Annotated in this window: 55 protein-coding genes and 1 tRNA gene; 27 read left to right on the top strand and 29 right to left on the bottom strand. The window is 49.1% G+C overall.

The annotated features are described in order from the left end of the window. Positions 1-204 precede the first annotated feature (204 nt). Positions 205-276: a pyrroloquinoline quinone precursor peptide PqqA gene (gene pqqA, locus FH755_RS08500; RefSeq protein ID WP_266235936.1), complete on the bottom strand. Its 72-nt coding sequence runs from the start codon at positions 274-276 to the stop codon at positions 205-207. Positions 277-514: 238 nt separating this feature from the next. On the opposite strand from pqqA, the gene FH755_RS08495 reads away from it, so the two are divergent. From FH755_RS08495 to FH755_RS08485, 3 genes are read left to right on the top strand one after another with little or no spacing between them, the layout of a single operon-like run. Continuing rightward, on the top strand, positions 515-1222 hold the full coding sequence (locus FH755_RS08495) for a DUF1223 domain-containing protein (RefSeq protein WP_292440546.1): 708 nt from the start codon (positions 515-517) through the stop codon (positions 1220-1222). 25 nt (positions 1223-1247) lie between these two features. Further along, positions 1248-1565, top strand: a complete 318-nt coding sequence (locus FH755_RS08490) for a cupin domain-containing protein (protein ID WP_292440544.1) — start codon at positions 1248-1250, stop codon at positions 1563-1565. A gap of 4 nt (positions 1566-1569) precedes the next feature. Continuing rightward, positions 1570-2622, top strand: a complete 1053-nt coding sequence (locus tag FH755_RS08485; protein ID WP_292440542.1) for a DUF3080 family protein — start codon at positions 1570-1572, stop codon at positions 2620-2622. Between the two features lies 1 nt (position 2623). On the opposite strand, the gene FH755_RS08480 is transcribed toward FH755_RS08485, so the two are convergent. Then, a complete protein-coding gene (locus FH755_RS08480; protein WP_292440540.1) occupies positions 2624-3634 on the bottom strand; it encodes a sensor domain-containing diguanylate cyclase in 1011 nt (336 codons plus the stop codon). A gap of 214 nt (positions 3635-3848) precedes the next feature. Here FH755_RS08480 and FH755_RS08475 point away from each other — a divergent pair, with 214 nt between their 5' ends. Next, entirely contained in the window at positions 3849-5912 is a 2064-nt protein-coding gene (locus FH755_RS08475) for an LTA synthase family protein (protein ID WP_292440538.1), read from the top strand. Here FH755_RS08475 and FH755_RS08470 read toward each other — a convergent pair. Next, a complete protein-coding gene (locus tag FH755_RS08470) occupies positions 5818-6390 on the bottom strand; it encodes a peroxiredoxin (RefSeq protein ID WP_292440536.1) in 573 nt (190 codons plus the stop codon). The genes FH755_RS08475 and FH755_RS08470 overlap by 95 nt on opposite strands. Positions 6391-6540: 150 nt before the next feature. On the opposite strand from FH755_RS08470, the gene FH755_RS08465 reads away from it, so the two are divergent. After that, the gene (locus FH755_RS08465) at positions 6541-8739 is read left to right on the top strand and encodes a TonB-dependent receptor (RefSeq protein ID WP_292440534.1); all 2199 of its coding nucleotides are present in this window, start codon (positions 6541-6543) and stop codon (positions 8737-8739) included. Positions 8740-8773: 34 nt separating this feature from the next. Here the strand turns inward: FH755_RS08465 and FH755_RS08460 are convergent, their stop codons facing one another. After that, a complete protein-coding gene (locus tag FH755_RS08460) occupies positions 8774-9520 on the bottom strand; it encodes a Mut7-C RNAse domain-containing protein (protein ID WP_292440533.1) in 747 nt (248 codons plus the stop codon). A 138-nt stretch (positions 9521-9658) separates the two neighbouring features. On the opposite strand from FH755_RS08460, the gene FH755_RS08455 reads away from it, so the two are divergent. Beyond that, the gene (locus FH755_RS08455; RefSeq protein WP_292440531.1) at positions 9659-10069 is read left to right on the top strand and encodes a DUF6647 family protein; all 411 of its coding nucleotides are present in this window, start codon (positions 9659-9661) and stop codon (positions 10067-10069) included. 3 nt (positions 10070-10072) lie between these two features. Here the strand turns inward: FH755_RS08455 and FH755_RS08450 are convergent, their stop codons facing one another. Further along, the gene (locus FH755_RS08450) at positions 10073-10726 is read right to left on the bottom strand and encodes a protein-L-isoaspartate(D-aspartate) O-methyltransferase (RefSeq protein ID WP_292440529.1); all 654 of its coding nucleotides are present in this window, start codon (positions 10724-10726) and stop codon (positions 10073-10075) included. Positions 10727-10830: 104 nt separating this feature from the next. Then, complete coding sequence (locus FH755_RS08445) at positions 10831-11106, bottom strand: cupin domain-containing protein (RefSeq protein WP_292440528.1); 276 nt, start codon at positions 11104-11106, stop codon at positions 10831-10833. A gap of 183 nt (positions 11107-11289) precedes the next feature. Here FH755_RS08445 and FH755_RS08440 point away from each other — a divergent pair, with 183 nt between their 5' ends. Next, positions 11290-12447 (top strand): HD domain-containing phosphohydrolase, encoded by a 1158-nt coding sequence (locus FH755_RS08440; RefSeq protein WP_292440526.1) that lies wholly within the window; start codon positions 11290-11292, stop codon positions 12445-12447. 12 nt (positions 12448-12459) lie between these two features. On the opposite strand, the gene FH755_RS08435 is transcribed toward FH755_RS08440, so the two are convergent. Beyond that, complete coding sequence (locus FH755_RS08435; RefSeq protein ID WP_292440525.1) at positions 12460-12783, bottom strand: hypothetical protein; 324 nt, start codon at positions 12781-12783, stop codon at positions 12460-12462. A 143-nt stretch (positions 12784-12926) separates the two neighbouring features. On the opposite strand from FH755_RS08435, the gene mtgA reads away from it, so the two are divergent. The 5 genes from mtgA (at position 12927) to fae (ending at position 17528) form a co-directional block, all read left to right on the top strand. Beyond that, positions 12927-13622 carry a monofunctional biosynthetic peptidoglycan transglycosylase gene (gene mtgA, locus FH755_RS08430; RefSeq protein WP_292440523.1) on the top strand — a complete coding sequence of 232 codons (696 nt, stop codon included), beginning with the start codon at positions 12927-12929 and terminating at the stop codon, positions 13620-13622. A gap of 119 nt (positions 13623-13741) precedes the next feature. After that, entirely contained in the window at positions 13742-14821 is a 1080-nt protein-coding gene (locus tag FH755_RS08425; RefSeq protein ID WP_292440521.1) for an NAD(P)-dependent alcohol dehydrogenase, read from the top strand. Positions 14822-15190: 369 nt separating this feature from the next. After that, a complete protein-coding gene (locus tag FH755_RS08420) occupies positions 15191-15940 on the top strand; it encodes a DUF4168 domain-containing protein (RefSeq protein ID WP_292440519.1) in 750 nt (249 codons plus the stop codon). Positions 15941-16346: 406 nt separating this feature from the next. Continuing rightward, a complete protein-coding gene (locus FH755_RS08415) occupies positions 16347-16796 on the top strand; it encodes an RT0821/Lpp0805 family surface protein (protein WP_292440516.1) in 450 nt (149 codons plus the stop codon). A 180-nt stretch (positions 16797-16976) separates the two neighbouring features. Continuing rightward, the gene (fae, locus tag FH755_RS08410) at positions 16977-17528 is read left to right on the top strand and encodes a formaldehyde-activating enzyme (protein ID WP_292440514.1); all 552 of its coding nucleotides are present in this window, start codon (positions 16977-16979) and stop codon (positions 17526-17528) included. Positions 17529-17574: 46 nt separating this feature from the next. Here the strand turns inward: fae and FH755_RS08405 are convergent, their stop codons facing one another. Both FH755_RS08405 and FH755_RS08400 read right to left on the bottom strand, forming a co-directional pair. Further along, complete coding sequence (locus FH755_RS08405; protein WP_292440512.1) at positions 17575-19689, bottom strand: EAL domain-containing protein; 2115 nt, start codon at positions 19687-19689, stop codon at positions 17575-17577. 22 nt (positions 19690-19711) lie between these two features. Then, positions 19712-21286: a PAS domain-containing methyl-accepting chemotaxis protein gene (locus FH755_RS08400; RefSeq protein ID WP_292440510.1), complete on the bottom strand. Its 1575-nt coding sequence runs from the start codon at positions 21284-21286 to the stop codon at positions 19712-19714. A 161-nt stretch (positions 21287-21447) separates the two neighbouring features. On the opposite strand from FH755_RS08400, the gene FH755_RS08395 reads away from it, so the two are divergent. From FH755_RS08395 to FH755_RS08385, 3 genes are all read left to right on the top strand, one after another. Continuing rightward, complete coding sequence (locus tag FH755_RS08395; protein ID WP_292440508.1) at positions 21448-22425, top strand: LysR family transcriptional regulator; 978 nt, start codon at positions 21448-21450, stop codon at positions 22423-22425. Positions 22426-22554: 129 nt separating this feature from the next. After that, on the top strand, positions 22555-23523 hold the full coding sequence (locus FH755_RS08390; RefSeq protein WP_292440506.1) for a response regulator: 969 nt from the start codon (positions 22555-22557) through the stop codon (positions 23521-23523). Between the two features lie 267 nt (positions 23524-23790). Further along, complete coding sequence (locus FH755_RS08385; RefSeq protein WP_292440504.1) at positions 23791-25458, top strand: glucan biosynthesis protein; 1668 nt, start codon at positions 23791-23793, stop codon at positions 25456-25458. 23 nt (positions 25459-25481) lie between these two features. On the opposite strand, the gene FH755_RS08380 is transcribed toward FH755_RS08385, so the two are convergent. Continuing rightward, positions 25482-25811 (bottom strand): hypothetical protein, encoded by a 330-nt coding sequence (locus tag FH755_RS08380; RefSeq protein WP_292440502.1) that lies wholly within the window; start codon positions 25809-25811, stop codon positions 25482-25484. Positions 25812-26008: 197 nt separating this feature from the next. Between FH755_RS08380 and mltF the strand changes: the two genes are divergently transcribed. After that, positions 26009-27373 carry a membrane-bound lytic murein transglycosylase MltF gene (mltF, locus tag FH755_RS08375; RefSeq protein WP_292440500.1) on the top strand — a complete coding sequence of 455 codons (1365 nt, stop codon included), beginning with the start codon at positions 26009-26011 and terminating at the stop codon, positions 27371-27373. 6 nt (positions 27374-27379) lie between these two features. On the opposite strand, the gene FH755_RS08370 is transcribed toward mltF, so the two are convergent. Then, positions 27380-28582, bottom strand: a complete 1203-nt coding sequence (locus FH755_RS08370; protein WP_292440498.1) for a hypothetical protein — start codon at positions 28580-28582, stop codon at positions 27380-27382. Positions 28583-28762: 180 nt separating this feature from the next. Between FH755_RS08370 and FH755_RS08365 the strand changes: the two genes are divergently transcribed. Then, a complete protein-coding gene (locus FH755_RS08365; RefSeq protein WP_292440496.1) occupies positions 28763-29419 on the top strand; it encodes a hypothetical protein in 657 nt (218 codons plus the stop codon). A 2-nt stretch (positions 29420-29421) separates the two neighbouring features. Here the strand turns inward: FH755_RS08365 and FH755_RS08360 are convergent, their stop codons facing one another. The 6 genes from FH755_RS08360 to FH755_RS08335 form a co-directional block, all read right to left on the bottom strand. After that, on the bottom strand, positions 29422-30141 hold the full coding sequence (locus tag FH755_RS08360) for an SDR family NAD(P)-dependent oxidoreductase (protein ID WP_292440494.1): 720 nt from the start codon (positions 30139-30141) through the stop codon (positions 29422-29424). Positions 30142-30181: 40 nt separating this feature from the next. After that, entirely contained in the window at positions 30182-30517 is a 336-nt protein-coding gene (locus tag FH755_RS08355; RefSeq protein WP_292440492.1) for a hypothetical protein, read from the bottom strand. Positions 30518-30638: 121 nt separating this feature from the next. Further along, positions 30639-31541 carry a phytanoyl-CoA dioxygenase family protein gene (locus FH755_RS08350; RefSeq protein ID WP_292440490.1) on the bottom strand — a complete coding sequence of 301 codons (903 nt, stop codon included), beginning with the start codon at positions 31539-31541 and terminating at the stop codon, positions 30639-30641. A gap of 340 nt (positions 31542-31881) precedes the next feature. Further along, positions 31882-31957 (bottom strand) — tRNA-Val (locus FH755_RS08345). A 214-nt stretch (positions 31958-32171) separates the two neighbouring features. Further along, on the bottom strand, positions 32172-32606 hold the full coding sequence (locus FH755_RS08340) for a chemotaxis protein (protein ID WP_292440488.1): 435 nt from the start codon (positions 32604-32606) through the stop codon (positions 32172-32174). A gap of 138 nt (positions 32607-32744) precedes the next feature. Then, positions 32745-33488, bottom strand: a complete 744-nt coding sequence (locus tag FH755_RS08335; protein ID WP_292440486.1) for a dienelactone hydrolase family protein — start codon at positions 33486-33488, stop codon at positions 32745-32747. Between the two features lie 332 nt (positions 33489-33820). On the opposite strand from FH755_RS08335, the gene FH755_RS08330 reads away from it, so the two are divergent. The 5 genes from FH755_RS08330 to FH755_RS08310 all read left to right on the top strand — a co-directional run bounded on the left by FH755_RS08330 (position 33821) and on the right by FH755_RS08310 (position 40689). Then, on the top strand, positions 33821-34633 hold the full coding sequence (locus FH755_RS08330; RefSeq protein WP_292440484.1) for a hypothetical protein: 813 nt from the start codon (positions 33821-33823) through the stop codon (positions 34631-34633). Beyond that, the gene (locus FH755_RS08325) at positions 34634-35671 is read left to right on the top strand and encodes a substrate-binding domain-containing protein (protein WP_292440482.1); all 1038 of its coding nucleotides are present in this window, start codon (positions 34634-34636) and stop codon (positions 35669-35671) included. It abuts the gene before it with no gap. After that, on the top strand, positions 35668-37194 hold the full coding sequence (locus FH755_RS08320; protein ID WP_292440480.1) for an iron ABC transporter permease: 1527 nt from the start codon (positions 35668-35670) through the stop codon (positions 37192-37194). The genes FH755_RS08325 and FH755_RS08320 overlap by 4 nt, the downstream gene beginning before the upstream one ends. Then, a complete protein-coding gene (locus FH755_RS08315; protein ID WP_292440478.1) occupies positions 37191-38216 on the top strand; it encodes an ABC transporter ATP-binding protein in 1026 nt (341 codons plus the stop codon). The genes FH755_RS08320 and FH755_RS08315 overlap by 4 nt, the downstream gene beginning before the upstream one ends. Before the next feature lie 253 nt (positions 38217-38469). Further along, complete coding sequence (locus tag FH755_RS08310; RefSeq protein ID WP_292440476.1) at positions 38470-40689, top strand: NADP-dependent isocitrate dehydrogenase; 2220 nt, start codon at positions 38470-38472, stop codon at positions 40687-40689. A 176-nt stretch (positions 40690-40865) separates the two neighbouring features. On the opposite strand, the gene FH755_RS08305 is transcribed toward FH755_RS08310, so the two are convergent. Both FH755_RS08305 and FH755_RS08300 read right to left on the bottom strand, forming a co-directional pair. Further along, the gene (locus FH755_RS08305; RefSeq protein ID WP_292440474.1) at positions 40866-42272 is read right to left on the bottom strand and encodes a TonB-dependent receptor; all 1407 of its coding nucleotides are present in this window, start codon (positions 42270-42272) and stop codon (positions 40866-40868) included. 165 nt (positions 42273-42437) lie between these two features. After that, entirely contained in the window at positions 42438-43460 is a 1023-nt protein-coding gene (locus tag FH755_RS08300) for a helix-turn-helix domain-containing protein (RefSeq protein ID WP_292440473.1), read from the bottom strand. A 154-nt stretch (positions 43461-43614) separates the two neighbouring features. Between FH755_RS08300 and FH755_RS08295 the strand changes: the two genes are divergently transcribed. Further along, a complete protein-coding gene (locus FH755_RS08295; RefSeq protein ID WP_292440470.1) occupies positions 43615-44553 on the top strand; it encodes a homocysteine S-methyltransferase family protein in 939 nt (312 codons plus the stop codon). 90 nt (positions 44554-44643) lie between these two features. Here FH755_RS08295 and FH755_RS08290 read toward each other — a convergent pair whose 3' ends face one another. The 4 genes from FH755_RS08290 to FH755_RS08275 all read right to left on the bottom strand — a co-directional run bounded on the left by FH755_RS08290 (position 44644) and on the right by FH755_RS08275 (position 48304). Further along, positions 44644-45381, bottom strand: a complete 738-nt coding sequence (locus FH755_RS08290; protein WP_292440468.1) for a transporter substrate-binding domain-containing protein — start codon at positions 45379-45381, stop codon at positions 44644-44646. Positions 45382-45742: 361 nt separating this feature from the next. Then, positions 45743-45904 (bottom strand): plasmid stabilization protein, encoded by a 162-nt coding sequence (locus FH755_RS08285; RefSeq protein ID WP_292440466.1) that lies wholly within the window; start codon positions 45902-45904, stop codon positions 45743-45745. 78 nt (positions 45905-45982) lie between these two features. Beyond that, positions 45983-46261 carry a hypothetical protein gene (locus FH755_RS08280; protein ID WP_292440464.1) on the bottom strand — a complete coding sequence of 93 codons (279 nt, stop codon included), beginning with the start codon at positions 46259-46261 and terminating at the stop codon, positions 45983-45985. A gap of 429 nt (positions 46262-46690) precedes the next feature. Continuing rightward, positions 46691-48304, bottom strand: a complete 1614-nt coding sequence (locus tag FH755_RS08275; RefSeq protein WP_292440462.1) for an ATP-binding protein — start codon at positions 48302-48304, stop codon at positions 46691-46693. 313 nt (positions 48305-48617) lie between these two features. Between FH755_RS08275 and FH755_RS08270 the strand changes: the two genes are divergently transcribed. The 3 genes from FH755_RS08270 to FH755_RS08260 all read left to right on the top strand — a co-directional run bounded on the left by FH755_RS08270 (position 48618) and on the right by FH755_RS08260 (position 49907). After that, complete coding sequence (locus FH755_RS08270) at positions 48618-48890, top strand: hypothetical protein (protein WP_292440460.1); 273 nt, start codon at positions 48618-48620, stop codon at positions 48888-48890. A gap of 130 nt (positions 48891-49020) precedes the next feature. Beyond that, positions 49021-49338, top strand: a complete 318-nt coding sequence (locus FH755_RS08265; RefSeq protein ID WP_292440458.1) for an HPF/RaiA family ribosome-associated protein — start codon at positions 49021-49023, stop codon at positions 49336-49338. A gap of 83 nt (positions 49339-49421) precedes the next feature. Further along, on the top strand, positions 49422-49907 hold the full coding sequence (locus tag FH755_RS08260; RefSeq protein WP_292440456.1) for a pyridoxamine 5'-phosphate oxidase family protein: 486 nt from the start codon (positions 49422-49424) through the stop codon (positions 49905-49907). Between the two features lie 256 nt (positions 49908-50163). Here FH755_RS08260 and FH755_RS08255 read toward each other — a convergent pair whose 3' ends face one another. The 5 genes from FH755_RS08255 to FH755_RS08235 form a co-directional block, all read right to left on the bottom strand. Continuing rightward, entirely contained in the window at positions 50164-51510 is a 1347-nt protein-coding gene (locus tag FH755_RS08255) for an ammonium transporter (protein WP_292440454.1), read from the bottom strand. A 200-nt stretch (positions 51511-51710) separates the two neighbouring features. Continuing rightward, on the bottom strand, positions 51711-52586 hold the full coding sequence (locus FH755_RS08250) for a TorF family putative porin (protein WP_292440452.1): 876 nt from the start codon (positions 52584-52586) through the stop codon (positions 51711-51713). Further along, positions 52583-53500, bottom strand: a complete 918-nt coding sequence (locus FH755_RS08245) for a hypothetical protein (protein ID WP_292440450.1) — start codon at positions 53498-53500, stop codon at positions 52583-52585. The genes FH755_RS08250 and FH755_RS08245 overlap by 4 nt, the downstream gene beginning before the upstream one ends. 12 nt (positions 53501-53512) lie before the next feature. After that, positions 53513-54121, bottom strand: a complete 609-nt coding sequence (locus FH755_RS08240) for a hypothetical protein (RefSeq protein ID WP_292440448.1) — start codon at positions 54119-54121, stop codon at positions 53513-53515. 36 nt (positions 54122-54157) lie between these two features. Next, the gene (locus FH755_RS08235) at positions 54158-54598 is read right to left on the bottom strand and encodes an ethanolamine utilization protein (protein ID WP_292440446.1); all 441 of its coding nucleotides are present in this window, start codon (positions 54596-54598) and stop codon (positions 54158-54160) included. 265 nt (positions 54599-54863) lie between these two features. On the opposite strand from FH755_RS08235, the gene FH755_RS08230 reads away from it, so the two are divergent. Beyond that, the gene (locus FH755_RS08230) at positions 54864-56222 is read left to right on the top strand and encodes a PAS domain S-box protein (RefSeq protein ID WP_292440444.1); all 1359 of its coding nucleotides are present in this window, start codon (positions 54864-54866) and stop codon (positions 56220-56222) included. A gap of 347 nt (positions 56223-56569) precedes the next feature. Here the strand turns inward: FH755_RS08230 and FH755_RS08225 are convergent. Continuing rightward, on the bottom strand, positions 56570-57671 hold a 1102-nt coding region (locus FH755_RS08225; protein WP_292440443.1), incomplete at its 5' end, for a PQQ-dependent sugar dehydrogenase.

Raw genomic sequence — 57671 nt, 5'->3', positions numbered from 1 at the left:
CGGGTATAGCTGGAAGGTGTGCAGAAGTACTTATTAATAAACAGGACGAGCTACTATGGGTAATGCATCGAAATGAAAAATAAATATTCAGATCAACTTTCAAGCTAATGTCAATTTATCGGGTTTATTAGCCGCTGTCAAAAATATTTTCAGGCATGGGAAACCCCGCTATGGCGGGGTTTCCCAGTCAATTAATCAGTTTGATTAGCGGTTGTTGATATACATCGTAACCTCAAAACCAAAACGCATGTCATTGTAGTCTGGTTTAGTCCACATGGTTCTCACCTCCTGACGATCTCTGATTGACACAATTTCATAATACCCGGCGGCTATTTATTTAAAATCAGCATATTGCGGGAAAAGGCTCAGTATTTTTCTGACGGTCTGCAATATCTGCAATAATTTATTATCTTTGTTCTGATTGATATTCTGTCTACTGACACAGCTTGACCGGAACTCCGGTCATTGCGCATGTTCTCAACATCATGAGTCATTGATTTATGGCGGGTGGGGAATGATGTATCGTCTGTGGCTGATTTTTATCTGTTTACTGCCGGCCCCGATCCTGGCGCTGGAGTTCAGCAGCGACGCCGGCAAAACAACCGTGGTGGAGCTCTATACTTCAGAAGGTTGCAGTAGTTGCCCACCGGCTGATAAATGGCTGTCCTCACTCAAATCTGACCCAGATCTTTTCAAGACACTGTTGCCGATGGCATTTCATGTCGATTACTGGGATGGTCTGGGCTGGTCAGATCGCTTTGCCAGTGAGGCCTATTCACAACGCCAGCGGGAAATGGTTCGACAAGGCATTTTGTCACAAGTCTATACACCGGGCTTTGTCGTCAACAGCCGCGAATGGCGTGGATGGTTTAATGGACAGACAACGCTTAAAAAGCCCGATTCGATGCCGGGCATATTGAGCGTCAGTCTCAATGACGGACAGTTAGCTATCCGTTTCGATTCGAATGAAACGCTGATGGCCCATGTTGCCGTTCTCGGCATGGGGCTTGGCAGTGAGGTCGAGGCCGGTGAGAATCGCGGCCGGCGACTTGAGCATGACTTTGTGGTGCTTGATAAAAGGCAGCTAAGCGGTCAGCAGTACTGGCAAACCAGTCTGGCTGCATGGCCCGATAAACAACAACAGCAAACGGCCATCGCCGTCTGGCTCACCAGGCCAGGATCACTGGAAGTAATACAGGCCGCGGGCGGTTATCTGGAATAATAAATCGATATTCAGGGAACAAACAATGTTAGTAAACAGAGCAGCAGAACGGGACTGGCAGATCGCCGAACAGCAAGGAATTGAAAAAAGCGTTTTCCGCGTCAATAACAAAGGCGGTAAAACGGCGATAATCAGGATGAAAAAAGGCGCCCATTTCCCACATCATGTTCATGAGGGAAATGCCGAAATCATGATGCTCGACGGCCAGGTGCTGATTGGCGGTGTGGAATTGAACAAAGGTGATTATCTTTATGCTAAGTCCGGCGAAGAGCACGATATTGTGGCATTGACCGATACCGAAATATTTCTGTCTACAGAACAGGCCATGACACTGATTACCTGACATTATGCGCGCTGTTATTCAACTGTGCCTGGTGCTCATGATGCTGCTGTTGTCTGCCTGCGACCCCTTTTCGCAGCCAGACAGTATGATGAAGACTTATACTGAGCGGCTTGCCAGAGTATTGGAGCTGGAGAACCAAACTAGTCAGCTGATAGAAGTGCAGACCTTGCCCAGAATGCGTGACCGGCGAATAGATATTGAGCAGATTAAAATCAATATGCTTGATTTTCTTTCCTTATATGGTTGCCAATTGCAGGTGGTAGTGGGGGAGCGTAATTCAGCGATGGGCAGGGTAATGACGCCACTCAATGATTTGCGCTACCAACTGGAATTCATTGAAAAAGCCAGGCAGTGCCTGCCTAAAATTGAACAGCAGGAATTGAAATCCCAGCTGCAGCAGGCGATTGAACAGAAACACGACGCACTGCCACACTATTTCTGGAACGCCATATGGGCTGATGAACCGATGGCCGAGCTGATGAGCCAGTCCGGCGGTTTCTATCAGCAGGATGACGGCCATATCAGTCCAGCCACCCTGAAAGCAGATCTGAAACATGCCCGGGAGATATTACAGACACTGCAGTCCGGCTCGCTGGCGCCGGAATTAAAAAAAATGGGCGAAATTCAGCAGCGCTGGGTTTTTGATCACAGTGGCGGCCAGCTGATTAATAGCATCCGCCTGCTGATTACAAGGCTTAATGATGCCTCCGATATGCTGGAGCAAAAAGTCACCGGTAAACCGCCGTGTTACATGAATAAGCCCAACCCGCGTGCTGAGCGGGTCAAGGGCGTGTTTTTTAATGTCTATATTGCAAGGGTACAGCCCTATATTTCCCATGTCAGCCGTGCTGGAGAGCAGGTATTCAGCGGGCTTTCAGCGCTAATCGAACTACAAAAACCGGATATGCCAGCCTCATTCCAGCCTTATTATCAGCGGGTGTTGGATATGAATAATCATGGGAGCCTGTGGTATCAGTTTGATCAGTCGGTGATGCGCCATACAAAAAGCTGGCAGAAACTCTTACGTCAGTGCGGTATGCAACCGATGGCCGGTTGAATCAGCTGATACAGTCCATGACCATGTTCTTACCGGCGCGTTTGGCAGCATACAGTCTTTCATCTGCTTTGCTGAGCGCTGCCAGTATAGTGGTATCGTTACTGGCCAGTTCGTAGACACCGATGCAGACCGTGAGCCTGATCTCGCGGTGATGTTTGTGAAAGAAAATTTCACTGACCTTGTGTCTGATCCGTTCTGCCAGTTCCATTGCTTCACTGCGTCGGGTTTCAGGCAAAAGCATGGCGAATTCCTCACCGCCGATACGACCGAAAATATCATAGGCCCGTTTCGTTGCAGTGAGACAGTGAGTAAACAGCTTGAGTACTTCATCGCCAACTTCATGGCCGAAAGCATCATTGATTTCCTTGAAATCATCAATGTCCATCATCAGCAGACAAACGGGTTTCTTGTTGCGTTGTGCACGCTGAAGTTCTTTATTGCTCTCGACGATAAAGGCACGGCGATTCCATATCCCGGTTAACTCATCGGTATCAGCAAGGCACTGCAGATGGTGACTTAATTGTTGAAGCGAGTGATTTTTTTCCAATAATTCCAGGTGGTTTTCAACCATCAGTTGCATCTGCTGCATCAATCCCTGCTGCTTGTCGTCATAATAATGGGTTTTTGAGTCCAGTACGCAGAGCGTGCCAAAGATGTCACCATTCGGCCAGCGCAGCGGCAGGCCAAGATAGTTGATCATATTTTTTTCAATGTCGGGGTTATCCTGCCAGACAGGATCATTGAGGGCATTGTCAACAAATAAGGGCGCATTGCTACGAACGACTTCTTCACAATACAGGCCCGAGCCAAGCAGCGTTTCAGCCTCGCCGACGTGATAAGGATTACTCACAGCATTGTTCTTGACGCAAACCGTGATTCTGTCCTTGTCGAGTCGCATGATGAGGGCGACCGGAACGGTCATGAACTCCGCCAGCAAATCAAGCATGGTCTGCCACTGATTAAGCAGATCATCACTCACCTTGGGATGCGAGGTGCTATCGAACTCTGTCACAGCCATTCCTTTGCAGTTTTTTGCTAGCTTACATGATAAACCCTTGCCTGCAATAGGGAATTTGCTGAAAAATACGAATTTCAAATTCTGATTAAATTCGCTGAAAGCAGGACCGCGAATTCTGCACAAACACGGACCTTGATAATAAACGTTTAATATTGTTTTAAGTTAAGCAAGTTAGAGTCTCGCCAGATTAACTGCAAAAGAATTGGCGATGACTAAGCAAACCTCTTTCAGCTATCGTTTTTCAGGCCCTTATGCATCTCTGATTCGATTGTTACTGGTATATCTCTGCATTCTTGGATTATCAAGAATGCTGCTGACCACCTGGCAGTATGAGCGTCTGGATGGTCTGCAACAGTTCTCAGTGGTCATGTTTAACGGCCTCAGGGTAGACCTGATTCTATCAGGCATGCTGCTGGCACCATTGGTATTACTCGTTCCGCTGCTGGCGCACAAATTCAGCTGGCTGTTGTGGCAACGTATCATCACGATATGGGCGGTGCTCACCGTCGCCATCATTGTATTTATGGAGTTGGCCAGCCCTACATTTATTATTGAGTATGGTCAGCGGCCCAATCGTTTATTTATCGAATACCTGAAATACCCCCGGGAAGTGATGTCCATGCTATGGGAAGGCTACCGTCTGACACTCGTGGGTGGTGTGTTGATCACAGCTGCCGTTGCCTATGGCATATTCCGGCTCAGCAGGTCATGGCTGGTTCAGAAACAGCCTGGCTGGGCATACTGGAAGACGTTGCTCTGCTGGCCACTGATGGTGCTGGTTACGGTTGTGATGATACGTTCTTCCTTCGATCATCGGCCCGCGAACCCTTCAAGCTTTGCGATCACACCGGACCCGCTGGTGAACGACCTGATGCTGAATTCTGCCTGGTCGGTGTATTTTGCCATTTACAATCTCAAGCACGAGGAAGAATCGAATGAGGTTTATGGTGAACTCAGTCATGAGCAAATACTCGCTGAAGTCCATGAGGAAAAGCCGGAGCTGATCGTTGATGCGATGGCCGATCCACCGATTGTCAACCCTCAGCATGCGACGAAGCAGCGCAAAAAACCGTTGAATCTGGTGCTTATCCTGGAGGAAAGCCTCAGTGCCGATTATGTAAAAACACTGGGCGGCAGTGGCGCGACACCGCAACTGGATAAACTCAGTGAGCAGGGATGGTGGTTTGAAAACCTCTACGCGACGGGTACCCGTTCTGTGCGTGGTATTGAGGCTGTCATCAGTGGTTTTCTCCCCACCCGGGCGCGAAGTGTCGTCAAACTCTCTTTATCACAGCAAAACTTCTTCACCATTGCTTCTTTACTGGAAAACAACGGCTATCTCACCGAGTTTATCTATGGGGGCCAGGCGCATTTCGACAATATGGCCAGTTTTTTCATGGGGAATGGTTTTCAGCATATTATTGACCGTGAGCATTTTGACAAGCCGGTTTTTGAAGGCAGCTGGGGCGTGTCAGATGAAGATGTATTTAATAAGCTGCATGACAGATTGCAACGACATCATGCTACCGGGCAACCATTTTTCAGTTTTGCTTTCACCTCATCCAATCACTCTCCCTATGAGTTTCCCGATGGCAGAATCGAAATAAACGGTGAAAAGCAGACGCCCGAAAATGCAGTACGTTATGCCGACTATGCGTTGGGACAGTTTTTTGAAAAAGCACAACGCAGCGAATACTGGCAAGATACGATTTTTCTGGTGGTGGCTGATCACCACAACCGTGTCGAGGGTGAGAACCTGGTGCCGATAGAGAAATATCATATTCCCGGCTTAATTCTGGGGGCGGATATCGAGCCCAGACGCCTGTCCACGATTGCCAGCCAGATTGATTTGCCGACCACGGTGCTGTCGATGATGGGAATCTCCTCCTCACATCCGATGATAGGGCGCGATCTGACGCTGGCTGAAGAGCAACAGAAAGCAGGCCGTGCTTTTATGCAATATGATGACTACTTCGCGAAGATGACAGGGGAAGAGGTCGTTATTCTGAGGCCGGAAGCGACACCATTGCTTGGGCGCTATGATCACACATCTCAGCAACTGCACATGCGAGGTTCAGCGGAATCTGAGCCCTACGAAACCGCACTTGCCCACGCCCTTTTACCCGGTTGGCTTTATCGCTGCCGTTGTTACCATGTGCCTTCAGGCAATGTGAAGTTCACCCAGTCTGAGGCGATGAACCTGTCAGTAATGCCAACACCTGTGTTGCATGAGCGTCAGGAGGAAATACCGGGTACAGGCATTGTTCAATAATCCCTGAACGACATATCAATGTCAGTCGTTTAATCCGCCTGACCCCTCCCCCAGATTCAAATAAAGGCAGTGCCAGTGCCCGGGTAAACAGTAGGTTTTCGTCACTGAGCAGCCGGTAGGGTAGTTGTAGTCGGGCTACAGCTTTCTGCTGTTCTGAATTAGTCTGATTGCTCAGACCGAACACCCGAACGCCCAGCTCAGCAAACATTTCAATATTATCGCGAAAACTGCAGGCTTGTGTGGTACAGCCTCTGGCCCCCGGGATTTGATTCCAGTCAAAGGGAAGGGGCCTGGCGGGATGGCCGGTCATGGGGTAGACAAACACCACAGTGGGGCCACACAACAAGGACAGATTGAGCATTTGACCGTTACTGGCGAGCAGCCTGATATCAGGTAAGTGTAAACCACTGAGGTGGCGACAGGCCCCATCATCTATGGGAATGGGGAGGTTTGAGGGTAGCACCTCTAATGTCGTCATTGCTGCTTCCTTTGCATGAATGCTCGACGCAATGATAGCGCGTTTTTCAACGTATTTTATAAAGCTTAATAGTAAACATTATCATTTACATAAGCGTGTGCTTCTCGTAATATACCGTACAAAAGTAAACCTGTACGGAGAGTCCGCCCCATGTCACCCTATATCAAACCCCTTACGCTAAGTATTGCACTGGCTTTGGGTAGCTTCACAGGCAGTACACTGGCAGCAGAAACAACCGAAAAAGAGAAGTCTGTTGAGCTTGAATCCTTAACCGTCACCGCCAGTGCGGATGCCTCCGCGGAAGGGCTTTCACCGGCATTTGAAGGCGGTCAGGTCGCAGAAGGCGGACGCGCCGGTATTCTGGGTACCAAGGATCACCTGGAAACCCCATTCAGCATCACCAGCTATACCAATGAATTTATTCAGGATCGCCAGGCAAAAAGTGTAGGTGACGTTCTTCAGGCTGATCCCGGGGTCAGGGAAGCACGTGGCTTTGGTAATTTCCAGGAGTCGTATTTTATCCGCGGCTTTATTCTCACCTCGGATGATATTGCCTACAATGGTTTGTATTCGTTGCTGCCCCGCCAATACATAGCCACAGAGTTGTTTGAACGGGTAGAAGTCTTACGTGGTCCCAGCGCGTTTTTGACCGGTGCAACGCCGAGCGGGGGCGGCATCGGTGGCACAATTAATCTTTTGCCGAAAAGGGCGCCGAATTATCCGCTGACTCGAATGACGGTGGGAACAGAACACGGGCAACAGGGCTATGCCGCACTGGATGTGGGGCGTCGTTTTGGTGAAGAACAGCAGTTCGGTGTCAGGGTCAATGCCGCTTATCGTGACGGTGGTACCAGCATTGAGGATGAAGAAACAAATTTGAGTTTGTTTTCAGTAGGACTGGATTACCGTGGGGATAAACTACGTTTATCAGCCGATATTGGTACACAGGATAACGAGCTCGACGAAACCAGAACTAATGTCACCCTATCAGGCCTGGCTGATGTGCCTTCTACGCCCGATGCAGACAGCAACTGGGCGCAGCCTTGGTCATACTCTGACGAGGATGATGTATTTGGCACCTTCAGAGCGGAATATGACTTCAACCAGAATGTGACAGGCTGGGCAGCCTATGGCATACGTCGTAGTAATGAGTCGAACTCACTGGCGAATCTGACCGTATCCGACCTCAATGGTGATGGCAGTTTTTTCAGGTTTGATAATAATCGTGAGGATCGGGTCGATACCGGTGAAATAGGGCTTAGAGGTCAATTCCAGACCGGCAGTGTCGGTCATGACTGGGTGATGGCGTATTCTTATTTCAAGCAGGAAACGAAAAACGCTTTTCTGTTTGATTTTGATACTTTCGCCACTAATCTCTACAGTCCGCAATATTATTCACAACCCCAGCCGAATGGCAGTGAATTGCTAGCGAATTCCCTGGATCCAAGACTGAATGCGGTGACAAAACTGAACAGCTTTGCGATAGGGGATACATTGGCGTTATTTGACGATACCGTGCTGTTGACATTGGGATTACGTCATCAGACATTGGATGTCAGGGATCTGGGCTATGACTATAATAGTTTCAGTGGTTCCGCATACAAAGAGCGCGAGCTGACGCCGGCGGTCGGTCTTGTTTACAGGCTTACCAATCAATTTTCGCTTTATGCCAACTATATTGAAAATCTTCAGCAGGGGGGTACCGTACCTGTTGATTTGGGCTATGCGAATGCCGGTGAAGCATTGGAACCATTCGTTTCAGAGCAGTATGAACTGGGCTTGAAATTCGAAACTGATCAGATGGGGTATGGCCTGGCCTACTTCACTACTGACAGACCCCGTAATGACGTCGATATTTCCAATAATGTCTATGGTGTTGAAGGTGAAGACAGCCATCAAGGGGTGGAGTTGACTTTCTATGGTAAGGCAACAGACGATATCAAACTACTGGGTGGGGTAACCTGGCTGGATGCTGAACAGAAGGATACCAGCGACCCGGCCATTGAGGGTAATGATGTCATTGGGGTTGCTGAGTGGCAGGCGACACTGGGTGCCGAATGGGAGGTACCGCAGCTCGATAATCTCGCGCTCGATACCCGCGTTGTCTACACCGGGTCACGTTATGCTGACAATGCCAACACGCTCAAAGTGGATGACTGGACCACCGTTGATATCGGTGCCCGTTATATAGTGGCAATGGGTAACCAGGATCTCACCCTGAGAGCGCGAGTCCATAACCTGTTTGATCGGGATTACTGGGCCTCTGTCGGTGGCTTTCCCAACAACGGTTATCTGGTCTTAGGAGCGCCGCGAACGGTCAGTCTCTCGGCGACGATCGATTTCTATTAATTAACACTTCCCGGGCCGTCTCCAGGCCCGGGACTTATTCTCTCTTGGGAATCAATTCTTTCAACAGTCTGCCCGCACGCTTAAAATGGCTGCCCGGCCAGAAAATCTGACCACAGTCTTCGCAGATTTTAAAGTCATCATAATGCTTGCGCGTAAGCGGCTCGATTCTGTCGAGGATTGCTGCTTTATTGATCTTCACCAGCTGACCGTTACAGTTGACGCAACGGGTAAAAGGCTCGGCATCGTCGTATAAATCAAACCGCGACATTATTTCGCCGACTTGCTGTCTGGGTTGATCTGAACGCACGAAATAGCCGTGAGTAATGATTTTGCGTTTCAACAAACGCCGGTCCCGGGTCAGTACGACACGATGTTGTTGATGACTGATTTCGGCAACCTCAGCATCTTCGTAATCATTTCGATACAGACAGTCAAAACCCAGCAGTCTCAGGTATTGACTGAGTTTTCCGAGATTACTGTCAGCAACAAAACGCAGATGGCGTAAGGGTTTGTCTCTCAGTCGCAGTAACGGGCTGATGTTAAAGCTTTCAAATACCGGATAAACACTGATTTCATCACGATCCTGGACCTGGTATTGAAAGTCGACCGAATGACCGTTAACCAGGATCAGCTCGACCTCGGTATGCGGGACACCCAATGATTCAATCACATCCTTAATTGATGCTTTGCGATCAATCGGGTGAGAGAAGGGCTGTTGCTTTTTTTGAGGCGGCAGAAAATCATTCAGCTCCTCGTAGAATCGCAGCGTTAATAAAGCCATATGGTTTTACCCTTACTGGCTCAGACTGGGTCTATGATAGACCTTATAAAACGGCCTGTTAAAGTGAGCTTGTAAAATTGGCCTTGGCTGACGACAAGCGCATAATGGGGATGTCCTGTTTATTTGCAGGAGAAGCTTATGGACGCGCTAATGTTATCTATGATGGCCTGGCTGCATTTCCATACCGGCTACGATACGAAGGTAGAACTGCCTAATGTGGCAATCACCGAAGTCGGCAACCTGTGTCAGAACTACGGTGTACAGGCGGGCAACTGTGAAGCCATGCAATTGAAAGGCTTTTACAACGAGCGTCAGACGATTTACCTTCATGGTCAGTTCCAGCAGGAAAACCCGGCCGATCAATCCCGGCTGCTGCATGAGTTGGTGCATTATATTCAATGGCATAATGCCGAGCATGTTGATACCTGCTGGGGCGTACTGGAGGTCGAAGCCTACCGTCTGCAGGATCAATGGCGGGTAGAGCATGAGATGGAAAAGCAGTCGGATCCTTTTAAACTCGTTATGCTGGAAGCTGCCTGTGACAGTTGAATATCAGTCATCCACCAGCGGTACAAAGCTGACTGCCAATACTGGCCTCGTTTCGGTCTGACCTTGTTCGTCTTTGGTGATGAGCGTGAGTTGCTGATACAGCCCCGTCTCTGCCAGAGGCAGAACAAGGCGGCCGCCGGGTTTTAGTTGATCCAGCAGGGCTGGTGGTACAAAAGGACTGGCAGCGGTGACCATAATAGCGTCAAACGGGGCTTTTTCCGGCCAACCGTGATAACCGTTGCTATGCCTGCAGCTGACGTTGTCAAAACCGAGTGCCTGCAGACGGCCGGCGGCAGCGTCGGCCAGTGATCCGATCCGTTCCAGTGTATAAACCTGCTTCGCCAGTTTGGCCAGAATAGCGGCCTGATATCCGGAACCGGTACCTAACTCCAGTACCCGATCATCCGGAGAAAGTTCCAGCAGATCGGTCATCAATGCCACGATATAAGGTTGGGAGATGGTCTGACCATGGCCGATGGCCAGTGGTGCGTTCAGAAACGCCCGGGACTGTGCAATATCAGGCACAAAGTCTGCCCGGTTAACCTGTGCCATTGCTTTCATCACGCTGTCAGCAAAACGCGGTCGACCAGTATAGTCGGCAGTCAGTCTGGCTTCCTGGTCGATGTTTTCCAGCATGTACTTTATATCAACATCCATGGCAATCAGGTATTGATATCAATAACAATAGTTTTATTGTGCGCCTTCTTTCTGAAGAGTCCAATGGCTGGACAAGAAAAAGGCATCCGAAGATGCCTTGATGCCTAGTCGTAACTGTAGTGCTTGCGAAGTGGTTTGGTCACTTGCCAGAAACTTTTCAGTCCGGCGGGGAATTCGACATAGTCACCGGCAACCACGGTAACAGGTGGCTCGCCATCCGGCGTGACGATGATTTCACCTTCCAGCAGGTAGGCTTTTTCTGTTTCGTCAAAATCCAGTCTGAATTCTGTGACCGGGCAGTCCCAGATTTCCCAGTTGGCGACACCCATTTCCAGAAGACGGGCTTCAGTCGGGTTCTTATCGATAATAATTTGTGGCATTGATTGATCCTGTATAAAAAAATCCCTGCTGAGCAGGGCAATGCTAAAACCGCAGCCATCGCGGCTGGCGAATAGTAGCAGAACTTGGCTGCTGAAAGGGAATTTAAAAACCGGTTTGAAATAGCTTTTCTCAGCGTCCAACTAACGGTAGTATCGAACTAAACACAGGAGTGGGAGGTTGAAATGGATGCCAGAGTTATCTCCATGCTGGTCAATCAACCGGATACCTTAAATGGCCGGCTGGAAGTGCTTCATCAGGCCGTTATGCAAAAATTCCCTTCGGTTACCCGTCTCAGTTGTGCGCTCTATGACAGACAGACTGACGAGCTCAAGACATTCCTGACCAGTTGTATGACTGGTGCGCGCGAAGAGCCGCATAAGCTGCGTCTGGGGGAAAATCCGCATTTGGCGGAGCTTGCACAGAAAACGCAATACTGTGTTGTGAATGAAGATTCCGGCTTTGATAACCTGGATGCCAACCATGCCGCCTGGTTGAGGGAGAAAGGTTACTTCTCAACTTTTATTGTGCCGCTATTACATGGGCAACGTTTTATTGGTTTTATCTTCTTTGATGCGATAGAGGGCGATGTTTTCAGCGAGCGCGTCGAGCGTGAACTGGTTCTCCATGTTCAAATCATCAATATGACGATTACGGCAGAAATGTCGATGGTGCAATCATTACTGGCAACGGCAAAGATCGCCCGTGATTTTACTGATATGCGAGATTTCGAGACCGGTTTGCACCTCGACAGAATGTCGCATTACGCCCACATTATCGCCAAATGTCTTGCACCGAAGTATCAGCTCAGTGATGAGTGGATTGAACATATTTTTATGTTTGCTGCCTTGCATGATATTGGCAAGATTGGCGTGCCGGACAGGATTCTGTGTAAACCCGGCCGGCATAATGATGAAGAACGGGAAATCATGAAAACGCACGTCAACAAGGGTGTTGTACTGTTGCAGCGACTACTGGCTGATTATGACCTGATTGATATGCGAGATACTGAGTTGATGCAGAATATTGTTGCATTTCATCATGAGTATCTGGATGGTTCAGGCTATCCTAATGGCCTCTGTGGAGATGAGATTCCACTTGAAGCCCGGATTGCGGCCGTAGCGGATATTTTTGATGCCTTAACCAGCCGGCGACCCTATAAGAAGGCCTGGTCAGTTGATGCCGCACTTGATGAACTGCAGTTAATGACCCGGGCTGGCAAGCTCGATCCGGATTGTGTCCAGGCCGTTATAGACGAAAGCGAGGAGTTTGAGCGTATTGTTCATTTGCTTGCTGATGAACAGGATAAGCGTTCAGCGCAGGACTCTATGAATCGCCCATAGGCTGGCTCAGGTCTAGAAAGTGAGCGTGGCTGCTTTTTCGCCATCAATGCTCACCAGGCAGGAAAGATCGACTTTCTTTTTCCATTGGCAGTCGGAGCTGACAGTGCGACCCTGATAAGTGCCTGAAAAACTGAAAGCGTCATAGTTGTAGGGTAAGTCACCCTGGATCACGGTTTCACCGTTAATCAGTACCTGATGCTCAAAGGAGATCTGATTAAAGCGACCGCTGATTTCAAGCTGGGATTCGGAATTGGCAGGTCGGTAAAATTGTTTGGGTGATGCAGTGGTACAACCCATGAGCGTCATCATCAGGCCTGCAAGGAAAATTCTATTCATGATTCATCCATATTTGTTTATCAGCTTAGCGCTGCAGCCGCCCTCAGCTGGCGATGTTCTCATACTAACCAAACAGTTAATAGCGCCACAAGCGCTATGACAGAGACAATCACTCAATAACGCGCTTCTGGTAGGATCGCGATGTGAAAAATTTCAAACGTCTCCTTATTCGCACTCTGCTTCTGCTGATATTGGCAGGTGTCACGCTCAGCCTGCTGATGGTGGTGCCATTTCGTTGGATAAATCCACCTTACACCATGGTCATGGCCGATCGCTGGCTAAGCAGTGAGGATAGCTTCTATCTGCATCAGCACTGGTTGAGCTGGGAACAAATCCCCAAACAGACTGCACTCGCGGTGGTGACTTCAGAAGATCAGCGGTTCCCGATGCATCGGGGCTTTGATTTTGATGCTATCGTCTCAGCAGTGAAAGCCGCCTCGAGGGGCCGTGAATTGCGCGGTGCCAGTACCATCAGTCAGCAGGTCGCCAAGAATATGTACCTTTGGACCGGACGCAGCTGGCTCAGGAAAGGACTGGAAGTCTGGTTTACCTTGCTGATTGAGCTCACCTGGGGCAAGCAGCGTATTCTTGAGGTTTATCTCAACATAGCAGAGTGGGGGAACGGTGTTTTCGGCCTGGAGGCGGCCAGTCGCTATCACTTTTCTAAACCGGCAGCACAGCTGACGCCGATGCAATCAGCGCTTTTGGCTTCCACTCTTCCCAGTCCTCTCAACTATAATCCGGCACAACCAGAACAGCATCTTATTGATCGTGCGCGATGGAATCTGCAACAGCAGAAAAAACTGGGTGGTACCGCCTGGTTAACTCCCCTGCAATAAGCCTTTTTCTCAGATTAAGCGAACATTCTTGATCTGGATCAGCCCGTTGCCAGATCCGTCTTGAAGCGGTCATCTACCCTTGCTAGTTTTAGCGTACAAGGTGAGTAGAGGAGAGTGTCATGGCGGCAATGATGAAAGCAGCGGTTTTTGTTGAACCTGGCCGAATCGAGATTGAAGATAAACCGGTGCCGGACATTGGTGACAATGAGGCACTTGTCCGCATTACCACAACGACGATTTGTGGCACCGATGTCCATATTCTCAAAGGTGAGTATCCGGTCGAGAAAGGCTTGACTATCGGTCATGAGCCGGTAGGCATCATCGAAAAGCTGGGCAGCAATGTGCGCGGATATCACGAAGGTCAGCGGGTTATTGCCGGTGCTATCTGTCCCGGATTCCATTCCTACGCCTGCCAGGACGGACATCCAGCGCAGGATGGCGGTACCCATGGGCATGGCTACAAGCCGATGGGGGGCTGGCGTTTCGGCAATACCATTGATGGCGCCCAGGCGGAATTTTTGCTGGTGCCGGACGCACAGGCGAACCTGGCCCCCGTGCCGGATGAACTGACTGATGAACAGGTACTGATGTGTCCCGATATCATGTCAACCGGCTTCGCCGGCGCGGAATCGGCCAATATTAAAATTGGAGATATTGTGGCGATATTCGCACAGGGCCCGATAGGGCTGAGTGCGACCGCCGGTGCGCGGCTTCGCGGCGCGGGTTTGATTATCGCGGTCGATGGTGTCGACGAGCGGTTGAACATGGCAAAGCAAATGGGCGCTGATATCACTCTGGACTTTCGTAAAGTCGATGTGGTGGATGAGATTCTGAAATTGACCGGTGGTCGTGGCGTTGATGCTTCAATTGAAGCGCTGGGTAAACAGGAAACCTTTGAAGCGGCGTTGCGTGTGCTTAAACCCGGCGGCACTTTATCCAGCCTGGGGGTTTACTCTTCTGATCTTTCCATTCCGCTGAACGCATTCAGTGCTGGCCTCGGCGATCATAAAATCATCACCAGTCTCTGTCCGGGCGGCAAAGAGCGTATGCGCAGATTGATGAGTGTAATTCAATCCGGCCGTCTGAACCTGGCACCGATGGTCACCCATCGATTCAATCTGGAGCAGATTGTTGAAGCTTATGATTTATTTTCACATCAGCGTGATGGTGTGCTCAAGGTGGCCATCAGCACAGGCTAACCAATGTGCTCAGAGCTAAAAGCGCTGTTTTAAGCTTGGCGGTCATGGAAGATTTAATCTCCCAAGTTGACGGCGAAAACGAGCATAAGACAGGCATTTCCGCAGGAACATACTGGTGAGGCGGGCTGTGCCGAGACTTGTTCTGCCAGAACCTTGAGCACGCCCTAACCAGGCTTGCCTGATTTCAAACCGTGTCGAAATGACACAGCTGTATCATCTGAACAGGCCTTTGTGCCACATCGGCACAGTCTTATCTGCACACGCGTAATGAAATCTTAAAAACTGTTTTATTACAGTTGCTTAGCATTTTTTATTGCATGGCATGGTCTTCGCTACCTTAAAAGTAAGTTGGAAAATTAAGGAGGATTTATGAATACCGCAAAAAAAATGCTTACATTACTCATTGCAACCGGTCTGTCCACTGCCCCTATGACAGCGATGGCCGGGGCCGGACAGCACACTAAAGTGCTGCGCCTGTACAACCACACCCCGATGGTCAGACTGGATGTACAAGCTGATTTTGTTGATGAGGATATTCAGCGTTTTGCGGATGTTCAGGATGAGTTGAGAACGATCGAACAGAATTTCTCAGCCCGGATTGATAACGCGCCAAACGCTGAAGCCAGAAAACAATTGGGGCAAGAGTACACCCAGGCAATGACCAGGACCATTGAAGCAGGCGGCATGGCTGTGGACAGCTATTCCAGAGTCGCTATTGCCGCTCAGAGTCATCCGGGTGTGAGGGCAGATATTCAGCAAAAAACAGAACGCGATCTCCCCGTGGATATGATGTACGGCACCCGTTACATCATTGCCATGAAAGAAAAAGCGCCGCTGAGCAATAAGGTTCATGCAGCGTTTACGGAGGAACAGTTGCTCAGCTATGTTGCAGTTCAGGATGAACTGGCCCTAATCCGGGATCGCTACTCTGAAAAAGTCCTCAGAGCGAGCGATGAGCGTGACGCTGAGTTGCTGGTCGAGGCGAAACGCGCGATGGCCGATGCTGTTGAGAAAGCGGGCTTGTATCGTGAGGAATATGCCAATATTTCATTAGCCATCGACGCTGATCCCAAGCTTCGTAGCCGTGTTCAGAAGATGAGAAAACAACACGCTTACTAAGCGCTGAAACAAACTATAAAAGCCGGGCTGGCTCTCCAGCCCGGCTTTTTGTATGCGTGCTATCAGTGTGATGATGTGGCGTCTCACCCAGGCGCCAAGGCGTACCATTACAGATTGGATAAAGTTTACAGCTACTGGTGCAGCCCCGGCATGGTAGTCGTTCAGCGACGGTCTTCGTCACACACGGTGGTTTGGCCTGATTCATGTTCTTGCTCAAGTCTGTCAATAGATTCATATTCTAGATGCTCCGTAGCGAAAATAATGTGAAAGCCCTGGAACGCAGATTTATTGACTGCTCAAGCTGTGAACCAGTTGTCACAAAACAGAGATTCTGTCCACGAGCTTTGAACCAGTTATGCTGTCATCCAGTCTAAATTTTTGTATGAGCCGTAATTAAGGAGAAGCTATGAAATCGAGACTCATTTTGTGTATTACTTTCAGTCTACCTCTGATTCTGGCTGGCTGCACCATGGACAAACAGACAGTTGGAACCGGCGTCGGCGGTGCTGTCGGTGGGGTATTAGCTTCGAATATCGGTGACGGCAGCGGTAAAACAGCCGCGATCATCGGTGGTACGCTGCTGGGGGCCATCATCGGTGGTAAAATTGGCGCCGACATGGATGAACTGGATCGTCGTCGGGCTGCCAGTACGCTTGAAACCTACCCGACAGGTCGCACTAACAGCTGGCAAAACCCGGATACCGGTGCATCTTATGACTTCACCCCGACCAGAACTTACAACACGGATGGTCAACCCTGCCGTGAATATGAAATGGATGTTTACATGGATGGCCGCAGCGAAGTAGTGACTGGCACCGCCTGTCGAAATTCGCGCGGGGAATGGGTCAACCAGTAAATCAAAAGTTTTCTTTAAAAGCCGGCCTTCGCCGGCTTTTTTTATCTCTCATGTTTGAGTTTGTAATCCTTTTGGAGAATGTTGTTTTCACTGCAAACAGGCGATGATCAATAAATGCTTGTGAGACTTGTAAAAACAGGCATAAAATTGCGCGCTTTTTTATTTTTATGGAGTGGAACAATGTCAGAACCAGTTTGGTTTAGAACCGGTGAAGCCACCGTGTTTGCCAGCGATGATCAGGGCACCGATGCGATGCCTGAAATTTTGATCGGCAGTGTGAAAGGACCAGCAGGTAACGCCTTTGCCAACCTGATGGGACAAACAGAAGGGCATACCCGCATGTTTGCCATCCGGGCGACCAACCAGCAAGTCAAACCGGCCACCATGATTGTGCCGAAAGTGACGATTAAATCCGGTTCCTATGTCGCCCTGTTTGGTGGCGTTGTGCAATCAGCCGTGGCTGATGCCGTGCTGGATAGCGTCATAGAAGGCGTAATACCCAAAGAACATGCTGAAGAGCTCTGCATCATCGCCATGATCTGGATCTCACCGGAAGCAGCGGCCAACCCTGATGTGGACCGTAAAGACCTCTATCGCACAAACTATGAAGCGATGAAACTGGCGATTCAACGTGCCATGAGCGGTTCACCCAGCATCGATGAGCTGATCAAAAACCGCGATACCATCCACCACGAAATGTACAACCCGGAAACCGGCGAGTCACTCTGGTAGAACGCTGCTATCGACAGTCGGCCGCTCCTGGCTGACTGTCGAGACTTCAATGAACCAGATTCATTGAGGCATCCTGATTAAGCCGATCCAGTTTTTTATCGATCACACTCAGCAGTTTGCGATACTGCGCTTCTGCTATCTGTATGTCCTTAACGGCATTAGTCTCATCACCACATTTGAGCAAAGTCAGGCAATTGCTGATGAGGTGTGACAGGCGAGTGTATTCCTGATCCACATAATGCAGAAAGGTATGTTCAAGGAAATGCATGTGGAAGGCTTTTTTAAGCCAGAAACGGCAGTGACTGTTTTCTCTAAACATATGATCAGGACGCAATGTTCTGCGTATCGGATCCGAAGGCAGGATACGGCGTCTTGCATGCTCCAGCTCTACATCAAGAAAATGTGCGAATAAACGTAACTGTGAAACGCGCAGACAACTGATTTTGCGATACTCCTCCAGCAACAACGCCGGGGCAATAAAGTCACAGGACCATGCCAGCACATTGTCAGCAGGTATTGGTTTTGAAATCGCGTAACCTTGTACCAGTTTGCAACCCATGCATAACAGAATCTGTCCATGTTTGAGTGATTCAACACCTTCGGCAATCACATCAATATCAAATGAGGTCGCCAGAGATATTACGCTTTCAACGATCTTGAAATCATTCGGGTCATTGAGCATATTGCGCACGAAGGACTGGTCGATTTTGACTGACTGAATGGGCAAAGTACGGATATGACTCAAGGACGAATAACCGGTACCGAAATCATCCAGCGCCGTTGTGATATTGAGTTGTTCTTTACAGGCACGGATGACGTTTTTGATTGTGGACAGCTCATCAAGTGCGTGACTTTCAAGAATTTCAATCTGGAAATAGCTCAAATCAGTATTGGGAAAGTCCTGACAGATTTTGCTCAGGGTCTCGATAAAACTACCGCGGGCAAGCTGATAGGCAGAGAGGTTGACGCTGACAGTGAGTTTCAGGCCGTGTTCGTGCCATCGCTGCATGTGTGTCAGTGCTTCACGAATCACCCATAAACCGAGACTGATTTCGACATCGGATTCATTGATGGTGGGTAGAAACTCAAGCGGCATCAACAGGCCTTTTACAGGGTGTTGCCAGCGAACCAGTGCTTCAAAACCAATCAGTTCACCATTGGCAATATTTAACTTGGGCTGAAAGTGCAGCCGCATTTCACCGGCGCTTATAGCAGAGAGTACTTCAGGCTGATTGAAACTGAACCGTGAACTCTGATTGGCGAGGGTGGTATCGCCATACATGGAAATGCCGTTCTTACCACTGTTTTTGACTCTGTAAAGTGTTTGATCGGCATGATCTATCAGCGACTCCAGCGACCCCCGGTCAAAGGGATAAACTGTATAGCCGATAGAAGCGCCGATATTGATGCTATGACCTTCAATCTCATAGGGCTCACTGAGTACGTGGAGTAATTTATTCAGCACCATTTCACAGTCCTGACGGCTGTGGAGTTCTCCCAGCAGTAATACAAACTCGTCGCCACCATAACGGGAAGCCGTATCCTGCTCGCGAATGGTATTTTTAATGCGCTGAGTCAGTTCAATCAGCAGTAAATCACCCACAAAATGGCCATAGGTATCATTGACCGGTTTGAAGTCATCCAGATCCAGAAAGCAGACTGCCAGCATCTCCTGCATCCGATCGCACTTGGCAATGGCACGCTCAAAGCGATCTTCCAGCAGGTTACGATTGGGCAGGGCGGTCAGAGAATCATAATGGGCCAACTTTTCCAGCGTGGCATGATGTTCTTTCATTTTAGTGATGTCAGACATCATACCAATATAAAACGGTGGCTGATCCGGGGTGAGCTGTAGCCGGTTGACCGTCAGTAACTCGGCATAAAATTCGCCTAGTTTATTACGGTTCCAGACTTCACCCTGCCACCAGCCATTTTCTTTAATGGTCTGCCACATAGTGGCATAGAAATCCTTGTCGTGTTTACCGGAGCTAAGCATACTCGGGTTGTTACCCAATAGTTCTTCCCGGCTGTAGCCGGTAATCCGGCAAAAAGTATCATTACAGGCAATGATATTGACCTTTTCATCGGTGACGATAATGCCTTCCTGCGAGCGCTTGAATATTTCCTCCAGAATGACAGGATGATTTTTCAGATTGAGCATAAAAATTCCATCTGATTCTGCTTTAGTCCGTTTGTTTAGCCCAGAATTGAGTTGCCAGCTCATTGAAGCTTGTGATGACCTGACGCAGGTGCTCGCTGATGCTGACGGTGTGATCGGCTTCTTTATAATTCCGATCAGAGGAATCTCGGATGGTGTGAATACTTTTATTGATTTCTTCCGAGACCGTGCTTTGTTCTTCTACCGCTGCCGCAATTTGCCGGGTCATATCATTAATGTTTTCTATCGTCTGCAAAATATGCTCAAAAGCCGCAACGATTTCCTTGTTTTGTTCCGCGCTCATTTCTGCATGATTGATTCCCTGTTGCATCGCTTTGACCGCTGAAGTCGCGTCGCTCTGCAACTGGTCGACCATGCCCCGGATTTCTTCGGTGGATACCCGCGTGCGGCTGGCCAGAGAGCGAACCTCATCGGCGACAACAGCAAAGCCGCGACCGGCTTCTCCGGCCCGGGCCGCCTCAATCGCCGCATTAAGCGCCAAGAGGTTGGTCTGCTCGGAAATATCATTAATCACATCCAGAACGATAGCGATGTCCTGACTGCTTTTTTCCAGGGCTCTGATGGTGTCTGATGCCTGAACAAAGCTTTCCTGCAGTTGCCTGTTCACTTGGGTGGTGGTGTTAATAACCGCTTGCCCTTTTTCCACTGCCTGCAAGCCTTCACTGGCCATCAGGCTGGTGTTTTGCGCATTTTTTGAGACCTCCTGAATCGAGGCCACCATTTCATTGATCGCCGTAGCAACCTGCTCGGTTTCATTAAACTGCTGTTCCGCATAGCCTTTGGAGGCAACGATGGCATCTCCCAGTGATTGGGTTCTGTGACCCATCGCACCGGCACTGTCAGCAATACGACCAATCAGGCCTGCCGTTTCAGATTCCAGAAACCGCATGGCAAGCATCAGATTGCCGACTTCATCCCGGCGGCCGGTGTAAACATAGCGCGCAACCGGATCATCAAGAATCTCACTGGCATGCTTGAACAGGTCCTGCAGAGACTGACCGGAACGCCACAGGCCAGCAGCTGAAACGGCTAATCCAGCGAGAACAAAAAAAGCCGGTGAGAGGGTAGGGAAAAGCAAGCTGACCAGGAGCGAAAACAGGACCGGTAAACTGACCCATAGCAGCATGCTTACCCGGAAAGGCAGCTGATTACGGAGCTGCTTCATCTTCTTGCCGGCCCGGATTCCTTGGTACAGTTGATGGGCTCTTGCCACCCGTTCCGGGGAAGGTTTCCGTCTGACCGACTGATACTCAAGCTCACCATTGTCTTTGATCGTGGGGGTGACGTAGGCATCAACCCAGTAGTGATTACCATTCTTGCAACGGTTTTTGACCAGGCCCATCCAGGACTGCCCTGATTTAAGCCTGTCCCAGAGCATGGAAAAGGCTTCCGGCGGCATATCCGGATGCCGCACAATATTGTGACTTTTACCAATGAGTTCCTCTTCCGTGAAGCCGCTGATGTCAATAAAGTCTTTATTGACATAGCTGATAATTCCCTTACTATTTGTAGTGGAAAGAATATTGGCAGTATTCGAATAGCTTTCCTCTACCTGAGTAACTGGTTCATTAATCTTCATGGCTACCTCCTATTCTCAGCAGCCGCTTCTCTCCAGCACCCAAAGTGTTCTGAAAGACAAAGCACTACTAGGAACCGCTAGTAAACATTTTTTCCTTGGAAGAAAAAAATGTGACGTAGTCGAGGTTATAAGCTATTTACTGAAAAGGTCTAATACTAATTATGAATCAGCTGATTGCACGAAGTTATCAGTTCAAATATGACCTTAAGCAACTCAGGTCATTTCTGGCTGTAGCAGAAAAATTGAGTTTCCGGGGCGCTGCCGATTCCTTGTTTATTTCCCAGCCGGCTTTATCCAAACATATCGCTCAGCTGGAAGCGGCACTGGACTGCAAACTGTTTGTCAGGGACAAAAATCAGGTATTACTGACAAAGGCGGGAGAGGCTTTATACAGTACCCTGCCCATGGTGCTGGAGCAGCTTTATCAGACAACGTCCTCCCTAATCACTGAAGACAGGAATGAGCAAACTATCAAAATCGGTTATACCTGTGCAGCGATGGCCAGTTTCTTTCCCCACCTCATCAGAGAAATCCGTCAGGAGCTACCTAATTATGAGTTCGAGTTTTCCGAGGCGATGACAGATAAGTTGATTGATGATGTCAGTCAGCAGCAACTGGATGGCGCTTTTATCATGTCACGGCCTGATGAGCCTCAACTCAGATGTATAGATATCAGACCCGAACCGCTCGGACTGATGGTGCCGGATAATCATTTCCTGGCAGGGATGGACGTGGTATCGCTGTCAACTCTGGCCAGAGAGACGCTGATCCTGTTCCCGAGAAAAATGAACCCGATGCTTTACGATGAAATCACCAGTCATTGCGAAGCTGCCGGTTTTGTTCCCCGAAAAATTTTAGAAGCGCAGTCAGGTCATGCCGCCATTGGTTTTGTGGCTGCAGGTGCCGGTATTGCCTTTATCGCCGTGTCGATGGCGACAGCCTGTCTCAAGGGCACCTGTTTCAAGCCATTAAGTCCACCGGTGCCCCAGATTCATTACAGTTTTATAACTAGGCAGAGTGCCCGGGGCGAGTGGTTGAATGCGTTTGAACAGCAAATTCAGGAAACGCTATCGCCGGAGCGTTGCTGCGGCCACGGTGTCATCACGGAGAAAGCAGGAAAAGTCGGGGTTCATAACTGAAGATGGTTTGTTGATCTCCCACAGCCGGACAAGCTTACCGCCTGCCGTGATGCAGTGACGCTAAGATGCTGGTTTTTAGGTTAATTCGGGTCTATAGTGACAATTATGTGAACCAGTTATCAAAACCATATGAAAGTCCTGATTGTCGATGATGCGGAAATCGACTCCTTACTTTGCCAGAAAATTGTGGAAAGTCTCGACTACCGGCCTATTGCCGTGTCTTCAGCCGTTGAGGCACTTGAGATTCTTCACAAACCGGGTGCGCCTGACATAATCATCATGGACTGGTTTATGCCTGAGATCACCGGCATTGAACTTTGTGAGCGTGTCAGACGTATGCACCTGATGGTGGAACCTTTCATTTTAATCATGACGGCCAACACGGACCGTCATGCTGAAGCTGAAGCTCTCAACGCCGGTGCGGATGACTTTATTTCCAAACCTATCAACCGCATTGATATGGAAGCCAAGCTGCGGCTCGGCCGGCGCCTGATAAAAACCCAACTGGCGCTGCTGGTGGCCAACCAGAAATTACAAGAGAAACTCCAGTATGACGCGGTGACCGGCATCATGAACCGGCAGTCCGGACTCAGGGCTATCAGTGCCGCACTCTCAAGGCTGTCCCGGCAAAGTCATAACCAGGGACTACTGGTCCATTGCCATGTTCGTCTCAATACTGATAAGCAGAGTCGTTTCAAACACGATGTGCATGACAAAATCTATATTGAACTGGCGGGGCAACTGGCCCGGATTCTGAGGCAGAGTGATATTGTTGTGCGTTTCCGGGATGATGAGTTTCTGTTCTTCGCTGAAAGTGATCCGGATAGTCATCAAAACCTGATGCAGCGCATCGAACGCGCCATTGTTCGCGATTATGCCACTGAGGCCGAAGCGGACTCTTCGTTTTTAATCGCTGGACTGGTGATAAGGCCTGAGCAAGCGATGACGCCAGTTGAGAGCCTTTTGCAGCAAACTGAAATTATCCTCACCAATCTCCATAGTGTCGGTAAAAACACTGATTTGATTACGCTCTCTTCCAGTCGAAACACCCGGGTCGTCGATTTTGCAGATTACCGCCGCGCGCAAGCGAAAAACTAAACTCAAACTCCTGCTTATTTGGGCCTGATAAAAACGTCCCGCACTACAGCCGCTGGTCATTCATACCGTTTCTGATTCTGCCGCCGGGCCACCAGAATCTGAATTTTGAGTGCAGTTTCAAATCTTCTGAATTTTACATTTGAGATACTGAGCGGTGTTCAGGTCAATATGCGTCGAACTCAGTCTTAATCATTCCTGACGGACATAGATGCCTCATCAGCTTGTCGCACAGACAGGCGCGTCAAATAATGTAGGGAGAGCAGACATTTGAATTATCCGGCAAATCCAACGCTTAATCATGATTCACCTAAACACGGCCATTCATTGAACCCGGCTGAAAAGCGGCACCGACGGCTTCAATGGATTGCACTTATTTTCAGCGTGTTTGTATTGTTTTCGCTGCGGGCAGAGGCAGAAGATCAAATCCTTGCTCCCTCCGGGGAACCTTTTTCCTATGCCTGGTTGAAAGGCTACGCCAAATCCCTGGCTGAGAAACCCTATCAAGATCAGCAGAACGAATTACCCGAATCACTGAGGGGGATGGATTGGGATGAATACCAGCAAATTCAATTTAACAGAGACAGTGCCCTGTGGCGTGAGGATGACCTTGCTTTCAGAACCGAGCTTTTTCATCTGGGGCTCTACTTTGAAAAGCCGGTTCAGGTTTATGAACTCGACGAAGGGGTAGTCACACGCGTCGAATACTCTCCCTCCATGTTCAATTACGGTAAATCCGACATAAACAGTGAAGCATTACCCGCTGATCTGGGTTTTGCCGGTTTCAGAATGCAGTTTCAGAATGACTGGAAACGCGATTTTATTTCCTTCCTTGGGGCCAGTTACTTCCGTGCTGTGGGTAAAGAAATGCAATATGGTCTATCGGCACGAGGACTGGCAATAGACACGGCCCTGGCAGAAGCGGAAGAATTTCCGATGTTCACTCACTTCTGGTTACAAAAACCGCAACCTGGCAGCGATAAGGTCATTGTTTATGCCCTGCTTGATTCGCCCAGCGTGTCGGGTGCTTACCGCTTCGAAATACAACCGGGGGGCGTGCTGAAAAACAGGGTCGATGCAGCGATTTATCCACGCACGCCGATCGAGCGTCTGGGCATAGCGCCCCTGACCAGTATGTACATGATCGGTGAGAACAGCCGTCGTGCCAATTGGGACTGGCGTCCCGAAATTCATGACTCTGATGGTTTGTTCATGCACACGGGGGGCGATGAATGGATATGGCGCCCGCTGGTGAATCCAAGACAGCTGCGATTCAATTCATTTTCAGATAACAATCCCAAAGGCTTTGGTCTGATGCAGCGTGATCGTGATTTTGATCATTATCAGGATGACGGTGTCTTCTATAACCTGAGGCCCAGTCTCTGGATAGAACCGCTCAATGACTGGGGGAAGGGCGCGGTACAACTGGCCGAGATACCGACGCTTGATGAAACCTTCGACAATATAGTTGCCTTCTGGAACCCGGCAAAGCCTGTAGAGCCCGGTGAGGAGTTGCTTTACAGCTATAACATGTACTGGGGCAGTAACCTGCCGACAAAAGCGGAACTGGCAAAAGTGGTCGATACCTTCACTGGGCTTGGCGGCGTCATCGGCAAAAAGCGGGAATATTACAGTAAACGTTTCGTTATTGACTTTGCCGGCGGGCGTTTATCAATGCTTGCCGAGGATGCGGAGGTCGAAGCAGTCATTAGCAGTTCTGACGGCAGGGTCGAAATTACTTCGGCACGGCCGCAAAATGCGATCGAAGGCTATCGGATCATGTTTGATCTGGTACCGCCGGAAAACAGTACACAACCGATTGATCTGCGTGCTCATCTCGTGGTTAATGGACAACCGCTGACGGAAACCTGGGTTTATCAGTGGACGCCACCACCACAGGCTGAGCGTAAACTTCACAATGCCGGCCATCTGAAATGATGGCTGTCTTGTTATCTGGCATATCAGGTTAATGGTTCGGTTCCCTGCTGACGCTGCACACAGGCATCGAAAATCTGATCGTGAATGGTGTCAGCGTCAGTCTCTACAGGCTGAATAAAGACCTGTCCGGCGATGGCGAGCAAATCTTTACGGCCTTGTGACTCGCTGTATATCTTCCTGATGTTAGCTTCAAACTCTTCCCAGTTGTGACCCTCTTTATGTCGTATTTGCTGGATTTCATAGGCAGTACCAGCCTGATAGGCGCAACTGGTGATATTGTCACGATCGAGGGGTTGGGCTGACACATTGGCCATGCTTGAGTTGAGTAACAAAAAAGCGGTTTTTATCAGCATTTTTTATCACCTTTGCAAGGAAATTGATTAGAAACAGTAGCGCGCAATAGCGTTTCTGGCAATCGGTATCATAGCGGCAGGCTGACACAGTCATGGCGGCTTAATAAGACCTTCTCAGGCGACCTCAGCCAAATCTGATGATGCTTGAACGTTTCTCGTCATTGGTAAATCCAGTTTAATGATGGCATCTTAAAAACATGTATCGATTTAAACTGCTGAAATGGCTACTTGTTTTCAGCGTCTTTCTCGCTGGATGTGATGAGACCCCGCAAAACGAACAGTACAGCACTTTTGAAGCGATCAAAAGTGCTGGGAAACTCCGAATTGTCACTCGTAATGCGCCCACAAGCTGGTATATCAATGCTGATGGTCAACCGACCGGATTTGAGTATGATTTGGGCCGCCTCTACAGTCAGTATTTAGGTCTGGAGCCGGAATTCATTGTTGAAGACAGCATTGGCGATGTATTCAATGCCTTGAGCACTGGTAAGGCGGATATAGCCGCTGCAGGGCTAACGGTATTGGAATCCAGAAAACACAGGTTTCTCGTGGGCCCGGCTTATGACAGTGTCCACCAGGTTTTAGTCTGTCATCGTGATGGCTTTAACCCGGAAGGCTATGATGAGCTTTCCGAGGTCACTATCCGTGTTGTTGCTGACAGCAGCTACGCTGAACGTCTGGCTGAAATCAAACAGAATAAAAACACGGCACTGGCATGGCAGGAAACCGACAGGTTTTCTACTGAAGAGTTGCTTGAGCAGGTCGCTGAGGAGCGCGTCGATTGCACAGTCGCTGACGCCACTATCGTGAAAATCAACAGGCGGTATTTTCCTGAGCTCAGAGTGATGATGCAGATAACCGATTCCCAGCCCGTCGCCCTCTACCTGCCAGCTGGTGCCCATGAACTTCAAACTGAGCTTGAAGCCTGGTTCAAACAGTTCCAAAAAAGCGCTCAACCGGATAGGCTGGAAGATCGTTACTATGGTTATTTCAGAGAATTCGATTACGTTGATGTGAGCGTGCTCAAGCGTCGGGTTGATAAGCGTTTACCACGTTATAAAAAGTTTTTCCGGGTTGCGGCTGAACGCTATGATTTGCCTCTGACTACGCTTCTCGCACAGGCGTATCAGGAATCTCATTGGGACCCGGATGCGGTGTCGCCCACCGGGGTGAAGGGCATAATGATGCTGACCAGGAACACAGCTGAGGCTATGGATGTTGTGGACAGAACTGACGCCAAGCAAAGTATCATGGGTGGCGCCCGCTATCTGAGACGAATGATGAGCCGTTTCAGGGATGAGGTGATGAACGAGGACAGGCTTTACCTTGGTCTGGCTGCTTACAATATTGGCAGGGGGCATATGCATGATGCCCAGTCTCTGGCTCGGCAACTGAATCTTAATCCCTACGTCTGGCATGACATGAAAAAGGTACTGCCATTACTGACCAAGAAAAAATACTATAAAAATCTCAGATATGGTTACGCCAGAGGCACCGAGCCCGTGCGTTATGTACAGCGAATCAGAGAGTACCAGCATATCCTCGGCAATGAGCTTGAATAACCGGTTTTAATTTGAGTTATCACCCTGATGGTGATCGTCTAGCGTATTTTCAGTGCAGCCTGAGGATGATTGTGCGACCGGGTTTCTGAAGGAGAGCAGGGCATGGATGGCCCGCCAGGCAGCCTGTTGATCCAGTTGTAATGGCTGTAAGTCGACATGTGCCAGGCCATCGATCAGAAATAATTGCGCCTGGTTTTCAGGCAGGCTGCTGTCCAGAGCCTGACTCTGGGTGTAAGGAATAATGCTGTCATCAGTGCCATGAACCAGCAGTAACTCTGCTTCGAGTGCTGATAAATCTTTATTGGCGAGGTTCAACATGGCCAGTTGTTCTTTCATCGCGGCGGGCAGACTGGCTAATAAATCATCACTACGTTCGCGTTGTTTATTGTCGATCAGCGCCAGAACAGCCTTGCCCTGAGCGCTGAGCTTGCTGCGTAAGTCCTCGATATCAGCATCCGCTTGAGCCAGTTTGCGTTTGGCAATCCGGGTCAGTGTCTGCTGATCCTGCTCGCTGTCCAGCAAATCTGCATTGCTCATCACAAAAGCCCATTTACCGTAATGGTTGGGCTCTTTATGCTGCCATTCGCCATTTTCGCGGAAATAGCCGGTAGTGAAGTAGCGGACGACCTGATTCAGGTCATAATAGCCCCCGACCGACAGCACAAAGTCCACCTGCTCTGGTCGTGGATAACCAAGCGCGGCGAGCACAGCAGGACCTGCCATGTAACTGAATCCACCGACCCCGGCTGGCGTGTCCTTTTTCAGTCCGGACCGGTTACGCAGATACTCGAATGCATCCATCAGGCCCTGTACATCCTGCCGCCGCACTTTAAGCTGACGGAGGTTGGCTAAATCCGGAATGAGCACCATAAATCGAGCGCGGGCGAGGGTATGAGCAAAACTGACCAGACGGGAATCATTTTTTCCGGCTTCAGCCAGCCCCGGTGATAACACGATGGCAGCGAGCGGGGCTTTGCCGGGAGTATATAAATCAGCCTCGTACTGCTCACCGTCGACTTGATATGACACGACTTCGCGGTAAGGCGGACAGGTGATTTGCTTAAGATAGGACGCCTCATCAGCGGCAGCGAGATCCTTTAATACCCAGGTCGCCTCATCATCAGGCAGGAACAGGCCACACCCAGACAATGACAGCATTAAGGTGATGACCATCAGGTAGTTGCAAATACGGTCGCGTCGATGAGGCATGACGGGGTACTCCCGGTCAGCGGAATAGATTCAAAAACTGCCTGTTAATTGTGTCATGTTATGCGCTCATCGCAAAAGCAATCCGGGGCTCGTTGCAGCAATGCAGGCCCAACGTGTCAAAAGCGGGACTTTTTTAAGCTGCTGCCTGTCCTTAATCAGAGTACTGATAAGAGATGCCTTATGACTTTCCAACAAAAACTGATATCGCTGGTGGCTTTATTGCTGAGTCTGACAGCGCTGCAATTAAACGCAGAGGAAGCGGCAGGGACGCTGAATGTCCCGGTCGCAATTGAACTTTTCACCAGCGGTGGCATCGATCCCGACACGCATCCCAATCTATACGAAAAGTTCGCGGTGGATTTAGTGAAACAACTCGAACAGACTGATTTGGAGGCATTTACTGCATTGGCAGAACAGGACAATATTCATGCACAGACGTTGCTGGGGCTATTATTCAGTCTGCCCAATAAGGCGGGGGAAGGGCAGGTCTTGTCTAATCTGGTGATGGTGCCTTCTCCCAAAATGCAGAACTATGTCGAGAATTTCCAGCTACCGGTCACGGATCTGGTTGAGCGGGACCCACAAAAATCAAAACACTACCTGCAAAAAGCGGCTGCAAGGCAAAACACCCTGGCAGAAACCCTGCTGGCCGAAGCAATTATGCAGACCGAAGGTGAACGTCCGGATTTTGAGAAATCGCGAGAATATTTTCAGCGGGCGGCTTTAAAACAGCACCTCAGGGCACAAATCGGACTGCTGCAGGTGTCAGCGATTTTGGAAGAAGATGTTGATCCGGTAATCATGAAGCAGATATTCAGTGAAATGACCGGTCAATAGATTTACCAGGCGATGCGTTCATGCTGCCAGTCCAGAAAAGACAGCTCGCCGTCCGGTTCCAGCGAGTCGAGAATTGCGAGCAATCGTTCCGCGACAAATGTCGGCTGAAACAGCTTGCCCTCAGGCACATTTTTGCTGAAGGGTCTCGATAATGGAGTATCGGCGGTGCCCGGGTGAAAAGCCAGCAATTTTACCTCCGGTGCGCGGCGGGCATATTCAACAGCCGCAGATTTGAGCAGCATATTTAAAGCCGCTTTGCTGGCACGGTAGCTGTACCAGCCACCTAAGTGATTGTCGTCAATACTGCCCACCCGGGCACTGAATATCGCGACTTTGCATAGGGCAGACTGTTTTAACAATGGCAGCAGATGTTTGAGCCAGAGTGCCGGTGTGATGGCATTAACCTGAAAAACGTGCTGCATCGAGTCTGAATCGAGATCTTCCAGGCGTTTTTCCGGGCTGACCTGGTCATCATGCAGAATGCCATGGCAAATAAAAACCTGGTCATAATATCGCCCCGATTCGTTAAATGTGTTCACGAGCCTGGCCATTGAGGCTTCAGAATAATCTGACTGATGCCAGGCTAAACCTTTGTATATTGAAGGCTGGCTGCCGCGACTGACGACAGTAATCTGCGCCGGCTGTTTTGATTGGAGAAGCTGGTTGATGATGGCCCGGCCGATATGACTGCCACCGCCGATAATCAATGCTGAGTGTGTCATGCCTGCACTGTCAGCCTCAGGCTGTGAAATTTCCGTCGTCCTAATCAGCGAAACTGTATTTCCACTGAATATCACTCGCCGGCATCATCTGGCTGACACTGAGTCGAATCATGCCGGTCGGATCGCTGGGCTGACCGATGACGACATAACGGCGTCCAGACTCGGTAAAGCCGACGCCACGCTGCTGATCAAACTCCCGAATCGGGCTGCTGTTACGCAGTGTAAATGGCAGCAACTCATCCTCGTCATCGGCCGGCTTAAACGGTGGCACCGTCTCGGGCCGCTGTCGTAAACCGACAAAAATTTCCTGCTCATCAGGCAAAACCAGAATATTCCAGTGATAGAGGGTCATGACTGAGTTGGCATTGTTTTCCATGTGAATCCAGAAGTTGACGAACAGCTGTCATTCTGAATGTTTACTAATAGGCTGGCAAACTCGACTAACATCAAAAAGCCAACACAGGGGTTGGCTTTTTGATGTCATCACGGGCAATCGATTAATTATTATCAACAGGTTTCAGTGGCGACTGATCTGAACTCGAAAGATATTCAGGGCGCGGTTTCAGATTACTGTATGGCTCGATGACTTTGTTTTCCACACTGTTATAGACGAACATCAACACGGACCGAGGCCAGGGGGAGATATTATCCGGTGAGCCGTGCAGCAGGTTACATTCATGAATCACCAGGGTGCCTGGCTTGCCCTTGATTGAGACCAGACCGTTATCTTTGAGAATCTGATTAATGCTTTCCGGTTCAGGCACACCGGCGACTTGTTTTTTGAGTGATTTCTGGTGGTTATTCAGCTCAGTTGTTCCCTGGCAGGACACATATTTTTTATGTGAGCCCGGCACGACGTAAAGCGGGCCGTTGAATTCATTATTCTCATCAAGCATCAGCCATACGGTGACAGCGCGCATACGGGGCATGCCATCTTCGACGTGCCAGGTTTCAAAGTCTGAATGCCAGGAAAAAGATTTTCCCTTAAACGCCGGTTTGATGTTGAGCCGTGACTGCATCAGGTAGACATCGGAGCCCAGCAGTTGATTAACGATGTCGAGGATCCGGCGATCGCGGGAGAATCTGTCCATCAAGTCACTGTGCTGATGCAGGGCAAAAATACTCCTGAGCTCATGACTATCGGGTTCGGTGACCAGTTCTTCGCGGCCGGCCATTTGCTGTTTCATTTTGCCGATTTCTGTCACCAGCGGCTCAACCATTTCCGGTAGAAAATCTGGTAGCGTGATGAATCCATCCCGTTCAAATTGAGCTAACTGATTCCGGTTTAATGCATATGGACTCGTAGGTTCTTCGTAGTCATAAACGACCGGGTCCAGTCGCTCCAGAATTTCCTCTTTTTTTCCTACTCGGGACGGGTAGCAATCCTGAGCAGCATTCATTTTGTATGCCTCCTTTTGTTCTTATTTATCAGTTGAAGAAAAAATAACTCGTCAAAGCAATTGATCTTAAACTTAAGCGTAACAGACAAATTTTTGAATTTTAACTACCACAGATACCCGTGTGCATAGGCAATCATGGCGAGATCGAAGCGCTTAAATGCACCATTAGACCGCCATACAATGACTTGCGGACCATGCGAGGATTTGAAATGACTAAACCCGTTATCACAGGCATTAAAAGTCCTGTTGAAAACGGGAAACAATGACGAGGATAAAGGGAAAATATGAGCTGCCAGTGCCAATTGTGAGGCAGGCGCGGTTTGGATATTGGAGGAATTCTTGGTGGGTGCTGAGGGGATCGAACCCCCGACCCTCGCCTTGTAAGGGCGATGCTCTCCCAGCTGAGCTAAGCACCCCAAGAAAGCGTGGCATTCTACAACATCTTTGCAGAATGTGAAGGCTTTGTTCCAACTTTTTTGGAAACCTATGAAGAAAGAAAAGCTTAGCGTCAGCTCAATCATGCAAATGACATCAAAAAGGGAGAATGAAGAGAATCTCTGCGATTTCTTCACTCCCCGAGCTCATGTTGATATCTTGCCAAACCTCAACATGAGTGACGATGAATAGTGATCAGGCAACTACCCTGCAAAATTCGCCATCCCATTTAAATAAATAAGGTGTGATTTGCTGATGCAGGGTCAGATGGTTTTTCCACCAGATTCTGAATTTCTCGAATAATTCCTGGGTCTGGCTATCAAGGTTTTTGACCTCACAGACATCGAGCAGGGCATCGAGAAAATCATTAGCCTGCTTTTCATAGTCTGTGACCAGTGGCGACTCGTACTGACGCAGGATCAGCAGTTCTGTTTTGAAGTGCATTTGTAGCTGGGAGTAAAGCATCATGACATGTTTGATCAGGTTGTTTTCTTCTCTTTTCAAAAACAGGTAATGGACAGAATTGATGCTGGCCAGAATCGCACGATGCTGTTCATCAATGATTTCTTTATGCTGCTCAAACTCTTCATGCCAGCTGAGTAGCATGGGCGTTTTCTTGTGTTGCGTCATCGCTTCTATACTCAAAAGTCACTAAGCGAATATTGCGCTTGTGATCAGCATGATTATGTGACGCAGTTAACATAATTGAAAAAGGGGAGGCTGGCAAAGGCAGGCTCCCCTCTCTAGGTAAAATGTCCGTCTGACTGATTAGCGCAGTGTCCGGCTAAACAGGTTTAACGCCAGCTGGTAACCTAGCATCGCAGTCTGGGCATCGTAGCGGCCGCCGTCTCCTTCATCACGCATAAATGCGTGCTCGGCATTGAACTCATGCCAGGTAAACCTGATATTCGTCTGGTTCAGCAGGTGATGAATCTTATCCAGTCCTTCACGCGGTACATGGTTATCCTGCTTGCCCCAGATCATCAGCAGTTCGCCTTTGATATCGCCCAGACGTTCCATACTGTGCTGGCCCGGTTTATTAGGGATTTTCTGGATATGCAGGTCGGTGGCGTAAAAACAGGCTGTCCCTTTGACTTCCGGTTGTAATGCAGCACGAAACGCCAGGTGGCCACCAATGCAGTAACCCATCGCGCCGATATGGCCGTTGCTCCATGGCTGAGTTTTGACGTATTCGATCATGGCAGCATTGTCTGAATCATAAGCCTGAACATCCTTGGCTTCCTTATCGGCATTCCCCTTGTCACGACCGGCGTCGTCGTAACCGAGCACGGTGCCAATCGGATTCAGCTCATGAAAGACTTCGGGCACCAGTACTGCATAACCGTGGCTTGCCATTAAGCGGGCTGCGCGTTCTATGGGACCGGTCTGCTGGAAGATCTCTGAATAAAACAGAATGACCGGATAACTGCCATCCCCGACCGGACGGTGGATATAGGTACGCATGACGCCGGTGGGAGTATCCAGATCAACAAAATCGCTTTGAATTTTCATAGTGAGTCCGCTTCTTTTGATTCAGAAAAAAGCAATTGTACATGGTCGTCTGGTTCACGCCAGCGTTGCCTGATGGAGAAACACCGTTCGAGGATAGGAGAAATCCGCGTTTTGCTTCATAATAATCGGCTTTGAGTTGTGATTGAGAATGATATTGAGTCCGAACTCGCGTTTGTGGCTTGTGTCTGATTCTGAGTTTGCCTGAGACCGGTGTGACGATGACCCGGAAAATCATCAGAGCAGGTCTTAGTTTACCTTGATAATAGAAATGAGTATCATTATCAAGAGTATCCTTAATGTATAGAACCATCGCAACTCCAGGAGATAGAACGATGACAATCAATGGTTTCAAACGCCAATATTTGATCAGCTTACTGACTGCCGCCACGTTGTTCACCGCGCCCGTTACCTTTGCCAATGGCCCGGTAGGCGAGCATGTGAATCACCTGTCAGACAACATTGAAACCTATTCGCAGGAAGTGAACTGGCTCAGCACCAAAGTCGATGAGATGATCAGCCGCTATCAACAAGGCGGCGTGGAAGAAGCCAAGCCTGATTTGCTGGTCGAGTATTGGGAAGAAGTCAAATTCCACTCAGCCATTGAAACCAATTATGTGCCCGTCTATGCCTCAATCTGGCAGGGCCTGTTTGGGCTTAAAGGCGCCATTGAAGAAAAAGCCTCAATTGAAGAAATACGCAAGCAGCAGCGTTTTCTGGAGCAATCGTTATGGCAGGCGCTGGGCGCAGTCAAGCTGGCTGCTCAGTATCAGGAAAAAGGCCTGACTGACAAGGTTGCTACTACCCAGGCTAACCCCGGCAATTCACTGGAAGCGCTCGACGCTATTAAAAGCCGACTGGATCGGGTAGTGGCGAAATATGCCGAGAAGCTGTCGAAAGAAGCTGTCAACATTGTTCACGACACCTATCTGAACTTGTTTGAAGGGGTTGAAGGTGAACTGATCTCTCTGGATGCCGATTTGGTGGAAGACCTGGAAAAAGACTTCAATGTCGTGCTGCCGCAAGCGATTCAAAACGGTAAAAGCATTGATGAAGTCCGCGACATCGTTAACACAATGAAAGGCAAGATAGATACAGCGCATTCTTTACTGGAAAAATCTGCTGAAGAGAGAAAGGACGTTTTCTAAATGCAACGCAGAACCTTCATACAATCCCTGGCAGCACTGGCTGCTGCCGGGGCTTTGCCACTCAATATCAGTCAGGTACTGGCCGATCCGGCCAATGCCGTTTCTGTTGAGGCGTTACCCAGACTTGAAGGCGAATTGACACTCTACCTGGGAAGAGGAGAGGGTGGACTGTATGAAAATGTGATTAAAGCGATTGAAGATCGTAACCCGGATCTGAAATTGCGAATCCGCCGCGGCCCAACGGCCTCCCTGACCAATGCCATTCTGGCTGAAGCCAAAGCAGGGGTGCGGCGTGCCGATCTGTTCTGGGCGGTCGACTCCGGTGCGGTTGGGATGGTCACTGCCGCCGGGCTGGCACAGGCACTGCCGGCAGAACTGACCGGGCAGTTACGTGATGAATTCCGCTTTCCTGACTGGGCGCCGATAACCGGACGGATTCGTACCATTCCTTTCAACACCGAGCGTTTGACTGCTGACAAGATTCCCAATGACATTATGGCCTTGCCGGATACGGACTATAGTGTCGGCTGGGCACCGGCTTACGCGGCTTTTCAGTCCTTTGTCACCGGTATGCGAATACTGGAAGGGGATAAAGTCACCGCCGAATGGCTCACAGCGATGAACAGAAAGGCCAAGAAATTCGCGGGTGAGCTGGGCGTGGTCATGGCCGTCGAGCGCGGTGAGGTCGATATCGGTCTGGCGAATCATTACTACACGCTGCGTCTGAAAGCCGGTAAGCCCGATGCCAATGTGGATTTAGCCTTTACCAATAATGATGCCGGCTGTCTGGTTAATGCATCCGGGATTCTCGCTCTCAAGGAAGGCGAGCTGCCAGCCAATTTTATTCGTTATCTGCTGACCAAAGAAGTACAGTCTTACCTCGCTGAAGAGGCGTGCGAGATTCCCCTGGTTAATGGGGTGCTGCCACCAGAAGGGTTGCCGAGATTAAAAACCATCAATCCGCCTCAAATTGATCTGACCCGTCTGGCTGATCTGCGTCCGACGATTGACCTGATGCGTGACGTCGGCGTTTTATGAAGCGATGGTCTCCGTCCTATCCACTGGCTTTTATCATTGCATTGATTGCGGTGATGCCGGTGCTTGTGTTGATGGTACTGGCCGCTGACAGCCCACAGCTGTTTGATTCACGCAATCTGCACAGCCTCACCAATACCCTGGCCCTGATGGTGTTCACAGCAGGCGGTGCGGTGCTTATTGGTGTGCCGCTGGCCTTGCTGACTGCCTATGTCAGACTGCCGTGGGGGAAATTCTGGCTGGTCTTACTGGCTGCGCCGCTGGCGATACCCAGCTATATAGGCGCTTTCACACTCTATGCGGCCTTCGGCCCCGGTGGCGAAATAGAACAGTTAACCGGCCTGACCACGCCAAGCTTTGATGGTTTGTTCGGTTCCAGTGTGGTGATGGCACTGTATACCTATCCGTTTGTGATGCTGACCGTGCGGGCCTCTTTGCTCAGTCTTGATGCCAGTCTGGTTTATGCTGCCCGTACCCTGGGCATGTCACTGCTCAGCAGTTTGTGGACAGTGGTGCTGCCACGTATCACCAACGGCATCGCTGCCGGTGCTTTGCTGGCTGCAATGTATGCGCTGTCCGATTTTGGTACTCCCGCCATTCTGCGACTGGATACCTTCACCCGCATGATTTATGTCGAATACAACAGCTTCGGCCTGAGTCAGGCGGCAATGCTGTCACTACAGCTGTTGGTCATTGTGGGGCTGATTCTGTTTCTGGAGTCCCGGGTTAAAGGCACCCATGAAAGGCCCGGTAAATCGCTGACCTTGTGGCCGGGTAGACTGCGCACCTCAATGATGCTGTTGGCCTGTATGCCGGTGATTGCTTTGTCAATTCTGCTGCCACTGGCCGTATTCGGTATCTGGTTGTGGCGGGAAGGCACAGGCAGCTTTGAACTGGTCTATGCCTGGAACTCCGCCTATGCCGCTTTATTCGCCGCCATCGCCACCGTGTTGTTTGCTTTACCCGTGGCCCAGGCTGCCATCAGTGGCAAATTTGGTCGCCTGCTGGAGCGAGTGAGTTATCTCGGCTTTGGCGTGCCCGGTATTGTGATGGGGACTGCTCTGGTCTATGTCGGCCTGCAGCTGTCGATGCTCTACCAGACCTTGGCCTTATTGGTGCTGGCCTATGTGATGCGTTTTTTGCCATTGGCAGTCGGTTCCATTCGTTCGACTTCGGAGCGACTCGATCCCAGCCTGGTTAAGGCAGCCCGATTGCTCGGCGCCAGTCGAAAAGAAGCCTTTCGCCGTATTACCCTGCCGTTGAGTATTCGCGGTATTGTTGCCGGTGCGGCTTTGGTATTTCTCGAAGTCATGCGAGAATTACCCGCCACGTTGATCCTGAGCCCACTGGACTTTGAAACGCTGGCCACTTATCTGTGGCGGGTTTATGAGGCTGGTTACTTTGGCCAGGCAGCGATCCCGGGTTTATTACTGGTAGTGATTTCCGGTCTGGCTTTGGCCGTGATGTTCTTCGGTGAGCGCTGGAATCAGACGGATGTAATTGAGGAGGAGCCATCTCTCTCATGATTGAAGTTCAGAATGTGTCTGTCCATTACGGCCAGAAAAAAGTGGTCGATGATCTCAGTCTGGTGCTGGGCGATTCTGAACTGCTGACGCTGGTTGGACCGACCGGCTGTGGTAAAACCACCATCCTGCAGGCGCTGGCCGGACTGATTCCTATCTCGGAAGGCACGATCAGGCTGGGTGCTCAGACCGTTACTGCTGACAAAACCATTGCCCCGGAAAAACGTCACGTTGGCATGGTGTTCCAGGACTTTGCCCTGTTTCCACACCTGACGGTTGAGCAGAATGTCGGTTTCAAACTCAAAGACAACAGCCGGGCCGATCACTGGATTCAATTGCTCGGTCTGACACCCTGGCGAAATGCCAAACCCGCCAATTTGTCGGGTGGTCAGAAACAGCGGGTGGCACTGGCCCGTACGCTGGCGCATGAACCCGCCTTTGTGTTGCTTGATGAGCCACTGTCCAATCTGGATGCAGCACTGAAAGACGACCTGCGTTGGGAGATTCGACATGCACTGAAAGATGCCGGTGTGCCTGCCATCTGGGTGACCCACGATCAGGAAGAAGCACTGTCGGTGGGCGACCGGATCGGTGTCCTCAAAGAGGGCAAACTAGAACAAATCGGCACACCGGAAAGCTGTTTCAGCGAGCCCCGGAACCGCTTTGTGGCACGTTTCCTTGGTGATGCCAGCTTCCTGCCCGGAATACTGGATCCAGACAGTAATATCGTGGCTACGCCACTGGGTAATGCACCCGCATCACCCGTCAATGGTGCACAGGGCGATGTAGACCTGCTGCTGCGTCCGGATGACTTGTCACTCAAACTCGACGCACAGGGCAATGGCGAGATCATCTGGAGCCGTTACGAAGGCAGCGCCCGCCTTTATGGTGTCAAAACCGATACCGGTGCTACCGTGAAAATCCGCTGCAGTCATGAAAACATCGCAGAACCCGGACAGCGGGTGATGATGCATATCATCACCACGCACCCTCTGGCCGTATTCGACCATTCAGATGCGCAATAGATAAGCCGTAGGTTGGGTGGCGCACTGGCGATACCCAACAACGGCCTCCTGACAATACTTCAACGACGCGCTGAGCCATATCTCATCACACAACGCAGTGCCAGGCGACTTAATCCAGCTAGAAAAATCCGCCAGCTCTGCGTTAAAAAGGCTTGATACCGTATAATGTGCGCCATCAAAGAGCGACACCAACTTTAGGCGCTCATTCTAAATTTGCTCAACAATCTTCAGAAAGAATTAGCAAGGATCAAGCATGTCGAAAATTATCTACACGAAAGTCGATGAATCTCCCGCTGCAGCCACGTTTTCACTGCTACCGATTATTCGTGCCTTTACCAAGCCCGCGGATATTGACTTTGAAATCAGTGATATCTCACTGGCGGGTCGGATTATCGCTAACTTTCCGGATAATTTGACTGAAGCACAACGCATTCCTGATCACCTGGCTGAACTGGGCAAACTGACCCAGGATCCGGCCACTAATATCATCAAATTGCCCAATATCTCTGCGTCGATTCCGCAGTTAAAAGCCGCTATTAAAGAACTCCAAGCCAAAGGCTACGATCTGCCTGACTACCCGGACAGTCCGGAAAATGACGAACAACAGAAAATCAAAGATCGCTATGCCAGAGTGCTGGGCTCAGCAGTCAACCCGGTATTACGTGAAGGCAACTCCGACCGTCGCGCCCCGGCGGCGGTGAAAAATTATGCCCGCAGTCATCCGCACTTTATGGGGGAATGGAAAGCCGATTCTGCCACGGATGTGGCCCATATGGAGGCGGATGATTTCTACGGCAGTGAACAGTCGGTGACCTCATCCAAAGTTAATGAATATAAAGTGACGTTTGTCGATAAGGCCGGCAAGGAAACCGTGCTGAAACAATCCATCCCGGTGCTGGCTGGAGAAGTGATTGATGCTTCGCGTATGCGTGCCAGAAGTCTGCAGGCCTTTTATACCGATGCGATTGCCAAAGCAAGGCAAAACAATGTCTTGCTGTCACTGCATCTGAAAGCGACGATGATGAAAGTCTCTGATCCGATTCTGTTCGGTTTTGCGGTCAAAACTTATTTCAAAGACCTGATTGAAAAGCATGGCGCTTTGTTTGATGAACTGGGTGTGAATTTCAATAACGGTCTGGGGGACCTCTACAGCCGGTTGGAAAACGTCGATGCTGATACGCGTGCTCAAATTGAAGCCGATATCGAAGCGGTTTATGCCAGGCAACCGGATTTGGCGATGGTCGATTCCAATAAGGGCATTACCAACTTCCATGTGCCTTCTGATGTCATCGTCGATGCGTCGATGCCGGCTATGATTCGTGCCGGCGGTAAAATGTGGGATAAAAATGGCGAGCAGAAAGATACGCTGGCAATGATCCCGGACCGTTGCTATGCCGGTGTCTATAAAACCGTGGTCGATGACTGCAAAGCCAAGGGTGCTTTGGATCCGGTCACCATGGGCTCAGTGCCGAATGTCGGTCTGATGGCACAAAAAGCCGAAGAATACGGTTCGCATGATAAAACTTTCCAGGCGAAAGCCGATGGTCAGATCATCGTTACCGACCTCGACGGTGAAACCATCTTTGCGTTTGATGTGGAAGAGGGTGATATTTTCCGTATGTGCCAGACCAAAGATGCGCCGATTCAGGACTGGATTAAACTGGCCGTCAGTCGTTCGCGACTATCGAATACTCCGGCTATTTTCTGGCTGGATCAGAACCGGGCGCATGATGCCCAGCTCATCAGCAAAGTGCACCAATACCTGCCAGATCTGGACACCGATGGTCTGGATATTCGTATTCTGGCCCCGGTTGTGGCGACACAAATCACCCTGGACCGAATGCGTAAAGGGGAAGACACGATTTCTGTGACGGGTAACGTCTTGCGTGACTACAACACCGACCTGTTCCCGATTCTGGAACTGGGCACTTCAGCCAAGATGCTGTCAGTTGTACCTTTGATGAAAGGCGGTGGTCTGTTTGAAACCGGTGCCGGCGGTACCGCGCCGAAGTTGCTCAGCCAGTTACAGGAAGAGAATCATCTCAGCTGGGATTCACTGGGCGAACTGATGGCCCTCGCGGCTTCACTGGAACATCTTGCCAATACGCAAAATAATGCCCGGGCCAGAGTACTGGCTGACACGCTGGATGCAGCTACCGGCACACTGCTGCAGGAAAATAAATCACCCAAAGAGAAAACCGGTGAGCTGGATAATCGCGGCAGCCATTTCTATCTCGCTATGTACTGGGCGCAGGCACTGGCCGAACAGAGTGATGACAGTCAGTTGAAACAGGTGTTCACGCCGATCGCCCGGGCTATGGCTGAGAACGAAGACAAGATTGTTAGAGACCTGACAGTGGTTCAGGGCAAAGCCGTCGATATGGGGGGATACTACCTGCCGGATGATGCTGAAATGCTCAGCATTATGCGCCCGAGTGAGACATTCAATAAAATTCTGGCTGAATTGATCTGAAACAGTAGTTTCACTGACCGCTGTAAAAAAAGCCCTCGAAGCGAGGGCTTTTTTGTTTGTTATATGTCATGCACATTGTCTGTCATCGTTTGCTAAGTCGAGAGAGCCCGAAGCCGTGCATTCGTCGCCTTGACCAGCTTAGATAAAAACTTCAGTCCCTCACTCTGGTCTGTTATCTAAGCCTTATATCCGAATAACTCCTGGTTTTTGATCTTTTCTGCCACCACACCCGGAACGAGCTGTTCCCAGCCGGGGTTATTGTCAGTGATCATCTTCAACACATCCGGTGAGAAGATATCCAGATACTCTTCATTGAACTCTTGAATCTGTTCAATTTCGTCATTTTGTTTCAGGTACTGGTATAGATGTTTTTGTTTGTCGTCGACGGCCAGATTATCGACCTTGAATAAGGTTTGCGTCTCGGCATCTTTATAGGGATAGATATACAACTTGACATTGTTCTTGAACAGACGGCCGAAGCCTTCAAGAATGCCGCCTTTCAGGTCGCTGTAATATTTTTCATCGAACAGTTCAATCAGACTGTGGGCACCCATCGTGATGCCAATCCGGCGCTTGGTGTAGCGGGATAAGTAGGTCGCGAGGCGATAGTATTCGGGGTAGTCGGAAATCATCACCGTGTGACCGGCGGCTTCCAGCACATCAGCACGGCTGATGAAGTCTTCTAGATCAATCCCGTCATCACCGCTATGCAGGTTATGCATGGTGATTTCCATAATGGAAATGGTTTCTTCCGGTGCCGAATCCTCTTCCGCTTCAAATTGCTTTCTGGCCGCATTGAGCATATCGATGTTGACGTGGGTGACAGGGCGGAAGCGGCCGCGCTCTACCAGTACATTTTTCTTACGCAGGTGCTCTGAGGGCTGCAGTACTTTGCCGTTTGCCGAGAACATGGCGGCATCACTCAGGCCCAACTGGACCAGTCTTAAACTCACCACGCGATTATCGACATGCAGGAAGGCGTCACCGCTGAGATCGATCATATCGACTTCGATCCGATCCGTTGTCAGATTATCCAGCAGAGATTTCACCAACAGATCCGGGTTATGACTGAGATGAAAGGCTCCATAGATCAGGTTCACACCGATAATACCCAGTGCTTCCTGCTGCAGTGCGTTTTCATGATCCAGCATGCGGACATGAATGATGATGTCGCTGGGAGCGGCATGAGGTTCAGTCTGAAAGCGAATCCCGAGCCAGCCGTGACATTCGTTGGTGCCATGATAGTTACGGGCTGAGACGGTATCGGCAAAAGCAAAAAAAGCCGTACTCTCGCCGCGCTGCTCGTTCAGGCGCTCAATATTGAGTTTATACTCAAGGTCGAGCATATCCTCGAGTCGTTCACGACAGACATAGCGCGGCGCTTTGCCATAGATATCATCACTGACCTTCATATCATAGGCAGAGATACTTTTGGCAATGGTACCGGCCGCACCGCCCACCCGGAAAAACCAGCGAACGACTTCCTGGCCGGCCCCAATTTCGGCAAAGGAACCGTAACGGATTTCGTCCAGGTTAACTTCAAGTGCCTTGGCACCGGGAGAGAGTGGTCTGTTTTGTTCCATAAGGCCTCAGTTGAATGCAATTGAATGATTCAAGTGTAACGTCTTAGTGCTGCTACTGTAATGACCACTGTCAGATCAAACCATTGCCGTACAAGATAGATTGGGTCAGCAACAGCGTAACCCTGAAGCTGTTGCTCTTGGCACTATTGCCTAAAGCGAACCGGGTCAGTCCGGCATGGATTTGCGTAAGGCACCAAAACGTTTACGATATGCTGTGGGGGTAAGCCGAACCTTGCGTTTGAACAATCGTCCGAAATAGCCGGCGTCTTCATACCCCACCTGATTAGCGATAGCCTCAAAGGACTCGTCACCACTTTCCAGCATTTGCTTGGCTTCTTCCAGTCGCATGGCGTGAACATATTCCAGAGGCGACATCCCTGTTGCCTGTTGAAAACGGCGTTTGAAAGTGCGTTCTGCCAGACCTGAAAGGCGAATCATATTGTTTACCGGATTGGGCTCATCATAATGTTCGGCAATCCAGCTTTGGCAGCGGGCAATGACGGCATCGTCGACCTGTCGCGTCCGGGCCAGTCGTGCGAAGGGTTGCTGGCCAATATGATGCCAGTCAATAAGATTGATACGGGCTACCTGCATGGCTATTTCCACGCCTACCAGTCTGGCGATAAGGTATAAAGCGAGATCCATCCAGGATGTACCGCCACCTGCCATGATCAGCCGCTGGCCTTCTCCGGTCACGACCAGTGCCTGCTGTTCACGGACCTTAACAGCTGGGAAGCGTTCACGCATATCATCACACCATGCCCAATGGGTAGTGGCCTCCCACCCATCGAGTAATCCTGCTTCCGCAAACAACATCGCACCGGAGCAGGCTGCAGCCAGAATCGCACCCTGTCGGTAACGTTCCTTTAACCACTCGATTTCTTTGGCATAGCGGTTGGCCAGAGGTGTGCCGGGTGGCAGATTGACTTCCGGTACGCAAATGACATCCAGAGGGGGACAGTCTGTGAAAGAGGTATTTGGTGAGATGCGCACACCATTACTGATAGTGAGCAGTCCGGGTTCGCGGGCAACTAATGTGGCATGAATCAGTGAACGTCCGGGCCGGCCCTCGGTAATGACACTCCAGTCATGGCCGGTGGAAACAAAAAGATCATACATACCGTAGACCACCGCGCCTGTTGTTTCAGGAAAAACCATTATGCCTATAGTCGTTTTTTCAGTGTTCATGGCCGATATGTCCATTTGCTTGCCGAAATGGCTTTAATCCGATCATGCCAACCAGCGTATCTTGCTGACAATAGAAGGAAACGAGGAAGTGGCACCTGACTGTTTCAGTGTGTTTTTTGACTGATTATGAGTTTAAATCATCGAGGGTATCTGTATGAGTAAATATCGCAATAAGCTGCCACAAATGAAAGATAAGATCTTTGTAACCGATGGTGGTCTGGAAACGACATTGGTGTTTCATGAAAAGCTGCCACTGCCATTTTTTGCCGCCTTCGATCTTTTAAAAGACCAATCAGGCCTGCAGACACTGCGCCGTTATTTTGAACGCTATGCGACTATTGCCCGTGAACAGGGTGCAGGATTTATCCTGGAAGCACCGACCTGGCGCGCCAGCAAAGATTGGGCTCAAAAACTTGGCTATGATGCAATCACGCTGGCCGATGCCAACCGCAAAGCTATTGGTTTGATGTCGGAAGTTCGTGAAAACTATGAAACACCAGCTTCACCGATGGTCATCAGTGGCAACCTGGGGCCACGTGGTGACGGTTATGTGATGGATATGAAAATGACGGTCGCTCAGGCCCGTGACTATCATAGCCAACAAATTGAAACATTCGCGCAAACGGATGCAGATATGGTGTCTGTGCTGACCCTCAATTACACCGAAGAAGCTACGGGTATTGCGCTGGCTGCTCGAGATCATGGTATGCCGGTGGCGATTTCATTCACCGTGGAAACTGATGGACAGTTACCATCAGGTGACAGTCTAGCTGAAGCGATACGAAAAACAGACGAGCAAACAGACGCTTATCCAGCCTATTACATGATCAACTGTGCCCACCCATCGCATTTTGATCATGTACTCAATGATGCTTATGGTATGCATGAACGCATTCGTGGTGTTCGTGCCAATGCATCAAAACGGAGTCACGCTGAACTGGATAATACGGAGGACCTGGACGATGGTAATCCGGATGAACTGGGTAATCACTACCAGCAACTGAGAAAGCTATTACCTAATCTCAACGTACTGGGTGGTTGTTGTGGCACAGATCATCGACATATCGAAGCAATCTGCATGGCCGTTGCCTGATGCTTAATCCCAGTAGTATTTAGCTTGGAATAGCGACGGCGAAGCCAGCAGGCTGTCAGTAGCAGAAATGATGATGGAGGCTGTGGTAGCTCAGTCTTTCGACTGTTTTGCCCATTCCTCTAATTTCGCTTCAATGCCAGAAAATTGAGAGATATGCTTCTGAACTCGCATCATGAAAGCATTTTCACCTTCAGCCACAGCCATGACGTGTTTTTCGGTGAATAGATTCCAGGGGCCCGGCTGATAACCTTTGGCTCTCAACCACCATTCAGCTTGAGCGACTGGCATATTCAGATTGGTCATGTCTTGCATTGGTTGGGGCACAGCGCCGCGACTCTCCAGCGATTGGCTTACCTGATTCACTACGGGAACAGCGACCTTGACGCCATCAATATCCGTATCCACGGTTTGATTAGGCGGAAAGCCGATGGTGATGCGTGTGCTGTAATAAGGTTCGGTAAAGTTAACCAGTTTTTTCAGGGGGGACTGCAGGGTAAGACCGCCAATCACCATATGGAGTTGATGCTGAGCGAGGGCTTCCATTAACTCAGTTTCCGTTCCCCAGTGCCACTCAACCTCGGCATTCAGTTTGTCGGCAAAGACCAGTAGCATGTCGGCCTCGACACCGGAAGCACCACCCTTAGTTCGTATCACCCAGGGCGGGTTTTCGGTGACACCGACTTTCAGAGCCCCATCCTGAACTTTTTTCAGCGTGTCATTGGCATCACTTGGAAACTGGCAGGCACTGGTCAACACAGCAGTTACGAGGATTAAGCCGCTTAAGAAGGTTTTGATAAGGCTCAATCTTACAAAGTGATACCCAGCCATCTCAGCCTCCTTTTTGCCAGTGCCGTACTTCCAGAATAGAACGATGTTGTCTCAACGTTGATTTAAGCGTGCTTTTTCAGACTTCTCTAATTTGCCACATTCATGAGCCTGATTGGGCGATTGAGTTCACAACCTTCGGTATCGAGAACCGATCCTCACGCCGTCTGGTACTGAATGTTGCAGCGTAGGGACCGGCATCGGAAAAGCTGGCGACTTTTCTGCACATTGCCAACATGCCTGAGCGGCAAATGTCCGCGCAGTCCATCGGAACGGATAAAGATTTCCATTTCTGAGAGATTGCTCTCGCTCAAATAACTGATATCACAGTGATACAGGGTAGCTTCACTTCAGATGAAGTTCTTCATGAACTTTTTTTGCCACCACCTGATTCTTTATTGACAGTGGCCCAGGCTCTTTTTGCGGCTTCCTCTTCGGACACGCCTTGCTCAATGTAACCTTCTTCAATGTGTTTGGCTTTGCGTTTTTGTTTGTCTGTGTATTTTTCTTTGCTTCCCCGGGACATAAATAGATACTCCTCCGGAAACTGAATAAAAATGCTGACAGGCAGGCTATGCATCTGAATGACTGGTATGGACCCCAGTCAGAAACGCTCAGAGCGTGGTGTATCAGTTAATGTGTCAATGAGATAGGACTCGGCATATTCCAGCGCCAGGGGGTACTCAAACATGGCGCCTTCTTCCATCAATGACTGCAGCTCAGCCTGAATATCCTCTTTGTTATGCCGCTCGGTCTGCATTGCGGATAGATAGGCATATTTCGCGGCCACTTCTTCTGGTGTTTCAAAGCCAGTGCCACCGTTATCAATAATCTGTACCACTTCCTCAATCGATTCTGCTTTCTTAAGTTCCTCTGAAATCATAGGTTTCTCCCTAAAAAGACGACAATGAGTAACTTCAGAATAATTATGACCAGCACAGGTGTGCTATGTGCGTGGATACATACAGCCCTGCTTAGTTATTCAAATTTTACGCGGCTAATATTCTGATATTTCAGAAATTGATTTTCACAAAAAGTTCACTTTTTAAATGAAACAGAAATTTTCAGTTATTTTGCTGATAAGAAGGGTGTGACTATCAATGCCAGCGTTCCCGTGCTTTCAATAAGGTGCATTCACTATCGACTCAGAGACAGGAAGAGGTGTTGGCTGGGGCAAATAAGGGGGAGAGGAGTCTCTGCCGGCTGATGAACGAATTAGCGGCGTTAGGTCAAGGGAATAACTTTAACAACCATAGGTTGGATCAGCCTTAACATCACGCAACATGCTGTTTCTGGTGTTGTTGGGTTACAGTCAGGTGTCGGTGATTTTAATGGCGCGGAACATGGCACATTGACGGAAGACGTTGATATCGGGGGCTACGTTCATGTTCCGGGAAACACGCAATACCAGCCGCAGCAACATTTTCATATCGCGGGGGCTGATTTCTTCGAAAGTGGCCAGCAACTGAGTCAGCAATTCGTCAGACAACTCAAAATCGTATTGTCTGGCAAACACCTGCCAGATCTTGGCAGCGTTTTCCGGTGTCGGGATTTCATATTCGATGATAGCGGCGCAGCGGGAGATGATGGCCTCATCAATATCTGAAGGCCGGTTGGTGGTCATAAACAGCAAACCGCTGAAGTATTCCATGGTGCGTAAAAACTCGGCAACGATGGCATTTTGTTCGATGTTGTTACTGCGAGTGACAATAAATACATCGGCCTCATCCAGCAGGAGCACGCAGTTCCAGCGCTCGGCACGGGAAAAAATGACTCTGAGGTTGGCTTCAATATCTTTGGCATTGGTACCCAGGGAACCGGAATGCAACAGATATAAAGGCCGTTCAATCAGCTCCGAATAAATCTCGGCCGTCAGGGTCTTACCCACGCCCGGAACACCTTTACACAGAATCACATTACCCGCGGTCTTGCCCTCAATAATATCGCCGCTGAATATATCGACATTGGTGGTTAAAACGTCCAGCAGGTCATGATGTGTTTTGGGCAGAATCAGTTTGTCTTTAAGGGATTTATCGTACTGGTAACGGGTCAGGTAATCGGCATGGATCCAGACAAAGCCATGGGTTTTTAAGTTAAATACCCGCAGCAATGGCCATTCAGGCATCGCCAGCACATTATCCTCCCCTTCAAGCAGGCAGGACTCTCTTAGCTGCGAATAAGTTTTGACGTCACTTTCCGGCATATCATGAATGACTTTGGTCTCGATTGCCGTGCCATCCGAGTTCACCTGGGTTTTATCGGTATAAATCAGTCCGCGGGCGACAAACTGCTCAGAAAACTGGTCTTTAATTTCACGGCAATAGCGGGCATAGCTGGCTTCATAGTCTTCCTTAAGCGCCGGTGTTTCTTTATAAACCTGCTTGAGTTCCAGCGCTTCATTAATGTGTTTTTTATTGACGTCACCAGGGCCGAAAGCAATGTAGTCATGCTCAAAGCCAAAATAGCCTTTCTTTAAGTTCGGTGACAGGTGGCAGACGTGCATCAGCAAAGACTCTTCGGCATGTGCAGTGGCCGGCTTGTAGCTGAAGTCGGTGACCAGAGCCGGGTATAGTTTGCCGTCAGCTTTTTTGAGATAGACCCAACCATCAATCAGCTTGTGTTTGAGATAGGATTCCAGCGTCGAGGAAAACGCTTTGAAGTTGGGAACAGGGGCGTCAAACTTGCCCTCACGGGCCAGCAGGATGGATTCAATTGCACGCATGGACTTCACATCATTCAGCGTATCAGCTACCCGGGCCATATCCTGCAGCGCCTTGAGCGATAACTGGCGGGGTTCGATTTCCATCTCGGTGGCTTTGATATAGCCGCGGTTGTCAGCTTCTTCACGTGCCACTCGCTCACGATAAGGGGTTAACTCTGAATGCTGGGTGGCTTTGATAAAGTCGTGAGAAACAATAAATGACACGTGACTGACCTGTTTTGAAAACTAAATGGACTGAACAAAATCAAATTAAGTTCAGGTTACAAGCTTGTTTCGCTCCAGTCACGCTCGTGAGCTTGTTGAAATATCAATTCTGACAGCTGCACTCGCAGGGTGAGTGGAGCGCGAGGATGCCCAACAACTTATCGCAAACAGCTTAGGTCGAGGTTGAGTTTCATACTTCAACCCAACCTGCATTAATCAGATAAAGAAAGAGAGTGCCAAAACTTAGCCCGCTTTGTGGCAGTCACAGTATTAGTGTTTATCCGAACACAAAACACAGTAAAAGGAGGCAGAAATGAAAAAGTTGCTTCTTATCACAGTCTCACCACTGATCTTTGCCTTGTCACCTCTGGCTGTTGCCGCAGATTACCCTGAATTTGGTGGCCGATGCGCTATGGGGATTGTCGCTGGCGAAGAATTCAAAACTGACTGCTCCGTCGACTGGACTGGTCCGGATGGTAATCAATACTGCTTTGGTAATAAAAAGGCGAAAGAACGCTTTTTGGAAAAACCGGATGAAAACCTGCACAAGGCTTTTGAAAATTACGAGCAGGTGGTTACCAAGTAACAAGCCAAAATACCGATCATGCAGAAGGAGATTTATGCTTCAGCAAATGCAGTTTTATGGAATGAATATCCGTAAAACGGGTCAGACTTGAGGAATTGGAATAATTTCAAATGACGTAAAAGGAGCGTACATGCAAATTCAGGTGAACACGGATCACAATATTCATGGTGCAGTAGAGCTGGCCGAATCGATTCGTGAAGAGTTACAGCATAATCTCAAACGTTTTGATGAATATCTCACTCGTATCGAAGTGCATATAAGCGACAAGAACAGTGATAAACGTGGCGGCGGTGATGATATCCGTTGCCTGATTGAAGCCAGACTGGAAGGGCATCAACCCAATGTAGTCAGTCATGATGGCGCTAATGTGAAACAGGCCTTAACCGGTGCTGAACACAAACTGACCCGTCAATTAGACAAGATTGTCGAACGTCAGCGTAATCATTAGTTAGATCCGTATTAATAGAAGGGCAGCAGGCGATTTAATTCGTCTCTGCCCTTTTTGTTTTTGATAAAAAGGAGATTAAATTTATGTCCAGCCCGGAACACAAGCAGAAAATTTGGGAAATGATAAAAGAGATTAAAGTCGGCATGCTGGTCACGCTGGATGAGGATATGCCACGCGCCAGGCCGATGCATCTTGTTCAGGATGAGTATGACGGCACGCTTTGGTTTTATACCCGACGCAGTGCTGAGAAAGTTTCTGAAACGGACAAGGATCATGATGTCTGCCTGACTTTCTCCGACCAGGAGGAGGGCGTATATGTCTCACTGTCAGGCAAGGCTCGATTGATTGATGATCAGGCCCTGATAGATAAATACTGGAACTCTTTCATTGCAGCCTGGTTTCCGGAAGGTAAGGACGATCCTGAAGTCGCCATGCTGGAAGTCAAGGTTGAAATGGGCGAACACTGGAAGGCTAAAGAGAGTAAAGCTTTCCAGCTTTATGAATTTGCCAAGGCCAATATCAAAAATACCACGCCCAATATTGGCGAAAATGAAAAGTTTGGTGGCTGACATACCATCCTTCAAAACCAAAGGGGTCAGCTTGGATTGATTGAATTGAGGTTCAATCCTGTATGACCCCTTTGATTTCATTGGTCTATGCTGATGTGTGGTATCAGGAATAGCTTCTGGAAAGTTTTTACACTGATCTCAGACAATGGGAAATAATCTGTAGTTACCGGCTCACATACGGTCATGTAAAATCTGCATATTTGCATGACTCCCAGTGCCTTCGCTGATATCTGGCAACATAATTACTGGTGTTTCATCAACGCTCCTCTGAGTATTCGATTTCCCAATAATAGTGGTCAAGACCTTGATGACCGGCATTGTCGCTTATCCGTAAACCTGTAGTTCGTTTCAATATCACACAAAGTAGACTGGCTACGAGGATGCCACCCCCTAAACACAGAACAATACCGGCAGCCTGCATGGGTAAGCCGATAACATCATGCTGAAATGCAAAGTCACCTTCACTAAGCCCGAAATAACCGCCCCTTGGTGTGCCGGAATGCAGAATGCCTACCATGATTAATCCATAACTGCCGGCACCTGCGAAAAGCGGGATCAGTTTCGTTTCATCAATTCTAAAATGTCGAAGTGCAGAATCAACCAGAGCTGCAACAACCGGTGCCACCATGGCAACGAGCAGCATTTGCCAGGGCAAATAGACATCAAATCCTGCCGCACCTGACACATACCCTGCGAATGGCCCCAACAGAAGGTAATTGTAGTTACGCTTTAGGTAAGCAATCAGCGCCCCACTCAGCATGCCACCTAACCATGCTGCCCCATAATTGTTCAACACTAATCCAATGCTGGTGTCTGCCATTGTCACACTGACAGCAAAGCCCGTTTTTTCGAAAAAAAACAGACAAGAAATAATGACCATGGGGAGCGCGGCAAAGATCATTACTGTGCCTATTGTCGCGAAAACAGGGTTGCTGTAATGACTCAGATGAGATGACTTGCCTTCTGAGAATATGCCTGGTCGTGGACCGAGTCTCGACACCAAAACAATGGCCATCCCCGCCGGAAACAAATAGACAAAGCCAACGCCGAAGAAATCATGATAACCGGCATTAGTCAGAGGGCCGACGGAGCCCCATGTCCACCAACTGAGCAATGATGAGCCCAAGGCTGCCACAACACATGTCAGATAATACGCCGATGCTTTGATTCGTTCTGATACTGCAAAGTGGAATAAAACATTGATTATTCCTGCAGTGCAGGCCAGGAAAAACAGAAATATCTGGTATTCGTTCACATGGGAGAATCTGGCCGGATCAACAGCCTGGGCAAGAGAATTGGTCATCGTGCCGCCAAGCCACCAATCAGAAATGCTGTCTGTCAGAGAGTTGCCACGCATTAAGTAGTATTGTGCCAGCCATAAGCCAAAACCAAATAGAAGATAGCTGCCAAAACCTATGAAAAAGCCAACAAGCTTTTCTATGCCGGAAGTGAATGCGTTTTGCTTTTTGACTGTACCGGCATCAATGAGCAATAGGCCAAATAACAGAAAAATCATGCCTGCAGCACCTAATATATAAATCAGGCTATGAATGAGTGAGGGCAGTGATACTTGTGAAGGAAAAGTAATAGCTGGATCGATCATTGTTAATTGTCCTGTAAAGAAGCTTTCTAGCTACCAGAATCATTTTTATTCTGACAACCTGATTTTCTTAAAGGAAGAAATGTACTTTGAGTGCTAATGGTCAAGCATGGGTGTGGAATAAAAAAACCTTGGACGCATAGGCGCCCAAGGTAAGAGAGAAGAGGCCATCAAGACCTCAAGCTGAAAACAAATATCTAAATTTAGAAGGATTTAGATACCGAGACCACAAACCGCTCATCAACAATTTGATGATTGGAGTCAAAACCGTAAAAGTCATGTTCGCCTTTTTTGATGTCGGTATCGTGGTAACGAAGATCGACGTTGAAGCCGAAAACATTTCTGCTCACACCAATATTCCAGTGAGCCCAATCAATGTCTTCATCACCATCCCCATTTGCATCCAGGCTGGGACCATCGTTGTCAAACAACTGATAGCCAATCCCGCCTGAAAGCGTGAACTCATAGGGAAGCTCGACACTGGGATGAATGGCAATGTTATGGGATTGCAAATCTTCCACCCCAAACCAGTCAGTGATGGTGGGTGAATATTCCAGTTTAAGGTTTACTGGGCCGAATTGTTTGTCGACGTAGTTAAACATCTCGAGGTAATTGGAGTCTCTATCACCCGGATAGACATACTGGAAAAGCATGCCGTTATAGTTCAGGCCTGTTCCAGCAATATCGGATGTCGCATAACCAATGTAAGGCCCCCAAATCGCATTAATGTGTGGGTTATTGCCCTCAGCATCATCACCGGGAAACAGATTATTGGCAAGGTAATAGCCCAAATAGATACCATTCGGATGCGTCCAGGTGATGGCGCCTTTTAAGGAAGGGATCTTGCCATCGTTGGTTTCGGATTCACCACGGAATACATAATCTGAAGCAAATTCCACCCAAGTGCTGAATTTGCCGCCGAGGAAGGTATCCCGGTCCAATATCTCGACAAAGTTGGCTGTCTCCTTCGCTGCTTTAGCTGGCCCGGTTTCTGCGGGACCTTCTTCTGCCAGAATGGCAGGAGAAAGTACTGACAATGTAACGACAGACAGCGTCGTTTTTAAATTTAATGTGTTCATTTGATTAAATCCTCATCAAGTGAGGCCTGCATAACAGGGCGGCAAGTTGACGCTTCTGTAGGCACCATTCCGTGTACCAGGTTGGCTACAGGCGGTTCAATATATGCAACAGGTTCGCTGACAGTGGGATAGGTCAGGGTGACCTCATCAGGGATATTCTGAGCTTCTGGATTTTCCACACCTTGCTCTGTGTGGTATGGGTCACTGAATTGACCATAGTCACCAGGCTGGATGGTGTAGCTGACTTCTTTAGTCCCAACCCCGGCATTAGCAAGATATTTATTAGGGTCATTCCAGCTTCGGCCATCCAGGTTGGTGAAAAACTTAATGTCTACCAGAACGGAGTCACACAGTGGTGTTACTTCCTCATACTGCGTAGGCCAGCCTGAACCGCCGGTGATGTCAGGGTAACGTCCCCAGTCACCGCCTTTCATCGGGCAGGCACCACCGCCACCGTAAAAAGCACGGTTTGGATGGTGGACACCGTAGACCGGCAAACCAACTGCTTGACCCTCACCGCCTTTTTCCAGGTTAAACCTTGGGGCCTGTGTTAGCGTGGTTTTAACGTCGTGCCCATTTTCCTTGACTGACTGGTAATAAGGACCATCCGGTCTGACGTAGCGGTGGTCCTTGTTATTGACGTTGTCATAGACCGCTGTCACAAATAGATAAGGCTTGTTGAAGAAAGGACGCTCAACCAGATAGTACTCAGCCCGGGTTTTTTCTCTGTCGATGGCTTCCCACTTCACGTGAGTCGCATCTTTACCTTCCTGGCCAATATTCACCCAGGATCTGGCATCAGGAAAATGCTCCAGTCTAAGGACTTTCGTGTAGTTCTCATCAACATCGAGGCCAGCGCGTTTACCGAGCGGCCCGACCTCGTTGGCTGCCGGTTGACTGAATGCAAAGTCCATCGCTTTTTTTGCTTAGGGATAGTCATTGGCCGACATGGTGCAATACCAGTTAGCCAGGTCGATGGGGGCATGATCATCATATTTGCCCTCAAAGATAGGGTGGCTGATCGGTAGATCAACAAAGTTTAACTTCCCATCTTCAGCCAGTTTCTGGTCTGGGTACTTGTATCCAGACCAACTCTCATGAGGTAAATATGAGCTGTAGTTTTGCTTGATAGTTTGTGTTGCATCGTCTGTAAAGACATTGGCATTTTTAGCTAAGCCATCAGCTCCCTTTTTACGGTACATCCGAACAGTGCCATTTTCCTGGACACGCCAGAGGCCATGTTTTCCCTCACCAATCATGGTGAATACCTGTTCAACGATATTCACAAACCGATACGTTGAGTTTGTATTCATATACCCGAAATAAACGGGCAGATGAGGGATTTGCGAGTGAGTTCTATTCGGGCGTCCTAATCCAAGCAGTACCTTTTCTTTATCGTCTTTAGTTATGTTTCGGTCGCTTGTGTAAAAGAACGGATCACCGTTAGTTAAATCAGTCAGATTGGTATCTGCATGAACCGGGACCAGTGCCGCTGTGCAAAAAGGAAGTAAACGACATAATGAGGATAATTTCATCTCTCTCTCCTCCTACATGGTTTAAACGTTGTCGTTTTAGAACAGTTTTCTCTGACCACAGGCATGAGCTACACCATAGTCATCAGACGAAAACGAGACAGTTGAACCTTTTGGGAAGAACAGCACATCGCCGACTTCACCTTTGACTTTCTGGGTCCCGTCATCGAAATAAATATGTCCATCGATGATGATTTTGGTGTCGTCATAATCGAAGGTATAAACGAGTGGATTGCCTTTTTCGATTTTGAACATGCCGCAGGAAATTGGTGCACGAGGGTCAGAAGAACCAACGATGTCTTCAAAATAGGCATTCACGCCAGGCTCATTCATGGAAGCAATGGGCATCGAAGCCGCGTCTTTGAAAATCTGAATTTTCTTACTGCCTTGGGGTACTTCTACTCCGTGGGCAAAAACACTTGTCGTTAAAGCAATACTGGCAGTGGTGACTGCAGCGTAGATAAATGGTGCTATTTTCATTTTGCACACTCCTTAAGAATTAATGGTTTTGTAATCAACCAGTTAGTTGAGGTCTCAACACTTAAATAGAGGATGCTGAGATAGCTCGGCTGACTACGGTCCTAGTTATATCGCTGCATTAATAACGTGTCAAGTAATAAATTACGTAACATGTAATAAAGTGCATATATAATGGGCCTGAAGCAGTTCGTGTTAAGATTCGCGAACATGGAAAATTGATGGAAAAGTGTCTATTTTCCGCAGGATTAGCAGCTGGAAAAATGAAATGAAACGTAATGGATTCGGTGACCGTTTAAAGGCACTACTGAAACAGAAAAACCTGACTCAGGCTCAGGTAGCGGCGGCAGTAAATACCTCTGTTCCCTCTGTGAGTCGATGGACGAAAGGTGGTGAGATTGAATATAACAATCTCCAGGTACTCGCTGATTATCTTGATGTGAACTGGATCTGGTTACGTTATGGTGATGAAGCCATTGCAAGCTTGAAAGACACCATGCCTGAAAACAATCCAATGACGGATATGCGTCGCGAGTATCTTGATGAAATCATGGCTAATGAAGCCAGGATGAAATCTGCACTTGAGATGGCTGAGATCGTTAATTGGGAATGGAATGTGTTGACTGGAACAGTCACTTTTTCACCTAACGCTGAGCAGGTTTTTGGCGTGGGGAAGCAGTCACTTCCCAACTGCATGCTTCCTTTCGTGGATGCTCCGATAGATAAGTTGATAGAGACCTTCGGTCAGGAACAACCCCATAGCTGGGACTTTAATGTCACGGGAAAGGATGGGACCGTTAAATGGTTTACCTCCAGTGCGAAGCTCACATTTGATGCAGCTAAGCGTCCAACCAAAGTCATTGGTGTGAGCTCAGATATTACAGCCAGGAAGAATGCTGAAACTGCTTTGGAAAGAAGCGAGTACATGATGAGGAAGATTATAGATCTGGTACCTGTCGGCTTATGGGTAGCAGATGCGGAAGGGAATATCTGTCTTGCTAACCCGGAAGTCAAAAGAATATGGGGCGGTGCAAAATATGTTGGTCTTGAACAGTATGGTGAATACAAAGGTTGGTGGGATAAATCGGGTGAGGAAGTCGGTGCGGAAGGCTGGACTCTGGCGCGCGCTGTCAAAAAAGCAGAGTCCAGTCAGCCAGAGGTAGTCAATATTGAGGCGTTTGATGGAAAGCGGCGCACCATTACGATGTATTCCACACCGCTTTACGACAGTGAAAAAAATATCATCGGTGCTATTGAAGTTAATCAAGACATCACTGAACTGAAAGAAATTGAACGTTCTCTGAAAACAAGCCTTGAAGAGTGGGAAGCCATCTTTGAGCAAGAGTCGTTCGGGGTCATTCAAGTTTGTAACGGAACGATCACGAGGCTTAATGAAGTTGCGGCTAAGGCGCTCGATCTAAAACCAAACAAAAGTATCAACTTCACTGATGTATTTAATCTGCAAACCGCTGAAAACATCCAACAGGAACTATCTAAACAGCAAATAAATCCCCAGATAGTTAAGGGGCAGATCAAAAATGCCAATGATCCTACGGATATATACATCGTGCCTCAGAGGCAAAAACAAGACAGGATGCAATACCTTCTCATGTTTGCTCTCAAATAATCCGATAACCAAAAAGCTTTTTATGTCATTCAATATACGTTTTGATAAACATAATGGTGATGTGAGCAGGGAACCACTTCACTCCCACAAAACAGGGGCGAGGAGGAAAAATTTGACCGATATTGTCTTTGGGAAAACAAATTAACTATAGAACTTCGCAGGCCGGTTAACGATAGCGTAACCCTATACTTAGGCCTATTAGGCATGTTGGTGTCCCATCCACCATGGTATCAGACATGAAAAACCCGGCATCCAAGCCGGGTTCTTCTTTCTTTATCTTTCACATTACCTTTTCTGTTTCCAGTTAAATGGAAACATACAGCCTCCCTGCAGTATTGTGAGGCATGTTATTTGGGGCTAATGCGATAAACCATGCCTTCATCCATGACGGCATAGAGATCGCCCTCCGGTCCCTGAACAAGTGTCCGGAACCGACCGGGTTCCATTGGTACCGGCATTTCGGTCACATCATTGACTGACTTGCCATCATCCGCGATGTCGAGTAGATCAATGCGATTACCGACCGGCGTGCCGCCAAAACCGATACCCATGAAACCAACGGCCAGGCGTCCTTCCCAGTCGCCCCATTGCTCACCGGTCAGGAAATCAGCAGTGCTGATGCCCTGGGAGAGTTGGTTGTTCTGCCAGGCTGGTTGTATGGCATTCGGATAGGTTTCGATATCGGTGATTGGCATGTATTCAGACCGTTTATCCGGGTCCATGCCTTCTTTCTGGTTGGGCATATAGCCGCAGTAGTCGTCGGGGCAGTCGCCACGACCCGCCATATTAGGCTTGGGATCCCAGCCACTGTTGCCACCGGCAACCAGCATATTGACCTCATCAGAATGCCACGGACCATGTTCCGTGACCACCGGTTGGCCGTTCTCAGGGTGAAATGTCAGGCCCTGAACGTTGCGGTGACCATAAGTAAAGATTCTGGGGTCGTACTTATCGGATAAGCCATTATCCGGCGCGGCATTGCCATTGCGATCAATACGCAACACTTTACCACCCAGAGATTGCGGATCCTGTGGAATACGGCTGTTATGGTTGTCGCCAGTTGTCACGTAGAGGAAGGTGTTATCCGGACCAAACTGGATTCGACCGCCATTATGCGCACCAGCCTCACCAAAGGGATGATCCGTCGGTTTCGGCTTGAATGGAATATCTTCCACGATATCCGTGCGATCCGAAACCTTGGTGAAGTCTTCATTCAGCTTCAGACGTAACACGCGATTAGTCGCTGGCGGTGTTTTGTCAGAGGCTGAATAAACGTAGATGTAGCGGTTGTCCTCAAAGTTGGGATCGATGGCGACACCGTTCATCCCCGCCTGACCCTGGCAGAAAAGATCCTTTTCAGTAGTGCTGTAGTCCTTTGTGTCTTTCAGCCCTAACAGATGATTGACGTCACCGTTGGGCTCACGCACCGACAAGCCACGACATTTTTCG

The sequence above is a fragment of the Methylophaga sp. genome, from assembly GCF_009711715.1.
Lineage (GTDB): Bacteria > Pseudomonadota > Gammaproteobacteria > Nitrosococcales > Methylophagaceae > Methylophaga.
Note: the sequence above shows the minus strand (reverse complement) of the source record. Positions and strands in the feature narration are given on the sequence as shown.

Excerpts from the sequence above, each read along its gene's own strand:
- FH755_RS08295 (WP_292440470.1), top strand. The coding sequence starts at position 43,615 with ATGAGTAAATATCGCAATAAGCTGCCACAAATGAAAGATAAGATCTTT.
- FH755_RS08395 (WP_292440508.1), top strand. The coding sequence starts at position 21,448 with ATGAATCAGCTGATTGCACGAAGTTATCAGTTCAAATATGACCTTAAG.
- FH755_RS08445 (WP_292440528.1), bottom strand. The coding sequence starts at position 11,106 with ATGCCACAAATTATTATCGATAAGAACCCGACTGAAGCCCGTCTTCTG.
- FH755_RS08490 (WP_292440544.1), top strand. The coding sequence starts at position 1,248 with ATGTTAGTAAACAGAGCAGCAGAACGGGACTGGCAGATCGCCGAACAG.
- FH755_RS08485 (WP_292440542.1), top strand. The coding sequence starts at position 1,570 with ATGCGCGCTGTTATTCAACTGTGCCTGGTGCTCATGATGCTGCTGTTG.
- fae (WP_292440514.1), top strand. The coding sequence starts at position 16,977 with ATGTCAGAACCAGTTTGGTTTAGAACCGGTGAAGCCACCGTGTTTGCC.
- FH755_RS08250 (WP_292440452.1), bottom strand. The coding sequence starts at position 52,586 with ATGAACACATTAAATTTAAAAACGACGCTGTCTGTCGTTACATTGTCA.
- FH755_RS08350 (WP_292440490.1), bottom strand. The coding sequence starts at position 31,541 with ATGAATGCTGCTCAGGATTGCTACCCGTCCCGAGTAGGAAAAAAAGAG.
- FH755_RS08380 (WP_292440502.1), bottom strand. The coding sequence starts at position 25,811 with ATGCTGATAAAAACCGCTTTTTTGTTACTCAACTCAAGCATGGCCAAT.
- FH755_RS08415 (WP_292440516.1), top strand. The coding sequence starts at position 16,347 with ATGAAATCGAGACTCATTTTGTGTATTACTTTCAGTCTACCTCTGATT.
- FH755_RS08305 (WP_292440474.1), bottom strand. The coding sequence starts at position 42,272 with ATGGAACAAAACAGACCACTCTCTCCCGGTGCCAAGGCACTTGAAGTT.
- FH755_RS08235 (WP_292440446.1), bottom strand. The coding sequence starts at position 54,598 with ATGAAAATAGCACCATTTATCTACGCTGCAGTCACCACTGCCAGTATT.
- FH755_RS08405 (WP_292440512.1), bottom strand. The coding sequence starts at position 19,689 with ATGCTCAATCTGAAAAATCATCCTGTCATTCTGGAGGAAATATTCAAG.
- FH755_RS08330 (WP_292440484.1), top strand. The coding sequence starts at position 33,821 with ATGACAATCAATGGTTTCAAACGCCAATATTTGATCAGCTTACTGACT.
- FH755_RS08460 (WP_292440533.1), bottom strand. The coding sequence starts at position 9,520 with ATGGCTTTATTAACGCTGCGATTCTACGAGGAGCTGAATGATTTTCTG.
- FH755_RS08400 (WP_292440510.1), bottom strand. The coding sequence starts at position 21,286 with ATGAAGATTAATGAACCAGTTACTCAGGTAGAGGAAAGCTATTCGAAT.
- FH755_RS08260 (WP_292440456.1), top strand. The coding sequence starts at position 49,422 with ATGTCCAGCCCGGAACACAAGCAGAAAATTTGGGAAATGATAAAAGAG.
- FH755_RS08325 (WP_292440482.1), top strand. The coding sequence starts at position 34,634 with ATGCAACGCAGAACCTTCATACAATCCCTGGCAGCACTGGCTGCTGCC.
- FH755_RS08495 (WP_292440546.1), top strand. The coding sequence starts at position 515 with ATGATGTATCGTCTGTGGCTGATTTTTATCTGTTTACTGCCGGCCCCG.
- FH755_RS08245 (WP_292440450.1), bottom strand. The coding sequence starts at position 53,500 with ATGGACTTTGCATTCAGTCAACCGGCAGCCAACGAGGTCGGGCCGCTC.
- FH755_RS08320 (WP_292440480.1), top strand. The coding sequence starts at position 35,668 with ATGAAGCGATGGTCTCCGTCCTATCCACTGGCTTTTATCATTGCATTG.
- FH755_RS08280 (WP_292440464.1), bottom strand. The coding sequence starts at position 46,261 with ATGATTTCAGAGGAACTTAAGAAAGCAGAATCGATTGAGGAAGTGGTA.
- FH755_RS08355 (WP_292440492.1), bottom strand. The coding sequence starts at position 30,517 with ATGGAAAACAATGCCAACTCAGTCATGACCCTCTATCACTGGAATATT.
- FH755_RS08270 (WP_292440460.1), top strand. The coding sequence starts at position 48,618 with ATGAAAAAGTTGCTTCTTATCACAGTCTCACCACTGATCTTTGCCTTG.
- mltF (WP_292440500.1), top strand. The coding sequence starts at position 26,009 with ATGTATCGATTTAAACTGCTGAAATGGCTACTTGTTTTCAGCGTCTTT.
- FH755_RS08440 (WP_292440526.1), top strand. The coding sequence starts at position 11,290 with ATGGATGCCAGAGTTATCTCCATGCTGGTCAATCAACCGGATACCTTA.
- FH755_RS08435 (WP_292440525.1), bottom strand. The coding sequence starts at position 12,783 with ATGAATAGAATTTTCCTTGCAGGCCTGATGATGACGCTCATGGGTTGT.
- FH755_RS08310 (WP_292440476.1), top strand. The coding sequence starts at position 38,470 with ATGTCGAAAATTATCTACACGAAAGTCGATGAATCTCCCGCTGCAGCC.
- FH755_RS08360 (WP_292440494.1), bottom strand. The coding sequence starts at position 30,141 with ATGACACACTCAGCATTGATTATCGGCGGTGGCAGTCATATCGGCCGG.
- FH755_RS08425 (WP_292440521.1), top strand. The coding sequence starts at position 13,742 with ATGGCGGCAATGATGAAAGCAGCGGTTTTTGTTGAACCTGGCCGAATC.
- FH755_RS08290 (WP_292440468.1), bottom strand. The coding sequence starts at position 45,381 with ATGGCTGGGTATCACTTTGTAAGATTGAGCCTTATCAAAACCTTCTTA.
- FH755_RS08475 (WP_292440538.1), top strand. The coding sequence starts at position 3,849 with ATGACTAAGCAAACCTCTTTCAGCTATCGTTTTTCAGGCCCTTATGCA.
- FH755_RS08470 (WP_292440536.1), bottom strand. The coding sequence starts at position 6,390 with ATGACGACATTAGAGGTGCTACCCTCAAACCTCCCCATTCCCATAGAT.
- FH755_RS08300 (WP_292440473.1), bottom strand. The coding sequence starts at position 43,460 with ATGAACACTGAAAAAACGACTATAGGCATAATGGTTTTTCCTGAAACA.
- FH755_RS08335 (WP_292440486.1), bottom strand. The coding sequence starts at position 33,488 with ATGAAAATTCAAAGCGATTTTGTTGATCTGGATACTCCCACCGGCGTC.
- FH755_RS08370 (WP_292440498.1), bottom strand. The coding sequence starts at position 28,582 with ATGCCTCATCGACGCGACCGTATTTGCAACTACCTGATGGTCATCACC.
- FH755_RS08450 (WP_292440529.1), bottom strand. The coding sequence starts at position 10,726 with ATGGATGTTGATATAAAGTACATGCTGGAAAACATCGACCAGGAAGCC.
- FH755_RS08230 (WP_292440444.1), top strand. The coding sequence starts at position 54,864 with ATGAAACGTAATGGATTCGGTGACCGTTTAAAGGCACTACTGAAACAG.
- FH755_RS08285 (WP_292440466.1), bottom strand. The coding sequence starts at position 45,904 with ATGTCCCGGGGAAGCAAAGAAAAATACACAGACAAACAAAAACGCAAA.
- FH755_RS08390 (WP_292440506.1), top strand. The coding sequence starts at position 22,555 with ATGAAAGTCCTGATTGTCGATGATGCGGAAATCGACTCCTTACTTTGC.
- FH755_RS08465 (WP_292440534.1), top strand. The coding sequence starts at position 6,541 with ATGTCACCCTATATCAAACCCCTTACGCTAAGTATTGCACTGGCTTTG.
- FH755_RS08240 (WP_292440448.1), bottom strand. The coding sequence starts at position 54,121 with ATGAAATTATCCTCATTATGTCGTTTACTTCCTTTTTGCACAGCGGCA.
- FH755_RS08265 (WP_292440458.1), top strand. The coding sequence starts at position 49,021 with ATGCAAATTCAGGTGAACACGGATCACAATATTCATGGTGCAGTAGAG.
- FH755_RS08455 (WP_292440531.1), top strand. The coding sequence starts at position 9,659 with ATGGACGCGCTAATGTTATCTATGATGGCCTGGCTGCATTTCCATACC.
- FH755_RS08315 (WP_292440478.1), top strand. The coding sequence starts at position 37,191 with ATGATTGAAGTTCAGAATGTGTCTGTCCATTACGGCCAGAAAAAAGTG.
- FH755_RS08255 (WP_292440454.1), bottom strand. The coding sequence starts at position 51,510 with ATGATCGATCCAGCTATTACTTTTCCTTCACAAGTATCACTGCCCTCA.
- FH755_RS08365 (WP_292440496.1), top strand. The coding sequence starts at position 28,763 with ATGACTTTCCAACAAAAACTGATATCGCTGGTGGCTTTATTGCTGAGT.
- FH755_RS08420 (WP_292440519.1), top strand. The coding sequence starts at position 15,191 with ATGAATACCGCAAAAAAAATGCTTACATTACTCATTGCAACCGGTCTG.
- FH755_RS08340 (WP_292440488.1), bottom strand. The coding sequence starts at position 32,606 with ATGACGCAACACAAGAAAACGCCCATGCTACTCAGCTGGCATGAAGAG.